Raw genomic sequence first — 56,586 nt, 5'->3', positions numbered from 1 at the left:
GCAGCGCTCGGCGACCTGGTCGAGGCGGTCGGCGACCTTCTCCAGGGCCTCCGGCGGCGCACTGAGCAGCCCGGTGCGGTCCAGGATCGCGAGCAGCGGTGTGAGCAGCGCCCAGAGGACTCCGGGGGCGGAGGCGGCGAGGGGCTCGTCGTGCTCATACGGTGCCGTCGCCATCGGTACGAAGAGTCCGTGCGCGCCGTCCACCGCCTCGGTGAGCGGGCTGCGGGACGGGGCTACGGCGACGACGGTGCAGCCGCGGCGGTAGGCCTGCTCGGCGAGCAGGGAGAGGCCGGGTTCGGTGCCGTCCGGGGTGGTGATCAGCAGCAGGTCCACGGAGCCTGCCCAGCCCGGGAGTTCCCAGCGGAGGGCGCCGGCCGCAGGGGCGACGCCGGTGGGTGCCAGGCGGGTGACGGGGCTGCTGGCGCCGGCGAGCCTGCCGAGCAGGTCGGCGACGCAGGTCGCGGCGGCACCGGGGCCCGCGATCAGGATGGCGCGGGGACGGCCGTCCGGTTTCAGGTCGTTGACGCCTGCCTCGGCGGCGTGCCGGGCGGCCGTGCGCACCCGGGCGCCGGCTTCGGCGGCACCGCGGAGCAGGGCTCGGCGGTCGGCCTCGGTCAGCGCGTCCGGGGAGTCGAGCAGCGATTCGTCGAGCATGGGCGGCGGCCTCCGATCGCGTCGTCGTCGGTTACGCGGGGTGGCGGGCCTCGTCGACGAGGAGTACGGGGATGCCGTCCCGGACGGGGTAGGCCAGTCCGCAGTCCTCGCCGGTGCAGATCAGCTCGGTGTCCTGCTCCTTGAGGGGGGCGTGGCAGGCCGGGCAGGCCAGGATCTCCAGGAGGCCGGCTTCGAGCGGCATGGGGTGTCCCTCCAGGGCGAATGTCTACGACGGTGCGTGCGGATGTGCCTGGTCAGGTTACCGCCGGTGGGGAGTGCTTGCCGGGGTTGGGGCCGACGTACCTGGGGGCTGCGCCCCCAGACCCCCGCTTCGGCCTGAACGGCCTCGTCCTCAAGCGCCGGACGGGCTGAAAATACCGGCCGGCGTCGGAAAGGCGCGCCCCCTCCGGGCGGGTGGGGGTTCGGGACGGTGAACTCGGCCTCAGACGCCGGACGCGCTGCATCTACCGACCGGCATCGAGAATCACCGCCGGCCGGAGCACCGTCACCCCCTGATGATCCCCAGCACCTCGTCCCGCATCTTCGTCATCGTCGCCTCGTCCCGCGCCTCCGCGTTCAGCCGCAGCAGCGGTTCCGTGTTGGACGGGCGGACGTTGAACCACCAGTCGGTGGAGGAAACGGTGAGGCCGTCGAGTTCGTCGAGAGTCAGGTCGGCCTGGTTCTCGTACGCCGCGCGGATCGCCGCGAGGCGGGCCTGCTGGTCGTCGACCGTGGAGTTGATCTCGCCGGAGCCCACGTAGCGGTCGTACTGGGCCACGAGGGCCGAGAGGGGGCCGTCCTGGCCGCCCAGCGCGGCGAGGACGTGGAGGGCGGCCAGCATGCCCGTGTCGGCGTTCCAGAAGTCCTTGAAGTAGTAGTGCGCGGAGTGCTCGCCGCCGAAGATCGCGCCGGCCTTCGCCATCTCGGCCTTGATGAAGGAGTGGCCCACGCGTGTGCGTACCGGTGTGCCGCCGTTCTCCTTGACGACCTCCGGGACGGACCAGGAGGTGATCAGGTTGTGGATGATCACGCCCTTGCCGCCGTTCCTCGCCAGCTCGCGGGAGGCCACCAGGGCGGTGATCGCGGACGGGGAGACCGGGTCGCCGTTCTCGTCGACCACGAAGCAGCGGTCGGCGTCGCCGTCGAAGGCGATGCCGAGGTCGGCGGACTCCTCGCGGACGCGTGCCTGGAGGTCGACGATGTTGGCCGGGTCGAGGGGGTTGGCCTCGTGGTTCGGGAAGGTGCCGTCCAGTTCGAAGTACATCGGCACCAGCGTGAGCGGCAGGCCGGCGAACACGGTCGGGACGGTGTGGCCGCCCATGCCGTTGCCCGCGTCGACGACGACCTTCAGGGGGCGGATGGAGGTCAGGTCGACGAGGCCGCGGAGGTGCGCCGCGTAGTCCTCCAACGTGTCCCGCTGGGTGATCGTTCCCGTCGGTCCGGAGACCTCCGGGGCGCCCGAGTCCAGCCAGGACTCGACGAGTTGGCGGATCTCGGCGAGGCCGGTGTCCTGGCCGACGGGGGCCGCGCCCGCCCGGCACATCTTGATGCCGTTGTATTTCGCCGGGTTGTGCGAGGCCGTGAACATGGCGCCGGGGAGGTCGAACGCGCCCGACGCGTAGTACAGCTGGTCCGTGGAGCACAGGCCGATCTCGGTCACGTCGACGCCGCGTGCCGCCGCCCCGCGTGCGAAGGCGGCGGACAGGCCGGGGGACGAGGGGCGCATGTCGTGTCCGGTCACGATCGCGCTCGCGCCGGTCACCTGGACGAAGGCCGCTCCGAACAGCTCGGCCAGCGACTCGTCCCACTGGTCCGGGACGACGCCCCGTACGTCGTACGCCTTCACGAGCTGTGACAGATCAGCAGACACGGCCGTCCCTCCGGAAAGTCCTGTTGGTCGCCCCAAAGCTACCCGCCCGCACCGACAGCGCGACGTGCGGTAACTGAGCCGTCCACAGACTCTTACCTGGGCTCAGGGCAACGCTCTGCGCAGCAAGTGCATCTCGGGGGACGCGGTCACCGTGGGATCGTTGAACGAACTCGCGGACGGGCGCTGTCAGTTGTCCGGTGAGCGCAGTACCCGCAGATGGCCCCGGCGTGCGACCTCCATCGGGTCCGCCGTGCGGGCGCCGCCTCCGCCGCCGGCCTCGGCCGCGCGCTCCCGGGGGCGGGCCGCCTCGCGTACGGCGTTGGCGAGTGCTTCCAGGTCGTCGCCGCTCGGGCGGGCGGGCGCGGAGCTGTCGAGCAGCCGGACGACCTCCCAGCCGCGGGGTGCGGTGAGGCGCTCGGAGTGCTCGGCGCACAGGTCGTAGCAGTGGGGTTCGGCGTAGGTGGCGAGCGGGCCGAGGACCGCGGTCGAGTCGGCGTAGACGTACGTCAGCGTCGCGACGGCGGGGCGGCCGCAAGCGGTGCGCGAACAGCGACGTACAGGGCTCACGACGTTGGACGGTACCGCACTCTTGAGCGGGCCGCGACGACTCTCCCCCAGGTCACTCCACCGTGTCGGGCTGTGAAACGCCCCACACACACCTCCAGCAACACGCCGCTGACCTGCACGGACACCCCTTCCCGGGATATCGAACAGGGTCGGACCCGGTCACCACTCGGCACAAACACCGTCAATTGCCTTGAGAGCGACGGTCCTGGAGACATACGGAATCGAGCCCAACCTTGGCCGGAATGGTCATCCGGCGACATGGCGTGCGGAGGGCCGGACGGCGAGTGGAGTCGGACGGCCGGACCCGGCGGGGACTACGCTTCACCAGTGATGGACACCCCCGTACCGCCCCCTGCCGCCGGACCCGGGCCCCGCCGCCGCGATCGCCACGGCCGGGGCATGCGCGGCCCGATCGCACCGCCGCAGGTTCCGCTCGCCGCGAGCCGCGCGGACGCGTTCGCCGATCTGGTGCAGGACTCCGTGGAGCGCCTGGAGCGACGCTGGCCGCAGCTGTCCGACATCGATTTCCTCGTCCTCGAAGTCCCTCGACTGGGTGGTGCGGGCGAGGGCTGGAACGACGAATCGGTGCCCCTGGGGGGCACGATCGCCGCCCGTGAGGGGCACCCCGCGCGCGTGGTCATCTATCGGCGGCCGGTGGAGATCCGCACGAAGGGGCGCGACGAACGGGCCGCCCTGGTCCACGAGATCGTCGTGGAACAGGTCGCCGAACTGCTGGGGCTCACCCCGGAGACGGTCGATCCGCGCTACGGGGAGGACTGACCTCCCCACGCGCGCGTGCCCCCGACTGCTACTTCTTCTGCAGGACCGACAGGTCCTCGTCCGTCTGCGGCACCGACACCGTTCCCCGGTCGTCGGGCAGTGTCTGGATCGTGAAGCCCGGTACGCCCTCCTCGGTCGCCGACAGGGTCCGGGCCGCGTACACCGGGCCGCCCGACTGCGGTTCGACCGTCAGCGCGTATGTGCCCTTCAGGCCGCCGGGGACCGGGAGTTCGACGTCCTCGGTGGTGCCGGCCTTGATCGTGTACGTCTTCGAGACCGGCGTACCGCCGCCGCTGCCCGCGGACGCGGTGACCTTGACCGTGGCGGTGCGGGTGGGCGCGACCAGGGACAGCGTGGAGCCCTTGCCGCTGTTGTCGGCGGACGTCGCGCGCGTGCCGACCGGGCTGGTCGCCGGGATGAACGCCGTCTCCTGCTTGCTGCCCTTGCCCCGTACGACCTTGAGAGCCGCGACGACCGGTACGGACTGGTCGGTCGGCGTCAGCACCAGGGAGCCGGGGTCGCCGCGTGTGACATCGCCCAGGTCGACGGCTGTCGTCATGCCCGCCTTCACGTGCACGGTCTCGTGCCCGGCCGGCGTGATCATCCCTGTGGGTGAGGAAAGACGCACCTTCAGGTCGGCGTCCGAGTCGCCCGGCGTGAAGGCGATCAGCCGCACGGAGGTGGCGTCCTTCGGGATGCCCGGCATGACCAGGCTGCCCGCCGGGTCGGTGGACGCGGCCAGCCAGTCGCCGCCGAGCTTGGCGTCGAGGGCCTGCACGGACGCTCCGACCCGGCCGCTGCGCACGGTCACGTGCACGGTCAGGTCGGTCTGCTGGTCCTCGGTGAGCGTGGACAGCAGGATCGGCTCGCTGGCGTGCGGCTCAACGGTGATGCCCTCCCCCACCGTCGACTTGAGGTCGCCGTCCTTGCCGTAGAGGTCGATGTCGACGACGGCGGCGGAGTCGTCCGGGTTGGTGAGGTGCACGTAGTCGGTGCGGTCGGCGGAGGTGCTGGCGCCCGGGAACCAGAACTCGGTGTCCGGAGCGGTGCAGTTGACGCCCTGGAGGCCGCGTCCGTTGCCCGCGGCGACCTCGGTGGTCTCCTGGACGGTCCAGCCGGGCGCGTACTTGCCCTCGGCGGTGCCGAGCAGCGCGGGCGAGTCGGCGCCGGAGCTGTCGCCGGTGGCCGGGGTGCCGGGGTCCTTGGGTTCCAGGACGGGCTTGGCGGGCTTCTTCTTGCTGCTCGTGCCGTCGCCGGACTCCTCGGTGGCGGACTGGAGCGCGGCCTTGCCGCTGCTTCCCGTGCCCGTCGTGACGGGCGTGAAGGACGTGTACGACGTGTCGGCGAGGTCGGAGGTGCTGGGTGCCGGACAGAGCAGGCTGGTGCGCTCCACGGGCAGCTGGGCGGCCGCCTTGGCGGTGTCGGCGCCGGACGCGGCCGGGGCCTTCATCTCGGCGAACCCGGTGACGGCGGCGAGCGCGGCCACGCCGGCGAGGAAGGACAGGGTGGTGCGGTTCACTGCTGGCTCCCGTCGGGGCGCTCATTGCCGTGCGGAGGCTGCTGGGCCGGGTCGTACGTCGGGTCGTAGGCGGGGTCGTAGTTCGGGTCGTAGCCCTGGTTCTGCCCCTGGTTCTGGTCGTAGCCCTGGTCGTACGTCGGGTCGTAGGCCGGTGTCGGGGGCTGGCCTCCGTAGGCGTACGGGTCGTACTGGCCGCCCTGGTAGGGGTCCGCCTGGTACGACTGGTCGTAAGTGCCCGCCTGGTACTGCTCGTTGGCCTGGTACTGCTCGCCGCCGTAGGTGTTGTACTCGGCGCCCGCGTAGCTCGCCGCGTCCCACTCTCCGTAGGACTGCTGCTGCGGGATCGCGGCGGCGACCTCCTCCTCCACAGGAGGAGGGGTGTTGGTGGCGAACGCGTCGAACTGCCCGGTGTCCGCGGTCTCGTCGGTCTGGTCGGTGGACTCGGCCTCCGCCTGGGCGCGCAGGCGGCGGGCGCGGCGGCCCTCGCCCGCGACCGCCTGGGCCGGGATCAGCTCCTCCTCGGGGAGGTCGTCGTCGACGTCACGGCGGCGGCCCGGCAGGGCGAGCACGACGAGGACGAGGGCGAGCGCGCCCTGGGTCCACAGCCAGGCGGTGTGGCCGATCGGGTCGTCGTAGGTGACGTCCAACGTGCCGCCGGTGGCGGGGAGTTGGAAGCCCTGGGCCCAGCCGTCGACCGTGGTGCGGGTCAGCGGCTTGCCGTCCAGGGTGGCTGTCCAGCCCGCGGCGGCGGTGTCGGCGAGGCGCAGGACGCGGCCGGTGGCGCCGGACGGGATCGTGGTGTGGATGTCGACGGGTCCGGCGGCGACGGGCTTCGGGGTGGCGGAACCGGTGACGATGGCCGCGCGGGAGACCTCCTCGTCCACCCGCCACAGGGCGCTGCCGTCGGCCTGGCTGAGGCGGCTGAGGCCCGGGGTGGCGTCCAGGACGCGGCTGACCTCGCGGGGCGCGCCCTTGTGGACGAGGACGTAGCGCACGGCGAAGCCGCCGAGTTCGTCGGCCTGGTCGGCGCCGGAACCGGCGACGAGGTTGGCGACGACCTTGTCGAGCTTGGTGTTCTCGCCGTCCGTCGCGGCGAACTCGCCGTCGCCCATGCGGGCGCCGGAGCCGCGCACCAGCATGTAGCCGACGTGGGCTGTGGAGTCGCTGTCGAGGACGAGGGTGCGGGCCTGGTCCTGGGTGCCGCTCTCCTCGGCGACGAACGCGGGCACCTGGGTCGGGTCGCGGCGCTCCAGGGGGCCGTCGGCGCCGCGGATCATCCAGCCGGCGGCGACGAGCAGCGGGCCCGCGGCCGAGGCGAAGGCGATCAGCACGGCCACCGGCTGGCGCCAGCCGAAGCTCTGCTCGGCCACACGCGCGCGTGCCCCGTCGGCGCCGAGCGCGGCGGCGGCGAGGAGGGCGAGGCCGTAGACGAGGGTCGCGGGACCCGCCCAGGTGGAGCTGTTGGACAGGACGGCGAAGACGAGGCCGATCAGGGCGACGCCCCAGGCGGTCCAGATGCCGAAGGTGCGCTCGCTGCGCAGCAGGGCGGCCAGTGCGGCCAGCACGATGCCGATGAGCATCAGGCCGCTGACCGTGCCGGGGCCACCGGGGCTGGCGCCGAGCAGGTCGAGGGCGGACGCGGCCCCGGAGCCGTACTCCAGGCCGGCCTGCTGGAAGAAGCCGAACGGGAGGAGCGTCAGGGACCAGGGCGCCAGGATCAGCAGCGGGGTGCCGAACTGGGCCAGGAAGCGCAGTCCGTAGGCGGTGATGTCGCCCCGGCGCACGGCCAGGAGTGCGATGCCGAGGATCAGCGCGATGGGCCAGATGATCGGCGTGAAGGCCGTGGTGATCGTCAGGAGCAGGGCGTACGCCCAGGTGGCGCGCCAGCTGCCGCGGGTCCCGGAGGCGTGCGTCAGGCCGGCGGCCGCGATGCCCGCGCGGGCCATCAGCGGGAGCAGCACGGCGAGCACGGCGGTGCCGATGCGGCCGCCCGCGAGGGCGCCGGTGGCGGCGGGCAGGAAGGCGTAGACGACGGCCGCCCAGGCGCGCAGCAGGCGCGACTCGACGAGCGGGCGGGACGCGAAGTAGGCGGTGAAGCCGGCCAGCGGGACGGAGGCGACCAGCAGGACCGTGACCGCGATGCCGGTCGAGCCGAAGAGCAGCGAGGAGAGCATCGCGATGAGCGCGAGGTACGGCGGCGCGGACGGGGTGCCGCCCGCGCCCACCGGGTGCCAGGAGTCCAGGAAGCGGGACCACAGTTCGCTCGAGTCGCCCGGGGCGGGCAGCATCGCGCCGCCGCTGAGCGCGCCGCTGCCGAGCAGGTCGCGGCAGGCGACGAGGGAGACGAGCAGTAGCACCAGGAACAGCACCGGGCCCGGCTTGCGGGCGATGCGCTTCACGCGCGCGAACTGCTCGATCTCCAGGAAGTCCGCGTCGTCGCCACCGGGTCCGGACTCGACGGCGCCGCCGTGCCGGCCGGCTCCGGAGGTGATCTCGGGGTCGGAGGTGTCGACGAAGCTGGCGGCGGCCTGTTCCAGGGTGGCCCGCACGGTCGCGCCCGGTGGCGGGAACAAGGGCCGCAGTTCGGCCTTGTCGATCTGCGCGCCGCTTCGCCTGCGCCGTCCGGCGAGGATCCGCTCGGGGCGCAACAGGGTCCCCAGGAGGCCGCGGATCTCGTCGAGGGCCTGTCCGGGGACCTTGCCGACGAGGTTGGCGACGGTCCGCAGCAGGGTGCCGACGACGACCCTGAAGAGGACCCAGGGCAGCACGGCCGTACGGCTGTTGACGAGCAGGGTGTAGACGGCGCCGGCCTTGTCGACCTTGTGCGGGGAGGCGACGGTGCGGCCCGCGCAGTCGACCGCGCGGCGCTCGCGGGAGGCCGCCTCGGCATGCCGTACGACCGCCTCGGGGGCGACCAGGACGCGGTGGCCGGCCGCGGTGGCGCGCCAGCACAGGTCGACGTCGTCCCGCATCAGGGGCAGCCGGCGGTCGAAGCCGCCGAGTTCGTCGAAGATGTCGCGCCGGATCAGCATGCCGGCGGTGGACACGGACAGCACGGGCCGTACGTGGTCGTGCTGACCCTGGTCCTGTTCGCGGCGGTCGAGTCCGGTCCAGCGGCGCCCGGAGTGGGCGATGGTGACGCCGACCTCCAGGAGCTGCCGCCGGTCGTACCAGCCGCGCAGCTTGGGGCCTACGACGGCCACGTCCTCGCGGCCCAGTTCGTACTCCTGGTCCACCACCCGCAGCAGTTGCGCCAGGGCGTCCGGCTCCGGGGCGGAGTCGTCGTGCAGCAGCCACAGCCACTGGACGGGCTCGCCGTGCGGGAGTTCGGGCATGTCGTAGGCGTCGTCGCGCCACGTGCGCGTGACGGGGTCCCAGCCGCTGGGGCGCTTCAGGTACGGCAGGTCGTCCGGGGTCAGCAGGGGCGCGGTGCGGTTGGCCTCCTCGACGGCCTGGCCGAAGCCGGTGCGGCGGGCGAGGTGGAGCACGCGGTCCGCGCCGAGGGCGTCGGTCACGAGCTGGGCGGAGTCGTCCGCGCTGCCGGTGTCGGCGGCCATGACGCTCTGCACGGGGCGCTCCTGGCCGAGCAGCCCGGCGAGCGCGTCGGGCAGCCAGCGGGCGCCGTCGTGGGAGACGAGCACCGCGGTCACCACGTGACGCGGGAACTCAGGAGTGGCAGCGTCGTGTTGGGCTGCCGTGTGGCTGTGCACGGACATCGAGGTACGGGCCCCGGTTCGATGGACTGCGGTGGACGCCTGCGTCCCGAGGGGACTGCGGTACGTCTCGGACGAGCGCCCACACTATCGGCTGGGCACAGCGACGGCCCGCCGCCTGTGGATAACCCAGCTGCGACGGGCCGTTCAGTAGGTCCCGAGGTAGATCCCGAGGTGTGCCGTCCGGTTCAGACGGCGGCCTTCTTGAGCCGGCGGCGTTCGCGCTCGGAGAGGCCGCCCCAGATGCCGAAGCGTTCGTCGTTGGCGAGGGCGTATTCGAGGCACTCGGAGCGGACCTCACAGGCGAGGCAGACCTTCTTGGCCTCGCGGGTGGAGCCGCCCTTCTCGGGGAAGAAGGACTCGGGGTCGGTCTGGGCGCACAGCGCGCGCTCCTGCCAGCCGAGTTCCTCGTCCGCGTCGTCGACCAGCAGTTGCTGCACCAGCTCGGTCATGTGCGCCCCTCGTCTGTCTTTCGCGTCCCCGTGATGTAGCCGTTACCGATGTCGGCTGAACGACACGAGTGAAATTACAAGTGTGCTGCTCCGGGCGAGTCAAGCCGAGATCTGCTATTGGGCCCCTTATTCACTCTGCGGAACCAAGGCCTAGCGGAAAGTGTTCAAATCGGCATAAACCTTGACAAGCAGAGGAGACCCTCGTGGGCCTCCTACCCCGGGACGGAGCCTGTACGGGGGAGGACGCCCAGGAGTTCGATCTCGTTCCACTGGGGTTTGTGCGCCCGGTTGTGCGCCATGTGTCCCGGTAGGCGACTGAACAAACCTTTCACCTCGGAGATGAACCGGATGAGGTGAAACATGTCCCACATACCGGGCGTCGAGTTGACAGTGCGGGTGTGAACCGATGTTCTTGTGGGCATGCTCGCGAACTTGGCACTCACCTCGACCCGCACCGCCGGGTCCCTCGGTGCTGCCCACGCTCGCTGCAGCTGTTGTTGCTGTTCCGGCTGTTGAGCCCCACGCGCTCCGGCCCCCCTTGCTTGTCTGTTTGGTGACACCCATCCCCCGCCGTTACTTCTTACGCCGAGGAACCACCGCACCCCCATGAACAGCGACAGCGACCTCCAGATCGCCGGCGACATCCTCGAAGTCCCGCACCTCCTCCAGGCCCGGCGCGAACACCCGGCCACCGTGGCCGAGTTCGTCGGCCTGGCACGCTCCGTCGCCGCCGACCGCTCCCAGTGGGAACACCTCGTCGAGTACGACGCGACGACCCGCTGGTACCACCGGCTGCGCACCGGACCCGGCTACGAGGTGTGGCTGCTGTCCTGGGTGCCCGGACAGGGCAGCGGACTGCACGACCACGGCCCCTCCTCCGGTGTGCTGACCGTCCTGGACGGCACGCTGACCGAGCGCACCGAGCGGGGCACGCGCGCGTTGGGGGCGGGCGCGCAGCGGGTGTTCGCGCCGGGGTACGTCCACGAGGTTGTCAACGACACCCTCGAACCGGCCATAAGCCTGCACGTCTACTTCCCCGGCCTGACCGAGATGCCGATGCACACGGCCTGCGCGCGGCGCACTGGTTCGGAACCGGTCGACGCCGTGACCGCCTGATCGGAACCGGTCGATGTGGTGGCCGTCCGGTTCGCGATGCGGTGACTGCCTGCCGCGTTGTCACACCCGCCTGCAAGACTTGTCCCCATGCGCATTGTGGTTCTGGCAGGCGGTATCGGTGGTGCCCGGTTCCTGCGCGGTCTCAAGCAGGCCGTGCCGGACGCGGACATCACGGTGATCGGCAACACGGGGGACGACATCCACCTCTTCGGGCTGAAGGTCTGCCCGGACCTCGACACGGTGATGTACACGCTCGGCGGCGGCATCAACGAGGAGCAGGGCTGGGGTCGGGCCGACGAGACCTTCCACCTCAAGGAGGAGCTCGGGGCGTACGGGGTCGGGCCGGAGTGGTTCGGGCTCGGCGACCGGGACTTCGCCACGCACATCGTGCGGACGCAGATGATCGGCGCCGGATTTCCGCTGAGCGCGGTCACCGAGGCGCTGTGCGACCGCTGGAAACCGGGAGTGCGGCTCATCCCCATGACGGACGACCGCGTCGAGACGCATGTCGCCGTCGAGGTGCACGGCGAGCGCAAGGTGATCCACTTCCAGGAGTACTGGGTACGGCTGCGCGCGTCCGTGGCCGCCGAGGCGGTCGTGCCGGTCGGTGCCGAGCAGGCCAAGCCCGCGCCCGGGGTCCTGGAGGCGATCGCGGAGGCGGACGTCATCCTCTTCCCGCCGTCCAACCCGGTCGTCTCCGTCGGCACCATCCTCGCCGTGCCCGGCATCCGCGAGGCGATCGCCGACGCCGGAGTGCCCGTGATCGGCCTCTCCCCCATCGTCGGGGACGCGCCCGTGCGCGGGATGGCCGACAAGGTGCTCGCGGCGGTGGGCGTCGAGTCCACGGCCACGGCGGTGGCCGAGCACTACGGCTCCGGGCTGCTCGACGGCTGGCTCGTCGACACCGTGGACGCGGCGGCCGTACCGGACGTGGAGGCGGCCGGCATCCGCTGCCGGGCCGTACCGCTGATGATGACCGACACCGAGGCGACCGCGCGGATGGCGCGGGAGGCGCTGGCGCTGGCGGAGGAGGTGCGGGCGGCATGAGCGAAGTGCCACCGGTGGAGGGTTACCGGGTCTGGGCCGTGCCCGGGATTCCGGAGGTCGCGGCCGGGGACGACCTGGCCAAGCTGATCGCGGCGGCCGAGCCCGGGCTCGTCGACGGGGACGTGCTCCTCGTCACCTCGAAGATCGTGTCCAAGGCGGAGGGTCGGGTCGTCGAGGCGGCCGACCGGGAGGCCGCGATCGACGCCGAGACCGTACGGGTCGTGGCGCGGCGCGGAACCCTGCGGATCGTGGAGAACCGGCAGGGGCTGATCATGGCCGCCGCCGGGGTCGACGCCTCCAACACCCCTGCGGGCACTGTGCTGTTGCTGCCCGAGGACCCGGACGCGTCCGCGCGCGCGATCCGCGACGGGCTGCGGGACGCGCTCGGCGTCACCATCGGCGTCGTCGTCACCGACACCTTCGGGCGGCCCTGGCGCACGGGGCTCACGGACGTCGCGATCGGCGCCGCGGGGGTGCACGTGCTGGACGATCTGCGCGGGGGTGCGGATGCGTACGGCAATCCGCTGAGCGCGACGGTTGTGGCGACGGCGGACGAGCTGGCCGCCGCGGGTGATCTTGTCAAGGGCAAGGCCTCGGGGTTGCCGGTCGCGGTGGTGCGGGGGCTGCCGCATGTAGTGACCGGGGACTACGGAGCGGGCGCTCGGGCCATGGTGCGGGGTGGGCGCGACGACATGTTCCGGCTGGGGACGTCGGAGGCGGTACGGGAGGCGGTGACCCAGCGTCGTACGGTGCGGGCCTTCACGGACGAGCCGGTCGACCCCGGTGCGGTACGGCGGGCCGTGGCCGCGGCGGTGACCGCGCCGGCGCCGCATCACACGACGCCGTGGCGGTTCGTGCTGCTGGAGTCGGCGGAGTCGCGGGGTGCGTTGCTGGATGCGATGCGGGACGCGTGGGTCGCGGATCTGCGGCGGGACGGGAAGTCCGAGGAGTCCATCACCAAGCGGGTGCGGCGGGGGGATGTGCTGCGCGGGGCGCCGTATCTCGTGGTGCCGTGTCTCGTCATGGACGGGGCGCACACGTACGGGGATGCGCGGCGGGACGGGGCCGAGCGGGAGATGTTCGTGGTGGCGGCGGGGGCGGGTGTCCAGAACTTCCTCGTGGCGCTTGCCGGGGAGCGGTTGGGGTCGGCGTGGGTGTCTTCGACGATGTTCTGCCGGGATGTTGTGCGGGATGTGTTGGGGTTGCCGGAGGGGTGGGATCCGATGGGGGCGGTGGCTGTGGGGCATGCGGCGGAAGCGCCTGCGGCTCGGAGTGAGCGGGATGCGTTGGCTTTTGTCGAGGTGCGCTGAATCGCCGTTGGGGCTGGTCTCGTTTGCGGGTGCGGGTCGTATGTGGCTGGTCGCGCAGTTCCCCGCGCCCCTGTGGGTCTAGGCTCATCAGACTCTTCAGGTAACTCGCCTCACCCCTGGATCTTGCCGTGGCCGGACGTTTTGCTTCTCGGCCCACTCGTACGACTGTGCGGGGTGGGGATGTTGCTGTTCCTGGGCTGGTGCGGAGTTGGGTGCCTGGCGGGGTGCTTGATCTCGGGCTGGTGCTCGGGCCGTTGCGGCGGGGGCCCGGGGATCCCACGTTTCGGGTGGACGCGGACGGGGCTGTGTGGCGGGCCAGTCTTACGCCTGTCGGGCCGGGGACGTTGCGGGTGTCCGCTCACGGGGGTGAGGTGCGCGGGGAGGCCTGGGGGCCTGGCGGGGATTGGCTGTTGGAGCGGTTGCCGGAGATGCTCGGGGCCGCCGACGACCCGGACGCGTTCGTGCCTCGGCATCGGCTTGTCGCTGTTGCTCGGCATCGGCGGCCGGGGTTGCGGTTGACGCGGACCGGGCTGGTGCTGGAGTCGTTGATTCCGTCCGTGCTGGAGCAGAAGGTGACGACCGACGAGGCGTATCGGGCCTGGCGGTTGTTGGTACGGACGTTCGGGTCGCCGGCGCCTGGGCCTGTCGGCGGGCGGATGTGGGTGATGCCGGCGCCTCGGGCCTGGGCGTTGATTCCCTCGTGGGAGTGGCATCGGGCCGGGGTCGACGACAAGCGGGCCTCGACGATTCTGCGTGCCGTACGAGTTGCTGCGCGGCTGGAGCAGGCGGGGGCGATGTCTGCGGAGGATGCGCGGGCTCGGTTGGAGGTGGTGCCGGGGGTGGGGGTGTGGACGTCCGCGGAGACTGTGCAGCGGAGTCATGGGGCGGCGGATGCGGTGACTGTGGGGGATCTGCATCTGCCGGGGATCGTGGGGTGGGCGTTGGCCGGGGATCGGGACGCGGATGACTCGGTGATGTTGTCGTTGCTGGAGCCGTATGCGGGGCAGCGGCATCGGGCGGCTCGGTTGATTCTGCTGAGCGGGCGTACGCCTGCGCGGCGGGCGCCGAAGATGCCTCGCGGGGACATCGGGAAGTTGTGAGAGTGCGGGTGGGAGGGGGCGCGGGTCCTCCTGGGGGCTCCGCCCCCAGACCCCCGGCCTATGCCCGCCCACCACCCGACTCGGTAAGTCGAAAAGTCCCCTCCTACTGATCCGAAGAGAACCTCACCGCCCCCGCCGGAATCCGCGCATCGCACCACACCCGCATGCCGTCGCGGAGTTCGTTGTCGGCGCCGATGATCGCGCCGTCGCCGATGACCGTGCCGGTGAGGACGGAGCGTTCGCCGACTACGGCTCGGGTGCCGATGAGGGAGTCGGTGATGACGGCGCCGGGTTCGATGACGGCGCCGGGGAGGATGGTCGAGCCGAAGACCCTCGCGCCCTCCGCCACGAACGCGCCCTCGCCCACCACCGTGCCGCCGGTCACCTTGGCGTCGGGGGCCACCCGGGCGGTGGGGAGGACCAGGCGGTCGCCGCAGCGGCCGGGGATCGCGGGGGACGGGGCGCGGCCCAGGACCAGGTCCGCCGAGCCGCGGACGAAGGCCGCCGGGGTGCCGAGGTCCAGCCAGTACGTCGAGTCCACCAGGCCCTGGAGGTGGGCGCCGGCGGCGAGGAGGTCCGGGAACGTCTCCCGTTCCACCGATACCGGGCGCCCGACCGGGATCGTGTCGATGACCGAGCGGCGGAAGACGTACGCGCCCGCGTTGATCTGGTCGGTGACGATCTCCTCGGGGGTCTGGGGCTTCTCCAGGAAGGCCAGGACGCGGCCCGTGTCGTCCGTGGGGACCAGGCCGTAGGCACGGGGGTCCGTGACCTTCGTGAGGTGGAGGGAGACGTCCGCGCCCGTCGTCTCGTGGGTGTCCACCAACGCCCTGATGTTCAGGCCGGTGAGGATGTCGCCGTTGAAGACCAGGACCGGGTCGTCGGGGCCGGAGTGGAGGCGCGAGGCGACGTTGCGGATCGCGCCGCCCGTGCCGAGGGGCTCGTCCTCCGTGACGTACTCGATGTGGAGGCCGAGGGACGAGCCGTCACCGAAGTGCGGTTCGAACACGTCCGCCAGATAGGAAGTGGCCAGGACGATGTGGTCCACGCCCGCCGCTCTCGCTCTCGCCAGCTGATGCGTGAGGAACGGCACCCCCGCCGCCCTGACCATCGGCTTCGGGGTGTGCACCGTGAGGGGGCGCAACCGGGTGCCCTTGCCGCCGACCAGGAGGATCGCTTCTGTCACCTGTCGTCTCTGCTTCCTGCCGGGACCGGCCGAACTGTCCATTTCGGCCGGCCAGTGTATGCGGACCGTGCACGCGTCCCGCAGACCCCTCCCCGGCGCCCCCTGTCAGCGGCCTTGGAAACGGGCCGACGTGGAGCGGGCCGAGCCGAGTTTGCCGTAGAGCTGCCGTCCTGGGCACTCCGTGGCGAACCCGTCCCGATGGCCGGAGATCACATTGAGTCGTACGTTCTTTCCTTTTCGGTAGAGATTGCCACCCGCGGACTTCAGGTATGTCTTGCCGCGCGGATTGACGCCGTAGAGCCCGAGCTTCCACGCGGTGAGCCTGGCGATGGCCGTCACCGCCGCCGCGGACGGTTTGGCGCTGCCGAAGGTTCCGAGGACCGCGATCCCCATGCTGTCGGTGTTGAAACCGAGGGTGTGGGCGCCCAGGACCGCCTTCGTCACTCCCCCGGCGCGGCCCTCGTAGATGGTTCCGCACTTGTCGACGAGGAAGTTGTAGCCGATGTCGCGCCAGCCACTGCTCTTGACGTGGTAGCGGTAGATACCACGAATGACTGAAGGCGCTTGCGAGCAGCGGTAGTTGTTGCCGGTGGCGGTGTGGTGCACGAAGACCGCCTTGACCTTCTTCGTGTACACGAACCCCTTCTCCCGCAGCTTCTCGTCGGCGCCCCAGCCGCGCCGGGTGACGATCCGCGGCCGCGGCCCGATGTACGGCTGCGCCTTGCCGCGCAGGGCGACCAGTTCCCGTTCGGTCGCCTGCTTGCTCAGGGCCGGGATCTCGGTGGCGGCGAGGCGGGGCGTGGCGGTGCGGTTGGCGGTCGCGGGGCGGGCGCCCGCGGGTTGGGCCTGCGCCGCGCCCGGGTCCACCAGTTCCAGGTGCAGGCCGGTGGGGAGGAGCGACGGCTGTTCGTCGGTGTTTCCTACGGTCCGTGTCGCCGCCCCGGTCGCTCTTACGCGTACGTCCACTCCGTCCGAGTCGCCCACCCACAGCGGGGCCGTGGAGCCGTGGACGTGACCGGAGGTGCGTTCGGCGGTGCCGGGGTCGGCGCCGTGGTCCTCGTTGTGGGTGTCGACGTCCTGCCAGCCGGACCACTCGCCGGTGTCGGTGGCCCGGGTGCGGACCTGGACCTGACCGCGCAGTTCGGTGTCGGGATCGGTCCAGGTGACGCCGACGAGGGAGAAGCGGCGTACGTCGTCGCGGGTGAGGCCCTGTTCGGGGGCCGCGCCCAGGGTTCGGTCGCGGGTACGGGGGGTGAGGGGCAGCGACTGGGTGCTGCCGGGGAGGTCCGGTTCGGCGGTCGTCGACGCGGTTCTCGCGCCGCTCGTTGGCTGCGCCGCCGGTGCCGCGGCCGCGGGCAGGGTGAGCGGGAGGGCCAGTGCGGCCGCGCAGGTGACGCCGATCGAGGAAGCAAGGAATCCACGCATGCCCCTGATCCTGGACATAGTCATACATATCTGTCTATCCGGGAATTGACGGACCGTCGGCTGCGGTTCGTCCGAACCGGTGGTCCGGAGCGCCCGTGCGGGGGCGTGCGTCGGCGGGCGCCCGCGTACGCTTGCGCGGGTGAACGCCACCGATCGCACCCCTGCCGACCTGCTGCGTTCCGCGCTCGCCGCGGATCCCGGCCGTCCCCTGGTGACCTTCTACGACGACGCCACGGGGGAACGTGTCGAATTGTCCGTGACCACCTTCGCCAATTGGGTGGCCAAGACCGCGAATCTGCTTCAGGGGGATCTTGGGGCGGGGCCCGGTGATCGGGTCGTGGTGTTGTTGCCGGCGCATTGGCAGACGGCGGTGTGGTTGCTGGCGTGTTCGTCTGTGGGGGTGGTCGCGGACGTGGGGGGCGATCCCTCCGGGGCCGACGTGGTTGTCAGTGGGCCGGAGTCGTTGGACGCGGCGCGGGCGTGTGGTGGGGAGCGGGTTGCTCTTGCCTTGCGGCCGCTTGGGGGGCGGTTTCCGCAGACTCCCGCCGGGTTTGTCGACTATGCCGTCGAGGTGCCGGGGCAGGGGGATCGGTTTGTTGCGTTCTCGCCGGTTGATCCTGAGGAGCCCGCGTTGGTCGTGGGCGGGGTGGAGCTGACGGGGGTGGAGGTTGTTGAGCGGGCTCTCGGCGACGCGGGGGCGTTGGCAAGGGCTCGGGTGTTGTCGGGGCTGTCGTATGACACGTGGGAGGGGTTGAGCGTGGGGTTGTATGCGCCGCTCGCCACCGGGGGTTCCGTGGTTCTGTGTCGGAATCTGGCGGAGTTGAGTGAGGAATCGCTGGCCAAGCGGGTTGAGAGTGAGCGGGTGGCTGTTTCGCGCGTCTGAAGGGGGTGGCGAGGGTTGTTTGGCGGGTGCGGGCCGGTGGGGGCTTGTCGCGCAGTTCCCCGCGCCCCTAAAAGCGAAAGCACCAGTCACCCGAATGGGCCACCACCGCCCGCCCCCCTCACCCCATCCACGCCATGGTCGTAAGAGCAGAACCGCACGCAGGACCACACACTCTTACGACGGCCATGAGGGGTGGAACCGCACGTGTTCGACGACACCGCAGGAGGCGTTCTCGGGCCGGGTGCGGGGGTCTCCGCGTCCGGGGCGGGGCTCATACGTCGGCGGCGTCGGCGGTGGGTGCGGGGAGTGGGGGTCGGGGTCGCCGTGGTCGTCGTGGCTACCGCCGGTGTCGGATGGGCCGTCTACGCCAAGCTCGACTCGAACATCACGCCCGACAACGCTGCCGCCGCCGAGCTCGCTCGGTACGACAAGGAGCGGCCCACCGCGTTGGTGAAGGGGGCGCAGAACATTCTGCTGATCGGGTCCGACTCTCGGTCAGGGGACGGGAACGCGGAGTACGGGCGGGACTCGGGGACCGAGCGGTCGGACACGACGATCCTGTTGCATCTGGCGGCCGACCGGCGCAGCGCCACCGCCGTGTCGTTGCCGCGGGACCTGATGGTGGATGTGCCGGGGTGTCTGCGGCCGGACGGGACGCGGACCGAGCCGATGTTCGCGATGTTCAACTACGCGTTCCAGGTGGGGGGTTCGGGGTGCACGATCCGGACCGTGGAGAAGCTGACGAACGTGCGGATCGACCATCACATGGTCGTCGACTTTCATGGGTTCAAGGACATGGTCGACGCTGTTGATGGGGTGCAGGTCTGCCTTAAAGCTCCTATTCGCGACAAAGCCGCCAAGTTGGCGCTGCCTGCGGGGCGCGTGACCCTCGACGGGGAGCAGGCGCTCGGGTACGTGCGGGCGCGGAAGTCGCTGGGGAACGGCAGTGACACCGATCGGATGGACCGTCAGCAGGGGTTCCTGGGCGCGCTGGTCAACAAGGTACAGAGCGACGATGTGCTGTTCAATCCGGTGAAGTTGTATCCCGTGTTGGACGCGGCGACCTCGTCGCTGACCACCGATCCGGAGCTGGCCAATCTGCGCGGTTTGTACGAACTGGTGCGCGGCTTGCGGAACATCCCCACCGAACATGTGCAATTCCTCACCGTTCCACGGGAGTCGTACATCTACAACGCAAATCGCGACCAACTCGTGGAGCCCGAGGCCGAAAAGCTGTTCGCCCGGTTGCGGGCCGACGCAACGGTCGCCGTGACCAAGGAAGTTCCGCTGGATTCAGGGGCAAACGGCAGTAATGCGGCGCCTGTTGGCGGGGCCACGCCCGCGCCCACGTTTCGTGGGAACACCGCCGCCGAGGACACCTGCGGGTAATGCGCTCACCGAGTCGACGAACCTTTGTTCCGAAAAATAGGGCGGATTGACCGGTTGTAGGGACGTGGAATTTGTCACCACAGTCACTTGCCGCTCAACTGGACGGATAGTGTGAGCGATCCGGTGTGCTTGCCGCACCGGATGAACGAGACCCGAGCGCCTGGAGGGGGAAGGCGCCGCGTGGCCCCGACGGAGGATTCGGTAAACCGTGGACGCGCAAGGCCGTGGGCGGGCGGACAACATCGACCCCGCAGACCAGTGGGTACTCAATCCGAACACTGGTGAATACGAACTGCGACTGACTCCTTCCACACCGCAGTCAGCGGTGCCGGGGCCCCGTAGAGCCACTGTGCAGAACCGCAGTGTGGCGGCGCCGGAGCGGGAGGCGGTCCCGAGGACCCCTGGGCGTGAGGTGCCGGCGCCGCGCAGACGGCGGGGTGCGCCCGAGGAGCCACCGGGGCGGCGCGGGCGCCGGCCGGTGAAGAAGAAGGCCAAGGGCAAGAAGATCCTGATGTGGACCGGTGGCGGTCTGGCCTTCGTGCTGGTCGCCGTCTCCGCGGCCGGATACCTCTACATCAAGCACCTCAACGACAACATCACGGCCGTCTCCGACGACGGCGCGAGTACCGGTGGCTTCAGCAAGGGCAAGGCCATCAATCTGCTCGTCATCGGCACCGACAAGCGCACCGGTGCGGGCAACGAGGGCTACGGCGACGCCGGCAGCGTCGGCCACGCGGACACCACGATCCTGCTGCACGTGTCCAAGGACCGCTCGAACGCGACCGCGCTCAGCATCCCCCGTGACCTGATCACCGATGTCCCGGACTGTCAGACGGCCCAGTCGGACGGCACGACCAAGGTCATCCCGGGCACGACGAGCGTCCGCTTCAACACCAGCCTCGGCCAGGACGGCCGTACGGCGAGCTGCACGGTGCGGACGGTCACCGAGCTGACCGGGATCCAGCCCGACGACTTCATGGTGGCCGACTTCAACGCCGTGAAGACGCTGACCGACGCGGTCGGCGGGGTCGAGGTCTGTCTGGCGAAGAACATCGACGACTCCGACTCGCACCTGAAGCTGTCCAAGGGCACGCACAATCTCTCGGGCGAGCAGGCGCTGGCCTTCGTGCGCACCCGGCACTCGGTCGGCTTCGGCGGTGACCTGAGCCGGATCACGCTCCAGCAGCAGTTCCTCAGCGCGCTGATGCGGAAGCTGAAGTCCAACTCCACACTCACCAGCCCCACGAAGATGCTGAAGCTGGCCGAGGCCGGCACCAAGGCACTGACCGTCGACGAGAACCTCGACTCCATCAGCAAGCTGAAGGACCTCGGTCTGGAGCTGGGCAAGCTCAACCCGAAGAACCTCACCTTCACCACCGTGCCGGTCGTCGACAACCCGGCGGAGAAGACCCCGGTCACGGTCGTGCTCAACAGCACGACCGCCCCGCAGGTGTTCTCCCTGATCAAGAGCGACACCTCCTTCACCGCGGTCAAGCAGCAGGCGGCGAAGGAGAAGGCCGCCGTGGCCGCCCGGCTCAAGGGCACCAAGTCCGCCGCCTCCGCGGTGCGGGTGCGGATCCTCAACGGAGGGGCCGTCGCCGGCAGCGCACAGGAAACTCTTACGTGGCTGCAGAATGATGAGGGCGTGCTCAAGTCCGAGAACGCGGGCAACGCTCCGGCGGCGCTCGCGAAGACGACCCTTGAGTACGCACCCGACCAGGCGGACCAGGCTCGTAGGCTCGCCGCCATCATGGGCCTCTCGGGGTCCGCGATGAAGCCGGGCAAGAGTGTGATCAACTCCCAGGGTCTGCCGGCGATAACGCTGACCCTGGGCAAGGACTTCAAGGGAGCCGGCGTCCCGCTCACCTCGACCGCGGGGTCGACGCCGGAGGGGGTCCAGAAGTCCACGGCGGACAAGGTTGAGTGCGCCAAGTAAGTGACCACACGGGTCCGTTCCGCGTCTAACAGGGCGCGGGGCGGACCCGTGCGTCAGGGCGCGGCGTGGGAGGGGTGGGGACTTGACTCAGAGCAGCGTGCGCGGGGAGGGGCCGGCGATCGAGGACACGATGTCCCTCGCGCCGGTGGACGGGAAGAGACCGTCGGACACGGAGGCGGGCAGACGCAAGGGCCGTAGACGGCGCGCCTTGCGCTGGTCCGCGATCGTCCTCGCGGTGGTCATACTCGGGACGGCCGGCGCCGGATACCTGTACTACGAGCACCTCAACCACAACATCAAGAAAGACCCCCTGAACATCGGGGACGAGAAGGACAGGGCGGCCCAGTCCAAGGCGAACGCGGCCGGGCAGACCCCGTTGAACATCCTGCTGATCGGTTCGGACGCGCGGGACTCCGCGGAGAACCAGAAGCTCGGCGGCGCGAAGGACACCTTCGGCACCCCGGCCCGCGCCGACGTCCAGATGCTGCTCCACGTCTCCGCCGACCGCTCCAACATGTCGGTCGTGAGCATGCCCCGTGACACCTTGGTGGACATCCCCAAGTGCACGGACCCGGACACCAAGAAGACGTACGCGGCCGAGACCGACGTCATCACGAACGACTCGCTGGGCCGCGGCGGCCCCGGCTGCACGGTGGCGACCTGGGAGAAGCTGACCGACATCCACATCGACCACTTCATGATGGTCGACTTCTCGGGTGTGGTGTCGATGGCCGACGCGATCGGCGGGGTGCCGGTCTGCGTGAACGCCAACATCTACTCGCACACCTCCTCCGGCAAGGGCTCCGGCCTGAAGCTGAAGGCGGGCACGACGTCCGTGAAGGGCAAGCAGGCCCTGCAGTGGCTGCGGACGCGCTACGGCTTCGAGGACGACACCGACATCGCGCGGACCAAGGCACAGCACCAGTACATGAACTCGATGGTCCGCCAGCTGCGCGAGAACGCCACGCTGAGCAACCCGACCAAGCTGCGCAGCCTCGCCGAGACGGCCACGAAGGCGATCACCGTCGACAACGGTCTCGGGACCGTGGCCAAGCTGTACGACCTGAGCAAGGAACTGAAGAAGGTTCCGACCAGCCGGATCACCATGACGACGATGCCGTGGGAGTACTCGGGCAGCAGCGGCCGGGTGGTGCCCAAGCCGGCCGACGCGGAGAAGCTGTTCCGGCTGGTCCGCGAGGACATCGCGCTGGACGGCAAGGACAAGAAGAAGACGACCACGGCGGTGAAGGCGTCCACCGATCCGGCCGCCGCCGACGACCAGATCGCCGTACAGGTGGAGAACGGCACCCGGACAAGCACGACGAGCGCGGTGCGGGGCCGGGCGACCGCGGTGGCCGGACTCCTCGTCGGCAAGGGCTTCAAGGAGGCGGTGGCGGACTCGTCGGCGATCCTCAGCGAGGCCACGACGGTCGTCCGCTACCCGAGCGCCGACCTGGAGGGCGACGCCCAGCGGGTCGCCAAGGCCCTCGGCATCCCGACGAGCGCGGTGAAGAAGTCGACGAGCGTCTCCGGGGTCACCCTGGTCGTCGGCGCGGACTGGAGCACCGGGACGACGTACAAGGCACCGGCCGAGGACGACACGACCCCTGCGTCGGCCGACGTCCTCAACGGCTCGGACACCACGGCCTGTATGCACGTCGACCCGAACTACGTCTGGTAGCAGTCCGGGTCGTCGTTCTCTGTGGCGGTGCTCAGCTGTTGGACGGGCTGAGCACCGCGGGCCGCCGGGACGCGATGACCCTGCGCGCAAGGGACTTGGGGCTGGTGAGGAAGCCGTAGCCCCAGGACATGTGCATCGTGGCGAGGGCGACCGGGATCTGCAGGCGCGCCTTCAGGGAGAGGCCCTTGCCCGCCGGGAGGGAGCCGAGGGTGATCGCCGCGAGGTAGCCGGCCGGGACCAGGAAGCCCCAGGGGGTCAGGGCCGCGCCGACCACGATGCCGGCCGCGATCGCGCAGACGGCGGTCGGCGGGGCGAGGTAGCGCAGGTTGATGGAACCCTCGTGGTAGCGGGCGACGACGTGCCGCCAGCGGCCGTAGTCCTTGTACTGCTTGGCCAGTGCCTTCACGCTCGGCCGCGGGCGGTACGACACCTTCAGCTCCGGCGAGAACCAGATCAGGCCGCCCGCCTCGCGGATGCGGAAGTTCAGCTCCCAGTCCTGGGCGCGGATGAACTCCTCGTTGTAGCCGCCCTGTTGTTCCAGTGCCTCGCGGCGGAAGACGCCGAGGTAGACCGTCTCGGCGGAGCCCGCTTCCCCTCCCGTGTGGAAGGCCGCGTTGCCCACGCCGATCTTCGAGGTCATCGCGGCGGCGACCGCGTCCTCCCAGGCGTTCTCGCCCTCGGCGTGCATGATGCCGCCGACGTTCTGCGCGCCGGTCTCCTCCAGGAGCCGTACGGCGGTGGCGATGTAGTTCGGCGAGAGCATGCCGTGGCCGTCGACGCGGACGACGATCGGGTGGCGGGACGCCTTGATCGCGGCGTTGAGGGCGGCGGGGGTGCGGCCGGCCGGGTTCGGGACGGTGTGCACGCGCTTGTTCTCAGAAGACGCGGTTTCGCGTACGAGTTCGGCCGCGATCTCGTCCGTGCGGTCCTGCGAGGGACCGAGGGCGAGTACGACCTCCATCTCGCCGGCGTACTCCTGCTCGAGGATCGCTTGGACGGCTCCGCGCAGATGCCGCTCCTCGTCGAGGACGGGCATGATCACAGAAACGGCGGGGAGTCGCACGTCGGGCTTGGCGTTCATAGGGGGCTCACGTTACCGCGAACGGGGGACACCGATGCGCCCGGCCGGGGCGGTGCCGGTAGTCGCAGATCGTATGGGCCTACGGTGCTCAAGATCCCACGTTCGGCCCTCGCGGAGGTGTCCCCCATGCCCACGCCGCCCCGCCGCTCCCCCGCCGCCCGTCCCCCTCAGCGCCGCCCACGGCCCCCCGTACGGCCGAAGAAGAAGCCGCGCTGGGCCATGCGGGCGGCGACCACGCTGTCCGTGGTCGTGCTCGCCTCCGCGGGGATCGGGCACGCGGTGGTCACCAGCCTCGACGCGGACATCGCGCGCGTCGACCCGTTCAAGGACATGAAGAACCGGCCGCGCGCGGGCCACGGCATGAACGTCCTGCTCGTCGGCACCGACGGGCGCGACAAGATCACCGAGGAGGAGCGGCACAGGTACCACCTCGGCGGCGCGCCCTGCCACTGCACCGACACGATCATGATCGTGCACATCTCGGAGGACCGGGAGCACGCCAGCGTGGTCAGCCTGCCGCGCGACTCCTACGCGGAGGTACCGGGGATCCCAGGCCGTCCCGCGCACCCCATCAAGATCAACGCGGCGTACGCGGAGGGCGGCCCGAACCTCACCGTCCAGACCGTCGAGAGCATGACCCACGTGAAGATCGACCACTACCTGGAGGTCGACTTCACCAGCTTCATGAGCACGGTCGACGTGCTCGGCGGCGTGAAGATCTGCACCGCCGAGCCCCTGAAGGACTCGTACACCGGCCTCGACCTGCCGGCCGGTTCGCACACGCTGATGGGCGGGCAGGCCCTGCAGTACGTCCGTTCCCGGCACGTCGACGGCGCCTCCGACCTCGGCCGGATGAAGCGCCAGCAGCGTTTCCTGGCGGCGCTGATCGACCAGGCCACCTCCTCCGGGGTGCTGCTGAACCCGCTGAAGTTCCGTGACGTGACCCGGGCCGTGCTCGGCTCGGTCCGCGCGGACAAGGGCTTCGGCACCGACGAACTCCTCGACCTGGGGCGGGCGATGCGCAACTTCTCGCCGTCCTCCTCCGAGTTCACCACCGTGCCGATCGGGCAGATGGGATACGTCGTGAAGGGCATCGGTTCCACCCTGAAGTGGGACGAGCCGAAGGCGGCGAAGCTCTTCCAGGCCCTGCGCGACGACAAACCGCTGGCCGTGCACCGGGCGCCCCGCGCAGGCGCGGTGAAGGTGGACGTGGCCCCGCAGCAGATCCAGGTCCAGGTGGAGAACGGCACGGCGACGGGCGGCCTCGGCAAGCGGGTCGACGCGGCACTGGCGGCGACCGGGTTCCGTACGACGCACCAGCCGGTCAGCGCGGCCGATCGCACCGTACGACGGACGGTCGTCGTCTACGACCCCCGCTGGGACCGTTCCGCGAAGTCGCTCGCGGCGGCGCTGCCCGGGAGCGAGCTGCGCGCGGTGAAGGGGCAGGGGCCGGTGCTGAAGGTGATCGCCGGGAGTGACTTCCAGCAGGTCACGCGGGTGCGGGCGGCGGATGTGCAGCAGGGCGAGTTCGGGGTGGTGACGGGGGACGAGGTGGGGTGTTCCTGAAAAAGTGTGACACTTCAGCGATTTCTGTAACACTTTTTCCAGGAGGGTAGGTCACCTCCCGGGCCTCAGTCGTCGAGGCCCTCCGCCGCCCGCTTCTCGCGCAGTTCCATGATGGCGCGGCGGCGGGCCAGGCGGTGGGTGCGGCGGATCTGGGCCTCCTGGTAGCGGCGCTCGTCGCGCTCGGTCTCCGGGATCACCGGCGGCACCGCGCGGGGCTTGCCGTCGGCGTCGACGGCGGCGAAGACGAGATACGCGGAGCCGACCTGGGTGGCCGGGGTCGACTCGTTCCACCGCTCGGCCAGGACCCGCACGCCGACCTCCATGGAGCTCCGCCCGGTCCAGTTGACCTGCGCCTTCACATGGACGAGGTCGCCGACGCGGACCGGTTCCAGGAACGCCATCTCGTCCATCGACGCGGTCACGGCAGGACCGCCGCTGTGCCGCCCGGCGACGGCGCCCGCCGCGTCGTCGACCAGCTTCATGATCACACCGCCGTGCACCGTGCCCAGCAGGTTCGTGTCCGCGTTCGTCATGATGTGGCTGAGGGTGGTCCGGGAGGCGGACGTCGGCTTGCCCGGCAGGTCTGTCATGGACGCCACCCTATGCCGGGGTGGACATCTGCGGACTTTGTGTTGGCTTCGCAACAGCAGTGCCCTGATTTTCCTACGACCCTTGTATTGGACATGGTCGCAACCTGCACACTGGGCCCCATGAACGATTGGCCCGAGGGATGGTCCGGCGGCAACCGCGGCAACGAGTACGGACGCGGTAGCGCGAACGCACAGCCGGAGAGCGCACGTGTGATGCGTCAGGTACGACGCGGCCCCCAGGCCCCGCCGTACGGCGCCGGAGTCCCCCCGCAGCCGTCGTACACCAACGGCCAGGGCTACGACGAGGGCCAGAACGGCTACGGCCAGGGCGGCTACGACAACAACGGCTACGACGGCTACAACACCGGCCAGGTCTACGGCGGCGGTGGGCCCGGCGGACCGGAGGGCCCGGACGGCGGGCGGGGTCCGCGGCGCGCGCCGAACTGGCGCCGGCGGATCAAGTGGACCGCGATCACCGTGGTCACCGTGCTGGTCGTCACCACCGTGGGGACCTACTTCTGGGCCGACTCCAAGCTGAACCGCGACGTCGACCTGTCGAAGGTGATCGACCGGCCCGAGGCGGGCGACGGCACGAACTACCTGATCGTCGGCTCCGACAGCCGCGAGGGGCTGTCCGCGGCCGAGAAGAAGAAGCTGCACACCGGCTCCGCCGCGGGCAAGCGCACCGACTCGATGATGATCCTGCACGTGGGCGACAGCGGCGACACCCTGATCTCGCTGCCGCGCGACTCGAACGTCACGATCCCGTCGTACGTGGGCTCCACGTCCGGCAAGACGTACCAGAACACGGGCCGGCAGACGAAGCTCAACGCCGCGTACGCGGAGGACGGGCCGACGCTGCTCGTCCGGACCGTCGAGTACAACATGGGCCTGCACATCGACCACTACGTCGAGATCGGCTTCAACGGCTTCGCGGACATCGTGGACGCGGTCGGCGGTGTCACGCTCACCATCGACAAGGGCTTCAAGGACTCGTACTCGGGCGCCGACTTCAAGGCGGGCAAGCAGACGCTGAACGGCGAGCAGGCCCTGGCCTTCGTCCGTACCCGGCACGCGTTCGCCGCCTCCGACCTCCAGCGCACGAAGAACCAGCAGAAGTTCCTGTCGGCCCTGGCCCACCAGGTGGCGACGCCGGGGACCCTGCTGAACCCCTTCAAGCTCTACCCGACGCTCGGCGCCGGCCTGGACTCGTTGAGCGTCGACAAGGACATGTCGCTCTGGGACCTGGGGTCCATGTTCTGGGCGATGAAGGGCGTCAGCGGCGGCGACGGCACCTCGATGAACATGCCGATCTCGGGTTCCGTCGGCGGCAACCTCGTCTGGGACAAGGCGAAGGTCAAGACGCTGGTGAACGAGCTGAACAACGACCAGAAGGTCACAGTCTCCGGTAACTGAGGGACTGGGACGGGGTTTTACCGGGCCCTGCCGCACGCCAGCAAGGCGATGTGCGGCAGGGCCAACTCGTGTTCCCCTGCGGCGAATTCACCGGCCAACCGTGCGTACTCCTGCCTGATCCGGACGAGCGTCCCCTCCTCCTGCGAGGTGACGATGAGCCCGGCGGTGGCGACACCGGCCGCGGGTCCGCTCCACCACTCGTCCACGGTGGTGCGGTGGTCCCACTCCAGCTCGACCGCCTCGGCGTCGGCGAATCCCGCCTCGGTGAGCAGCTCCGCGAACCCGTCCGCCGTACGCCCGAAGTCCTCGGCGGGATCGAGCCGGTGCAGATCCTCCGGCACCACGGCCCCCGCCGCCGCGAAGGCCCGCCCGAACAGTTCCTGTCCGGCGCCGCGTCGGGCGCCCCACAGCGTCAGCGCGATCCGTCCGCCCGGCTTGAGTACGCGGCGCAGTTCGGCGAGGGCGGCGCGGGGGCGGCCGACGTGGTTGATGACGAAGTTGCCGAGGACGACGTCGAACTGGCCGTCGGGGAAGGGGAGTTCGGGCAGTACGGCGACCTGCGCCTCGACTCCCGCTGCCCGCGCGGCGGCCACCATCCCGGCGTCGGCGTCCACGGCCCGCACCCGCGCGCCTCGCGCCAGCGCGGCCAGGGCCGCCGTACCGGTTCCGGTGCCGACGTCGAGGACGTACGTGCCGGCGTTGACCTCGCCCGCGTCCAGGAGCCGCTCAACGGGGTGTGCGCAGAGCAGCGCGAAGCTCGCCGCGTAGGCGTCGGCGCGGCCGGCCCACATCGTGCGTTCGGCGGTGTCGAAGGTCTCTGTGGCCTGGGTCGGATCATCGGGCATGGGCCGCAGCATGCCCGACGGAGCGACGAGGGCACCCACGCGGGGTGCCCTCGGTACCGCTTGTCGTGCTCGTCGGTTACGGCAGGTTCCGCGCCATCACGATGCGCTGGACCTGGTTCGTGCCCTCGTAGATCTGGGTGATCTTGGCGTCGCGCATCATGCGCTCGACCGGGTAGTCGCGGGTGTAGCCGTAGCCGCCGAGGAGTTGGACCGCGTCGACCGTCACCTCCATCGCGACGTCCGAGGCGAAGCACTTGGCCGCCGCGCCCTGGAAGGTGAGGTTCTTGTCGCCGCGTTCCGAGGCCGCCGCGGCCTGGTAGGTGAGGGCGCGGGCGGCCTCGATCTTCATGGCCATGTCGGCGAGCATGAACTGGATGCCCTGGAAGTCGGCGATCGGCTTGCCGAACTGCTTGCGCTCCTTGACGTAGCCCTTGGCGTAGTCGAGGGCACCCTGGGCGATGCCGAGGGCCTGCGCCGCGATGGTGATGCGGGTGTGGTCCAGGGTCTTCATGGCCGTGGCGAAGCCGGTGCCCTCCGCGCCGATCATGCGGTCGGCCGGGATGCGGACGTTGTCGAGGTAGACCTCGCGGGTCGGGGAGCCCTTGATGCCGAGCTTCTTCTCCGGGGCGCCGAAGGAGACGCCCTCGTCGGACTTCTCGACGACGAAGGCGCTGATGCCCTTGCTGCGCTTCTCGGGGTCGGTCACCGCCATCACCGTGTAGTACTCGCTGACGCCCGCGTTGGTGATCCAGCGCTTCACGCCGTTGAGGACGTAGTGGTCGCCGTCGCGGACCGCCTTCGTCTTCATGCCGGCCGCGTCCGAGCCCGCGTCCGGCTCGGAGAGGGCGTACGAGAACATCGCGTCGCCCTTGGCGAGCGGGGTCATGTACTTCTTCTTCAGGTCCTCGGAGCCCGAGAGGATCACCGGGAGCGAGCCCAGTTTGTTCACCGCGGGGATCAGGGAGGAGGACGCGCAGACGCGGGCCACCTCCTCGATCACGATCACCGTGGCCAGGGCGTCCGCGCCGGTGCCGCCGTACTCCTCGGGTACGTGGACGGCGTGCAGGTCGTTCGCGACGAGGGCGTCCAGGGCCTCCTGCGGGAAGCGTGACTCCTCGTCCACCGCTGCGGCGTACGGCGCGATCTTCGCCTCGGCCAGTGAGCGGATCGCGTCGCGGAGCATGTCGTGCTCCTCTGACGGGCGGTACAGGTCGAAGTCAGCCGATCCGGCCAAGGTCTCTCACGCTCCAAGGACGCTGTGATGACGGTGCTAATTACTGTTAAGTAACCCAAATTTTAGGGGCCCGCCCACGGGAGTGATACGTGAGCTTGGCGACAGGGGGAAAGGTGCCCGTCAGGGCGTCCGACTATGCTCGGGCGCGCATCGCCCCCGTACCCCTTCTGGAGCATTCATGGCCCTCAAGATCACCGTGATCGGCACCGGCTACCTGGGCGCCACGCACGCCGCGGCCATGGCCGAGCTGGGCTTCGAGGTGCTGGGCCTTGACGTCGTTCCCGAGAAGATCGCGATGCTCCAGCGGGGTGAGGTCCCGATGTACGAGCCGGGGCTCGAGGAGCTGCTGCGCAAGCATGTCGCCGGGATCGAGGGGTCCAGCGGGCGGCTGCGCTTCACCATGGACTGGGCCGAGGTCGCGGAGTTCGGCGACGTCCACTTCATGTGCACGAACACCCCGCAGAAGCACGGCGAGTACGCCTGCGACATGTCGTACGTCGACCGGGCCTTCGAGCTGCTCGCCCCGCACCTCACGCGCCCCGCGCTGGTCGTCGGCAAGTCCACGGTCCCGGTGGGCTCGGCCGACCGGCTGGCCGCCTACCTAGCCGAGCACGCGCCCGTCGGCGCGGACGCCGAGCTGGCGTGGAACCCGGAGTTCCTGCGCGAGGGCCTCGCCGTCCAAGACACGCTGCGTCCGGACCGGATCGTGGTCGGCGTACGGAGCGAGCGGGCCGAGAAGCTGTTGCGCGAGGTGTACGCCGTGCCGATCGGGGCCGGGTCGCCGTTCGTGGTGACCGACTTCCCGACCGCCGAGCTGGTGAAGACGGCCGCGAACTCCTTCCTCGCCACGAAGATCTCCTTCATCAACGCGATGGCCGAGGTCTGCGAGGCCGCCGACGGCGATGTCGTGAAGCTGGCCGAGGCGATCGGGCACGACGACCGGATCGGGAAGAAGTTCCTGCGGGCGGGGATCGGCTTCGGCGGGGGCTGCCTCCCGAAGGACATCCGGGCCTTCATGGCGCGCGCCGGAGAACTGGGCGCCGACCAGGCCCTCACCTTCCTCCGCGAGATCGACTCCATCAATATGCGGCGGCGCGGCCAGATGGTGGAGATGACCCGCGAGGCGCTCGGCGGCGGGTCCTTCCTGGGCAAGCGGGTCGCCGTGCTCGGCGCGACCTTCAAGCCGGACTCGGACGACGTGCGCGACTCCCCCGCGCTGAACGTCGCCGGCCAGATCCACCTCCAGGGCGGCCAGGTCACCGTGTACGACCCGAAGGGCATGCCCAACGCGCTACGGCTGTTCCCGACGCTGGGCTACGCCGACACCGCCGTGGAGGCCGTACGGGGCGCCGATGTCGTCCTGCACCTCACGGAGTGGCGGGAGTTCCGCGAGCTGGACCCGGCGGCGCTCGGCGATGCCGTACGCGCCCGGGTGGTCCTGGACGGACGCAACGCGCTCGACCCGGAGCTGTGGCGGAAGGCGGGCTGGACGTTCCGCGCGATGGGGCGTCCTACGGCGTAGGTGGAGGTGGTGGGCCGGGCGGTGGCACGGGCGCTGGGCCGGCCCACGGCTCAGGCGATGGGCCGCCGCACAGCTCAGGCGATGGACCGGCCCACGGCCTAGGCGATGGGCCGGGCACTAGGCACAGACGGCGGGCTCGCCCCCGGCACAGACGATCGGCCGTCGAACGGCGTAGCCGATGGACCGACCCCCCGCACAGGCGGACGGGACGGCCGATGGCACAAGGCATGGGCCGTCCCCCGGCACAGACGATGGACCGGCCCACGGCCTATGCGATGGGCCGGGCACTGGCACGGACGGCGGGCTCGCCCCCGGCACAGACGATCGGCCGTCTCACGGCTCAGGCGACGGACCGGCCCACGGCACAGGCAATGGGCCAGGCACTGGCACGGACGGCGGGCTCGCCCCCGGCACAGACGATCGGCCGTCTCAGGGCCCAGACGATGGACCGGCCCACGGCCTAGGCGATGGGTCGGGCACTGGCACGGACGGCGGGCTCGCCCCCGGCACAGACGATCGGCCGTCTCAGGGCCCAGGCGACGGACCGGCCCACGGCACAGGCAATGGGCCAGGCACTGGCACGGACGGCGGGCTCGCCCCCGGCACAGACAGTGGGCCGTCTCAGGGCCCAGACGATGGGCCGGCCTACGGCCTTGGCGAGGGCACGGGCGATGGGCTGGCCCGCGGCACAGACAGATGGGACGGCCGATGGCACAGGCGATGGACCGCCCCCCGGCACAGAGGATGGGCTGGCCCACGGCGTAGGCCACGGAGCGTCTCCCGGCTCAGACGATGGGCCGTCGCAGGGCACAGGCCTGGGCCAACCCCCGGCACAGACGATCGACCGTCGCGCAGCGCATACGCAGGCGACGCCGGTCCGGCCGAGGCTCAGTCGGCCGGACCGGCGTCTGGCTGCATTCTGCACCACTGGGCTGTCCTCGGCGCCCGGACCGCTCAAGTCACCCTCGGCGAGGGCTACTTGGCCCGGTACCGACGCATCTTCGCGCGCGATCCGCACACCGCCATCGAGCACCAGCGGCCCCTGCCCGCCGGGCTGCGGTCGTAGTACGCCCAGTGACAGGTCGGGGCCTCGCAGGCCTTGAGGCGGGGCCAGGTGCCCGCGACGAGGGACTGGGCGATCGCCGCCGCGACACGGGAGAGCAGGGGTTCCGCGTTGGCGGGCGTGAGCCGGGCGGAACCGTCGTGGGCGTCGAGCGCGATCAACAGCGGGGCGCGCGCGAGGAGTTCGCCGAGCGGAGTCACGTCCTGGTGCGCGGGGTGGCCCGCGTGGGCGAGCAGGGTGGCGCGCAGGGACTCGCGGAGTTCGCGGGCCTGTGGGACCTGGTGTGCCGTGAGTCCGAAGGAGGCCCAGCCGTCCTCCGTGTCCAGCGCGTCGGCCCCCGCCTCGATGTCCAGCGTGTTCACCAGGGCCTCGATCAGGGCCAAGTCGCCGGGCGCAGGAACTCTCTCACTCATGCTTGCGACGTTACCTCCAATGCGGGAGCATGAGGTAACCGTTACCGACTGACGCTAGATATGGGTAACCCGAAGGAGTCCGCCATGGCCATCGCCAAGCTCGGTGCCGTCGTCCTGGACTGTCCCGACCCGCGCGCGCTCGCCGGCTTCTACGCCGAGATCCTGGGCGGCACCGTCGAAGGAGAGGACGAGGGCGAGGGCGACTGGGTGGACCTGAAAGTCCCCGGCGGGCAGTCGCTGGCGTTCCAGGAGTCTCCGGGGCACGTACCGCCGAAGTGGCCCGCGCCCGGCGACTCGCAGCAGTTCCATCTCGACCTGGCCGTCGAGGACCTGGACGCGGCCGAGAAGGGCGTCCTCGCTCTGGGCGCGACCCCGCTGGACACCGACGACCGCTCACGCGCCTGGCGGGTGTACGCCGACCCGGCGGGGCACCCGTTCTGCCTCTGCGCCTGCTGACACCGCCGTTCCCGAAGACCCCGGAGGTCACCATGTCCGCCGTCGCCCGTTTCCGTTCCACCGTGATCGACTGCCCGGACCCGCTCGCGCTCGCCGCGTTCTACGCCGGGATTCTCGGCGGCACGCCTCGCGCCGCCGACGACGAGTGGGTCGTACTCGATATTCCGGACGGGCCCCGGATCGCCTTCCAGCGGGTGGATGAGTACATCGCGCCGGAGTGGCCGCGGGCGGACCGGCCGCAGCAGTTCCATCTCGACTTCGACGCCGGGTCGACGTGGGAGGAGATCGAGGCGGCGGAGAAGGCCGTACTGGCGCTCGGCGCGCGGCTGTTGGAGCGGCAGGACAAGGAGGACTTCCGGGTGTACGCCGATCCGGCAGGGCATCCCTTCTGCCTCTGCCGGATCGACCACTGACCGGAGATCTACCCGTCCAGCTCGGCGATCTTCGCCGTCGACGGCTCGCGGCGCTGCTGGGCGGCGCGGGCGGTGAAGTCGGCGCTGCGCAGGGCGCGTTGGACGTTGCCCCAGCTGAGCAGGGCGAGGTCGGGCTCGGACCAGCCGCGGTGGAGGAGTTCGGCGAAGAGGTGCGGGTAGCAGGAGGCGTCGGCGAGGTCCTGCGGGTGGGCGGTGCCGGCGTCGTAGGTGCCGGACAGGGCGACGGACTCCGGGCCCGCGACCCGGCGGACGTGGTCGAGGTGGTCGGCGACGTCCCGGACGGACGGGCCGGTCTGCTCGGCGGTGAGCGGCACCATGCACAGGCCCTTGGCGGCGCCGACCGCGGCGAGGAGTTCGTCGGAGAGGTTGGCCGGGTGCGGGCGCAGGGTGCGGGCTGCGGAACGGGTGAACAGGACAGGTGCCTTGGACGCCGCGAGCGCGCGGCGGATCGTCTCCTCGGAGGCGCCGGAGAGGTCGGCGAGCACGCCGAGCCGGTTCATCTCGCGCACGACCTCCTCGCCGAACCGGGTCAGCCCGGCCTCGCTCGCCCAGGACACCCCGGACAGCGTGAGGACCCGTAGACCCAGCGCGTGCAGGGAGCGCAGGATGCCGAGCGAGTCGCCGAGCGCGGGGGCGCCGGCGGGGCCGAGCAGCACGGCGATACGGCCGCAGTTGCGCACGTCGGTGGTCTGGCCCGCGGTGTACGCGAGGCGCAGGCCCTCGGGGTGCGCGCGGACCACCGTGTTCACCAGGTCCAGCTGCTCCAGGGTGGCGCCCACCGCCCGGTCCCCGGCGAGACCCTCGGGCAGGTGCAGCGACCAGAACAGGGCGCCGACATGCCCCTCGCGCAGCCGCGGCACATCGGTGTCCACGGAACTCTCCCCCAGCTCCAGGTCGAACCACGGCAGGTGCCGCAGCGCCCACGGCAGCCCGCTGTAGCCGTCCGCGACCGGGTGCGCGGCGAGGATGGCGCGGGCGCGCTCCAGGGGGGCCGCGGCGGGGTCGGAGACGGGGTCGTACGGTTCCGCGGTGTCCGGCGGGAAGGGCCCGGCGGGAAAGGGCTCGTGGACCAAGTCGTCGAGCTCGCCGACCTCGGTCGTCGCGTGCAGTTGGTCCTGGAGGTCGGCCATGGCGGGGCTCCGTACGTCGTTACGGCAGTACGGTCACCGTCGCACGCTGACGAGGGGGCTTCCTGGTGGGCGGTGCGTTCGGGGTACGGCGCGGGAGTGGCCGCTCCCGCGCCGCGCCGGACACCGGTTCCTCAGCCGTCCAGCGACTCGAGGGTCGCGTTCGACGGCCCCCGCGTCGCCCGGATGTCCCGCGCCACGTCCTCGGCCGCGCCCAGCACCCGTACCGCGTTCTGCCAGGTCAGCTTGGCCAGGTCGGGGCGGGACCAGCCGCGGTCCAGGAGTTCCGCGATGAGGTTCGGGTAGCCGGAGACGTCGTTGAGGCCGTCGGGGGTGAAGGCCGTGCCGTCGTAGTCGCCGCCGATGCCGAGGTGGTCGACGCCCGCGACCTCGCGCATGTGGTCGAGGTGGTCGGCGACGGTGGAGACCGTGGCGACCGGGCGCGGGTTGAGCTCCTCGAAGGCGCGGTGCACCTTCATCGCCTCGGCGGTGGTCTCCAGGTGGTGCAGGCCGTGGGCGCGCATGTTGTCGTCGGCCGCGGCCGTCCAGTCCACGGCGGCCTGGAGCACGAACTTCGGGACGAACGTCACCATCGCCATACCGCCGTTGGCAGGGAGGCGTTCCAGCACGTCGTCCGGGATGTTGCGCGGGTGGTCGCAGACCGCCCGGGAGGAGGAGTGGGAGAAGATCACGGGGGCCGTCGAGGTGTCGAGCGCGTCGCGCATCGTCGTCGCCGCCACGTGCGAGAGGTCCACGAGCATGCCCTCGCGGTTCATCTCCCGCACGACCGCACGGCCGAACGCCGACAGTCCGCCGACCCCCGGTTCGTCCGTCGCCGAGTCCGCCCAGGCCACGTTGTCGTTGTGGGTGAGCGTCATGTAGCGGACGCCGAGCGCGTACAACCCCCGCAGTGTGCCGAGGGAGTTGGCGATCGAGTGCCCGCCCTCCGCCCCCATCAACGAGGCGATACGGCCCTCCGCGCGCGCCGACTCCATGTCCGCGGCGGTCAGCGCGGGCGCCAGGTCCTGCGGGTAGCGGGCCAGCAACTGCCGTACGCAGTCGATCTGTTCGAGCGTCGTCGGCACCGGGTCCGGCAGGTCCGAGCGGACGTACACCGACCAGTACTGCGCACCGACGCCGCCCTCGCGCAGGCGCGGGATGTCGGTGTGCAGATGGGCGTTCTGGTGTACGGCGATGTCGCGGGCGTCGAGGTCGTAGGTGACCTGCTTGCGCAGCGCCCAGGGCAGGTCGTTGTGCCCGTCGACGATCGGGAACTCGCGCAGGAGTTCCCGCGCCTCGTCCAGTGAGGTCATCCCCGTCACTTCCCGAAGCCGAAGCCGCTGCCGCTGCCGCCCTCGACCTTGGTGCGCAGGCGCTTGCCCTTCTCCGTGGCCTGGTCGTTCAGCTCCTGCTGGAACTCCCGCATACGGACGAGGAGTTCGTCGTCGTGGGTGGCCAGGATGCGGGCGGCGAGCAGGCCCGCGTTGCGCGCGCCGGCGACCGAGACGGTGGCGACGGGGACACCGGCCGGCATCTGCACGATGGACAGCAACGAGTCCATGCCGTCCAGGTACTTCAGCGGCACGGGGACGCCGATCACCGGCAGCGGGGTCACCGAGGCCAGCATGCCCGGGAGGTGGGCCGCGCCGCCGGCGCCCGCGATGATCACCTTGAGGCCGCGGCCGTCGGCCTGCTCGCCGTACGTGATCATCTCTCGCGGCATCCGGTGTGCGGAGACGACGTCGACCTCGTACGCGATCTCGAACTCGTCGAGGGCCTGCGCGGCGGCCTCCATGACGGGCCAGTCGGAGTCCGACCCCATGACGATTCCTACGACGGGTCCTGCGACGGGGCTCATTCGGTGATCGTGCCTCTCAGATAGCCGGCTGCGTGACGGGCCCGCTCGAGGACGTCGTCCAGGTCGTCGCCGTAGGTGTTGACGTGGCCCACCTTGCGGCCGGGCTTCACGTCCTTGCCGTACATGTGGATCTTCAGCTGCGGGTCGCGGGCCATGCAGTGCAGGTACGCGGAGTACATGTCCGGGTAGTCGCCGCCCAGGACGTTGCACATCACGGTCCAGGGGGCCCGGGCGCGCGGGTCGCCCAGCGGGAGGTCGAGGACCGCGCGGACGTGGTTGGCGAACTGGCTGGTGATCGCGCCGTCCTGGGTCCAGTGGCCGGAGTTGTGCGGGCGCATGGCGAGTTCGTTGACGAGGATGCGGCCGTCGGCGGTCTGGAACAGCTCGACGGCGAGGTGGCCGACGACACCGAGTTCCTTGGCGATGCGCAGGGCCATCTCCTCGGCCCGCAGCGCGAGGGACTCGTCCAGGTCGGGGGCGGGCGCGATCACCGTGTCGCAGACGCCGTTCACCTGCTGGGACTCGACGACCGGGTAGGCGACCGCCTGGCCGTGCGGGGAGCGTACGACGTTGGCCGCCAGCTCCCGTACGAAGTCCACCTTCTCCTCGGCGAGCACGGGGACGCCGGCACGGAAGGGATCGGCGGCCTCCTCCGCGCTGCCCACGACCCACACGCCCTTGCCGTCGTAGCCGCCGCGGACGGTCTTGAGGACGACCGGGAAGCCGTCCCCTTCCTCGGCGAACGCGACCACGTCCGCCGGGTCCGTCACGATGCGGTGCCGCGGGCACGGCACGCCGATCTCGACGAGCTTCGCGCGCATCACGCCCTTGTCCTGGGCGTGCACGAGCGCGTCCGGGCCGGGGCGCACGGGGATGCCGTCCGCCTCCAAGGCGCGCAGATGCTCGGTGGGGACGTGTTCGTGATCGAAGGTGATCACATCGCAGCCCCGCGCGAAGTCACGCAGCGTGTCGAGGTCGCGGTAGTCGCCGATGACGACATCGCCGACGACCTGCGCCGCGGACTCCTGAGGGGTGTCACTGAGAAGCTTGAATCTGATGCCGAGCGGGATGCCCGCCTCGTGTGTCATACGAGCGAGCTGCCCCCCGCCGACCATGCCGACTACCGGGAACGTCACTCCCCCAGGGTATCGGTCACGCCGGGGCGGCCCGATTTCCGTACCTCTTACCGTCCTTTTCCGGGTCTCTTCCCCACCTGTGAGCGGCTTCGCGGGCGCCGGGGGAAAGCGATGGTTAGCATGGCTGGGTCCAGAATCCGAGAAGACGGAGGCCTGCCCAACCATGGAACGTGGTTCCGAAGGGCCTTTCAAACGGCTCGCACGCGAGGTCGCCAAGTTCGGCGCGGTGGGCATCGTGGGCACCGTGGTGAACTTCGCGGTCTCCAACCTGCTGTGGCATCTGACCAGCCTGCAGGCCGTGCGCGCCAACGTGATCGCCACGATCGTGGCCATCGTGTGCAACTACGTGGGCTTCCGCTACTTCACCTACCGTGACCGCGACAAGAGCGCCCGCACCAAGGAACTCACGCTGTTCCTGGCGTTCAGCCTGGTCGGCCTGGTGATCGAGAACGGCGTCCTGTTCGCGGCGATCTACGGCCTCGGCTGGGACAGCTCGCTGCAGCGCAACGTCTTCAAGGTGCTCGGCATCGGCATCGCGACGCTGTTCCGCTTCTGGTCGTACCGCACCTGGGTGTTCAAGGCCCTGCCGATCGAGGACGAGCCCGAGGAACCGGCCGCCGCGGAGACCTTCCCGGGGCCGGCGTCGGAGCCGCTGCCCCGCCCCAAGCAGCACGTGAGCTGAACCACCCTCTTTCCGCCGGGGTTCAGCGGACCGTGGGCTCCTCGTCCTCCACCGGCAGCCGCTTCGTCGGCGGCGTACGCGACAGGAACAGCCCGAACACCGGCGGCTGCAGCTGCAGCATCTCCAGCCGGCCCCCGTCCGCCTCCGCGAGGTCCCGCGCGACCGCGAGGCCGATCCCCGTGGAGTTGCGGCCGCTGATCGTGCGCTCGAAGATCCGGGCGCCGAGGTCGGTGGGTACCCCAGGACCCTCGTCCGTGACTTCTACGACGGCCTGGTTGCCGGTGACACGGGTGCGCAGGGCGACCGTGCCGCCGCCGTGCATCAGGGAGTTCTCGATCAGCGCGGCCAGCACCTGGGCGACCGCGCCCGGGGTGCCGACGGCCTGCAGATGCCGCTTGCCCGAGCTGACGATCGCGCGGCCGGAGCTGCGGTAGGCGGGGCGCCACTCGGCGAGCTGCTGCTGGATGACCTCGTCGAGGTCGAAGGAGACGGCGGAGCCGGTACGGGGATCACGCGCGTTGGTCAGCAGCCGCTCCACGACGTCCGTGAGCCGCTCGACCTGCGTCAGCGCGATCGTCGCCTCCTCCTTCACCGTGTCCGGGTCGTCCGTGAGGGTGATCTCCTCCAGGCGCATGGACAGCGCGGTCAGCGGCGTACGCAACTGGTGCGAGGCGTCCGCGGCGAGCCTGCGCTCGGCGGTGAGCATCCGCGCGATGCGCTCGGCGGAGGAGTCCAGGACATCGGCGACCCGGTCCAACTCCGGGACGCTGTACCGCTTGTGCCGGGGCCGCGGGTCACCGGAACCGAGCCGCTCGGCGGTCTCCGCGAGGTCGGTGAGCGGCGAGGCGAGCCGGTTGGCCTGTCGTACCGCGAGCAGGACGGCGGCCACCACGGCCAGCAACGCCACGGCGCCGATGATGAGCAGCGTCCGCCCGACCTCACGGGTGACGGTCGAGCGCGGCTCCATCACGGTGACCGTCTCGCCCTCCTCCCCCTTGGCCGTGGAGCGGATGACGTCACCCGTCGGCTTGGTACCGACCGCGATCACCGGGTCCCCCGGGATCCGGATCACGGCGTACCGGTCCTCCGTGACCTGCGTGCGCAGCACCTCGGAGTCGACGATCTCCGCCCCGAGAATCCGACTGTCCACGATGCTGGCGAGCCGCAGCGCCTCGGAGTCCACACGTTCCTGGGCACTGTTGCTGATGGTCCGCGTCTCCACGATGACGAGAGACACACCAAAGACGGCGATCACGACGAGCACCACAGCGAGGGTGGACTGAATAAGACGACGGCGCACGGGACCCTCCGGGCGGTGACTTTTTGAGAACCGGTGTGGGCAGCACCCTCAGGGGCGCGGGGAACTGCGCGACCAGCCCCCACCGACGGCCAGTCGCGCACACCACACCAGCCACCCACGACGCAACGCGCGTAGCCGACCTAGCTCTTCTCGAACCGGAACCCGACACCCCGCACCGTGGCGATGTACCGAGGATTCGCCGCGTCATCGCCGAGCTTCTTACGCAACCAGGAGATGTGCATGTCGAGCGTCTTGGTCGACGACCACCACGTCGTGTCCCAGACCTCGCGCATCAACTGGTCACGAGTCACTACCCGCCCGGCATCCCGCACGAGAACACGCAGCAGGTCGAACTCCTTGGCGGTGAGCTGAAGTTCCTCGTCACCCATCCACGCACGGTGGGACTCGACGTCGATACGGACGCCGTGCGTGGCGGGCGGCTGCGCGGGCTCGGCCGCGCCGCGCCGCAGCAGGGCCCGGACACGCGCGAGCAGTTCGGCGAGCCGGAAGGGTTTGGTGACGTAGTCGTCGGCGCCCGCGTCGAGACCGACGACGGTGTCCACCTCGTCGGCGCGTGCGGTCAGGATGAGGATCGGGACGGTGTGGCCTTCGGCGCGCAGTCGGCGGGCCACTTCCAGGCCGTCCATGCCGGGCAGGCCCAGGTCCAGGACACACAGGTCGATGCCGCCCTGGATGCCGGCGTCGAGGGCTGTCGGTCCGTCCTCGCGCACCTCGACCTCGTAACCTTCCCGTCGCAAAGCGCGGGCCAGCGGCTCCGAAATGGACGCGTCGTCCTCGGCGAGCAGTACACGGGTCATGAGGTGATGGTAGTCCGCCTCGGACAGCGGTCGAGGTGTGATCGCCACGAGTGATTCTTACCTTGGGGCAAGTCGGATTCGCTGCGGTGAAGAATCTGGTCCGAACCTGTGCCTGTGGGATGTGATCCTTGTATTCACCTTGGAAAAGTCGGCCGCGGTTCCACTTCTTCCTGTGATCGATGTCTCAAGTCCTTCCATATCCGGCAGTGTCCTGTCGTATGGTGACTGGACCGCTTGTAGTGACACCGGGGACCTTTGGCGAGCATTTACTGCTGAAGGTCTTTTTTGTGTGCGGCCCTCCCGGCCAACAAGGCCCGACCAGCAAGGATCGACCATGGCGTCCAGCCTGACGAAGGACTCGGTGACTCCGGGCACCCCCGGTTCCGATACGACCTTCTTCGGCCACCCCCGCGGACTGGCCACGCTCTTCATGACCGAGATGTGGGAGCGCTTCTCCTACTACGGCATGAGGGCCCTGCTTCCCCTGTACCTGGTCGCCCCCGGCGGCCTGCACCTGAGCGCGGCCACCGCTACCGCGATCTACTCGGTGTACCTGTCCCTCGTGTACCTGCTCGCCCTGCCCGGCGGCTGGTTCGCGGACCGGGTCCTCGGCCCCCGCAAGACCGTCGCGGTCGCCGGCGTGATCATCATGCTCGGCCACCTCACCCTGGCCCTGCCGACCTCGGGCACGTTCTTCGCGGGCCTCGGCCTGGTGGCGATCGGTTCCGGTCTCCTCAAGGCCAACATCTCCACGATGGTCGGCCACCTCTACGAGGGCCCGGACGACCCGCGCCGCGACGGCGGCTTCACCCTCTTCTACATCGGCATCAACATCGGCGCCTTCGCCGCGCCGCTGGCCATCGGCACCGTCGGTGAGAACGTCAACTGGCACCTCGGCTTCGCGCTCGCCGCGGTCGGCATGGCCATCGGTCTCGCCCAGTACCTGCTCGGCACGCGCCACCTCAGCTCCCGCTCGGACGTCGTCCCCACGCCGCTGTCCGCCGCGGAGAAGTCGGCCACCCTGCGCAAGTCCGCGCTGTGGGCCGCCGTCGCCGTCGTCTTCTACGCGGTCGTCGGCTTCTCCGGCCACTACACGCTGAACTGGCTGCTGGTCCCGATCACGGTCGCCGGCCTGCTCATCCCGGTCGTGGTCATCGCCCGCATCAAGCGCGACAAGACCCTCGACCGCGCCGACCAGTCGAAGATGTCCGCGTACATCTGGTTCTTCGTCGCCGCGGCCGTCTTCTGGATGATCTACGACCAGGGCGGCTCGACAGTGTCCCTGTTCGCCGACTCCTCGGCGAAGAACACCGTGTTCGGCTGGGAGTTCCCGGTCTCCTGGTACCAGTCGGTCAACCCGGTCCTCATCATGGCCCTCGCCCCGGTCTTCGCCTGGGCCTGGCTGGCCCTGGCCCGCCGCGGCAAGGAGCCGAGCACGGCGACGAAGTTCGCGATGGGCCTCGTCCTGATCGGCGCGTCCTTCTTCCTCTTCCTGGCCCCGCTCGCGATCGCCGACGGCGGTCACAAGGCGGCCGCGATGTGGCTGGTGGCGATCTACTTCGTCCAGACGGTCGGCGAACTGACCCTCTCCCCCGTCGGCCTCTCCGTCACCACGAAGATGGCTCCCGCCAAGTACGCCTCCCAGATGATGGGCGTCTGGTTCCTCGCGGTGACCGCCGGCGACGCCACGACGGGTCTCCTCTCGATCGCCGGCGTGGACCTGAACAAGACGGGCATCGTCGCCCTGCAGGCCGTCCTCGCGGTCCTGGCGGGCGCGGCGGTGTGGATGTACCGCAAGAAGGTCAAGGCACTCATGGGCGACGTGCACTGACGCACGCCTGCGCCTACGGCGACCGGGCTGAGGGCCGTCACATCCATCGGGGTGTGACGGCCCTCAGCGTCTGCCTACCGCAGCCGCCTGCGCCCCGGCATGAACGTGAACACCGCCACGCCCAGCAGGATCGCCGTGCCGGAGACAAGGCCGAGGGCCTTGAGGCCGCCGTGGCTGTCGGAGCCCGTCTCGGCCAAGCCGCCCGAGGTCGACGTGGAGGAAGTTCCCGACGCGCCGCTCGCCTGTGCGGTGGTGTCCAGGGTCAGGGAGACCTCCGACTTTGTCGGCGTGCACGTCGTCGTCGTGCCGAGGGCCTCGATCGTCAGAACTCCGGGGGCCAGTGTCGACGAGCCGGTCGCGCCGGGCTTGTACGTGCCGGTGAGGTCCGGGATCTCGATCGGGTCGCCGGATTTGATGACGGCGGAGTTCGTCGGGCCCTCCACGTGGACCGTGCCGCTGTCGGCGCCGCCCAGGACCACCTCCATCGACGGCTTCACGGAGTCCGCCGGGATCTCGGCCGGGCTGTCCATCACCGACTTCTTGAACTGCACGGTGAGGTCGTAACTCCCGCCGTCCTTCGTGGCGTTGATCTGCACGGACGAGGTCGCGCTCTTGTCACCGAGCGGCGTCTTGCACGCGTACGGGACGGAGACCTCCTTGCCGGTGAAGTCGCTCTGGCCACTTCCGGTGCCGTCGCTTGCGCTCGCGGACGCGGATGCCGAATCGCTGGGCGACGCGGACTCGGAGGCGGATGCCGAGTCACTGGGCGACGTCGAGTCCGTCGGGGTCGGGGACGTGCTCGACGAGCTGCCGTCCCCCGCCGTCACGTCGATCGTCGCCGCCGACTGCACGGTCTGCGTCGGTGTGCACACCGTGTCCGTTTTCAGCACGTTGACCGTGTACGCGTCCGGTGTCAGCGTCACCGTCCCGGCCGTCGTCAGTTTCAGGGTGCCCTTCATGTCGGACAGGACCATGGGGGCGCCCTTGGGGATCGCCGGGTTCTCGCGTGGGCCCTGCATCGCGATGTTCGCGGTCTGGGCGCCGGCCGCCTTCAGAATCCCGGACGGTTGAACGGAGTTGGCATCCAGGTCGAGGAGGTCGGGGTTCTTCGACGCGGCCTGCGTGAACTTCCACACGACGGTGACGGTGTCGCCGACCTTCGCCGTGGCCGGGGCGGTGATGTCGACCTTCGTGGTGCCGTCGACAGGGGTGATGCCGCCAGGTGGCACACAGTGCGTCGCGAACGACACCTCGGCTGCCTGCGCGGACCCGGCGCTCACGCCGAGCAGGACGCCCGCAGCGCCGAGGATCAACGCGGCGCCCGCCGCGCTCGCTCTCCGTTCGCCGACCGGTATGACTCTCCTTGGCTTGCTCACGTAGGGCCCTTCCTGGTGGGAGTCGTGGGACTCGTCGGACTGTCGTCGTGCGGTGCGGAGAGCCGACCGGCCGTGCCCGGATCGGAGTCCGGGGTGAACCACGGCAGGGTCGAAGTCGGAGGTGCTGCTGCTTCCTGCGCGGCTGCCGTGCCGAACTTCGGCATGCGCAGGGTGAGTTGGGTGGGCATAGGCAGGCTCCGGTGCCGGGGCGGTCCCGTGCTGCGGCCCGCGCGGCGCGGCCGTATCCGGTCCACGACGGCCATTCCGACACGGAACACCGCCGCCGGTACGACCACGCAGACCAGGATCCAGAACAGGGTCACGCCCCAGGGGCGGCCGACGCCCCACGGCTCCTCGGCGAGCACCCGGCCGCCGTACTTCATCGAGACGGTGTAGTCGCCGTGCGCTCCGGCCGACAGATCGACGGGGAGTTTGATCTCCGCCTTCCCGCCGGGTGCGATCGTGCCGTTGAACTGCTGGTCGTCCCACTGCGGCGCGAACACCCCGTGGGAGGTGCCGACTTGGAACACGGGGTTCTTGACGGGGGACGAGCCGGCGTTGCCGACGGTGAAGACCAGCGTGCGGGACGGAGGTGCCCCGAACCAGGTCAACAGCCCGCTAGAACCGTCCAGTCGGGTGTCGGAGAGGACCGACAGCCGTCCGGTCGAGGGTTCCGCGGGGAGTGGTTCGACCGCATGGCCCGCCACCTGGAGCACCGCGTCCGCCGACGCGCTCGCGCCCGTCACCGTCGCCACATGCACCACGCACGGGCACGGCACCGGCGGCTCGGACACCGGCAGCTTCTTGCTGAAGACGCCCTTGGCGTCGGTCGTGACGGCCCTGCCGTCCGCGTTCGCACAGGAGTTGGTCCCGCCGATCACCCCGCGCGCGGGCGTGGCCTGTCCGCAGATCAGCATCATCAGCAGGGCGTGCGCCCGCCAGCCGCTACCGGAGACGGTGATCGAACCGCCCGTCCCCGCCTGCGACTTGGAGAGCTTGACCGCGGGGCCTGCCGCGGCGACAGCAGGCGTCGCCCCCGCCAACGGCAGCAGAAGCAGCGCGAGCACCGCCACCAGCGCCGGAATCCGCACCTTGCCGCTCACGTCACCGCTCCCGTCAACTCGACTTCCGTACGCGGGTGTTCGGACGACCCGTCTCCCTCATCCGTACGGCGCCGACGGCGTCGTAGTCGTAGGAGTCGGGTGAGAAGCAGTGCGGCCCCTGCCGTCAGCGCGACCCCGATCCCCGCCACCGCGCCCCAGGGCACGAACCGTGCCGACGCGGTCGCCGTGGCGTGCGCGCCGGCCGTCGTCGTGACCGTGAGGTGGATGTCGACCGCGTCCAGGGCGGGGTGGTCGGGCCAGGGCTCGGTGAGCTTCAGGCGTTGGCCTGGGGGCAGTTGGACCGGGAGGGTGCGCGCGGGGCGGTCGAGGAGGGTGCCCAGGATGCCGGTGGCGTGGACGGCCAGTTTCGGGGTGAGGGGTGTGGTGCCTCGGTTGACCAGGTCGTAGGTGATGCGGTCGCCGTGGACGGCCATGTGCTCGATGGTCAGTGCGGACAACCTGGGTCCGGCGATGTGGAGTTGGAGTCGTACCGTCGCCGCCCGGCCCTCCGCGTCCCGCGCGACGATCGTGCCGGTGCGGTCGCCCGGGGTGGCGGTCGCGGGGACGTTCACGGTGAACGGGATGTCCGCGCGGGTGCGGGCCGGGACCCGAACTCCCGTGCCGGCGAAGGTGATCGGGACGCCTGTGCCGTGGAGTCGTACGGTGACCGGCCGGGTGGTCGGGTTGCTCACGGACACCGTGTCCTGGAGGGTCGTGCCGGGGTCGCCCTCCGCGTAGAACGTCGGGCGGCCGCCGCCCGCGGGCGCGAGGGACCAGCCCTCGGCGGCTGTCGCGGTCGGCGCGGCCGTCAGGAGGGCGAGGAGGGACAGGCACAGGACACGGGCGGTCGACGACAGCATGGGCGGCTCCACGGCGGTCTCGCGGGGGCTGTCAACGGCGGGCGCGGGCCGTCTGGTTGCGCCGGGTCAGCCACAGGGTGCCCGCCGCGCCCGCGAGGAGGACCGTGCCGCCGAGCGTGCCGAGGGCGATGACCGAGTCGTCGGGGCCGGTCTTCGGGAGCGAGCCGCCGGAGTCCGTACCGGTGCCCGAACTGGTGGAACCCGTCGAGCCGGTCGACCCCGACGATCCGCTCGCCGCCGTCACGTCCAGCGTGAGGGACGGGCCGGGGCTGTTGGTGGGGGTGCAGGTCGTCGTCGTACCGAGGGCCTTGATGGTGAGAACGGCCGCCGTGAACGTGACCTTGCCGGACGCCTTCGGGGTGTACGTGCCCGTCAAGTCGTTGATTTTGATGGGGGTGTTGGCGGGGATCGCGGCCTGGTTCGCCGGGCCCGACACCGAGACCGTGCCGCTGTCGGCGCCGCCCACCTTGATGGTGGCGCTCGGGCTCATCGCGCCCTTGCCGAGTTCGACGGGGCTGGAGGAGACGCCCTTCTGCCAGGACATGGTGAGCTTGTAGCCGCTGCCGCTCTTGACACCCTTGATGTCGATCGGCGAGACGGCCGTCTTGACGCCGATCGGTGTCTGGCACTTGTAGTTGACATTGACGACGGAGGCCTCGGCTGCGGGGGCGGCCATGAATACCGCCGAGCCGGCCAGGGCCGCGACGGACGCGAGCGCTGCGGTTCGTTTCTGGTACGACACGGTCCCCTCATTCCCGACCGCCATTCCTGACGGCACATCAGATCGGCCGTCAAGGTACGCCCGGGGTCGTGAGGAGGGAAGACAAGGCGCACGCCGGAGTTGTGACGATCCGGCGTGCGCGAAGGGTGAGTCGAGTGGATGGGGTGACCGGGGGTAACCCGAGGTGGGCGTCAGCCGAGCAGGTCGGGCACACCCCAGCGGCGCAGCACCTCGGGCACCACGACCGTGCCGTCGGCCCGCTGATGCTGTTCGAGGATCGCGGGCAGGAGCCGGCTGGTGGCGAGGCCCGAGGCGTTGAGCGTGTGCACGTACGCCGTCTTGCCGCCGTTCGCCGGGCGGTAACGGATGCCACCGCGCCGGGCCTGGTACTCGCGGCTGTTCGACACCGAACTGACCTCTGTGTAGGCGCCGAGGCTGGGCAGCCAGACCTCCACGTCGTACGTCTTGGCCTGGGCGGGGCTGGTGTCCCCGGCGGCGAGTTTGGTGACGCGATAGTGCAGGCCGAGGCCGGCGACCAACTCCTCGGCGCGGGCGAGGAGTTCGAGCTGCGCCGCGTCCGAGTCGGCGGGGCGCGCGAACTGGAACAGCTCGACCTTGTTGAACTGGTGGCCGCGCAGGGTGCCCCGGTCGGCGGTGCGGTGGCTGCCGCTCTCCTTGCGGTAACAGGGCGTGTACGCCACGTACTTGCGCGGCAGTTCGCCCTCGTCGAGGGTCTCGCCGCGGTGCAGGTTGACCAGCGCGGTCTCGGCGGTCGGCAGCAGGAACCGCTCCGGGCGCCCGTCCTCGCCCGCCTCCACCACGAACACCTCGTCGGCGAACTTCGGGAACTGCCCAGCCGTATAACCGGCTTCGTAGGTGAGCAGATGCGGCGGGAGCACGAACTCGTAGCCCGCTCGGCGGTGGCTGTCGAGGAAGTGGTTGAGCAGGGCCCACTCCAGTGCGGCGCCGTCGCCCCGGTAGATCCAGTGGCCGTTGCCGGCGAGGGCGGTGCCGCGCCGGTAGTCCACGAGGCCGAGATCCTGGGCGAGTTGGACGTGGTCACGGCGGTCGGCGAGGTCGGGTGGCGGGGTGCCTACGGTCCGTACGACCTCGTTGTGCTCCTTGCCGCCCGCGGCCACGTCCTCGTCCGGGAGGTTGGGCAGGGCGTCGAGGAACTGCTGGTGTTCGCGGGCAAGTTGGGCGAGTTCGACTTCGGCCTCGGTGACCTGGTCGGCCAAGGCCGTGGCGGTGGCCTGGAGTTCGTCGGCGGGGGTGCCCGCCCGTTGTCGTACGGCGATCTCCGCCGAGACACGATTGCGCTCGCCGCGCAGTCGCTCCACGGTCGTGCGGGTGTCCCGGAAGCGGGCGTCGAGGGCGAGGAAGCCCGGGATGTCCACGTCCACGGCGCGCTTGCGCAGGGCCTCGCGGACCTGCTCGGGCCGCTGTCGGATGAGGGTGACGTCGAGCATCGGATGCGCTCCGTCCGGTCGGCCGGGGCACCTGATCGCCCCGGGGGTGATCCCTCGGGGCGTGGGCGAGAGGGTGCTCGCGGTGCCACCACGCCTTCACCGGCCACGGCGTCGTACGCACACGTGCTCGTACGGCCGTAGAACGGTCTCGTTCGGGCCCGATGACGGGGGCCGGCCGGCGGGGCATGGGGTCCGTCCGGACGACGGGCCGTTCCTCCCCGCGCTCGGGAGGGGATTCGCCCGGGGTGCGAGGCCGCCTTCACAGCAACGGCGACTCTCTCGGCTCGCGGGACCCGGGGTACTCGTCTCCGTCAGCGCGTTGGGGACGAGCGTAGGGCCGGGTCGGGGCGCGGGAAAACGAATTTCGCGACGGGCAGGGGGCCTACGCGGGCGCGCCCAGCTCCGCCCATACCGTCTTGCCGGTGACTCCGGGGGTGCGGACGACCCCCCAGTCCATGCACAGCCGCTGCACGATGAACATGCCGTGGCCGCCGGGGCGGCCCGCGCGGTGCGGGGTTCTGGGGGCGGGCTGGCCCGTGCCGCGGTCGGAGACCTCGACGCGGATCACCTTGTTGTCGCAGCTGATCCGCATCTCGTCGGGACCTTCGGCGTGCAGGCAGGCGTTGGTGACCAGTTCGGAGACGACGAGGAGCACGTCCTCGGCGGCGGCCCGCCGGTCGGCGCCGTCGGCGGGCAGCCAGCCCCAGGCGTAGAGGGCCTGGCGGGCGAAGTCGCGGGCCATCGGGACGACCCCGCTCTCGCCCGCGAAACTGAGCCTGCGGGCATGCCGGCCCGCGGACGGTTCCGCGCCGTCCACGGCGGGCGGCACGGAAGCGCCCCCGGCGGGCGTCGCCGAAGCGCCACCGGGCTCCGGGCGGTCGCCCGGCGGGTAGGGCCGGGTGGTGCTCATCAGCGCTTCACCTCACCGATTCACCGGTTCACGATTCAAGAGTCGGTACGTGTTCAAGAGTCAGTACGTGTTGCAAGAGCCAGTACGTGGATCAGGAGCATTTTGGTCGCTCCGGTTCCCGACAGGTTCAGATGTTCTCCTGCCCGAGCGAACCGGCAAAACACCCTTTACTCGGCAGGGTTCAGTCGGACTCGTCGGCGAGGGCCGCCCCGAGGGTGTCGTGGACGGTGAAGACCGCGTCCGCTCCGGTGATCTCGAACACGCGCGCCACCGCGGGCTTCATCCCCGCGAGGTGCACTCCGCCGCCCGCGGCTTCCGCCTTCAGGCGCGCGCCGAGCAGTACGTTCAGGCCCGTGGAGTCGCAGAACTCCAGCCGTGAGCAGTCCACGACGAGCCGTGCGTACCCATGGGTGAGCAGGTCCTCCAGTGGTTCACGCAACAGGTCGGCGGTGTGGTGATCCAACTCACCCGCCGGTGTCACGACAGCGCTGAGGCCCTGTTTCCGCACCTCGACCAGAAGCCGGCCAGACTGTGCGCTGCCGACCGTCCCGCGGTCCATGCCGTCTCTCTCTCCCGAGGTCGTGGCTGTTGACGTTCGCCCTGGAACACTACGCCTTCCTCACACTCTCCAACACCCGAACAATCGCCCACTAATGGACATATAGGTGCAGAGTGCACTTGCGGCGGGCTCCGGAAAGCGGATAGGGCTAGTAGAGACAAGTATTTGGACATTCGATACGACCGACCGACCGACACGACCGGCTTTGGAGGCGCCGCACTCCGCAGTGCACGCACCGGCTTCGGCAGCCATATGCCGAGAACGATGGAGGACGCCATGTCACCCCGGCTCGACGCATCGCCTACCCAGGCAGCGACGTCGACACCCCCACCGGCACAACTGGATCCCAATCCCATCATCGAGGGACTCCCCGAGATCCCCCCGTACGACGAGATCGGTGCCGTCGACGCACGGGCCCTCTCCAAGACTCTCTTCGCGCGGCTGGAGTCGCTCGAGGAAGGGACGTACGCGTACTCGTACGTCCGCAACACGCTCGTCGAACTCAACCTCGCGCTGGTCAAGTTCGCCGCCTCCCGCTTCCGCTCGCGCAGCGAGCCGATGGAGGACATCATCCAGGTCGGCACGATCGGCCTGATCAAGGCGATCGACCGCTTCGAACTCAGCCGCGGCGTCGAGTTCCCCACCTTCGCGATGCCGACCATCGTCGGTGAGATCAAGCGCTTCTTCCGTGACACCTCGTGGTCCGTGCGCGTCCCGCGCCGACTGCAGGAACTCCGGCTCGACCTGGCCAAGGCCGGCGACGAACTGGCCCAGCGACTCGACCGCGCCCCCACCGTGGACGAGCTGGCGGAGCACCTGAAGCTCTCCCGGGACGAGGTCGTCGAGGGCATGGCGGCGTCAAATGCCTACACGGCCAGCTCACTTGACGCCCAGCCCGAGGAGGACGACTCCGAGGGCGCGCTGGCGGACCGTATCGGCTACGAGGACCACGGGCTCGAAGGCATCGAGTACGTCGAGTCGTTGAAGCCGCTGATCGCCGAACTCCCGTTCCGGGACCGGCAGATCCTCTCCCTGCGGTTCGTCGCCAACATGACGCAGTCGGAGATCGGCGACGAGCTGGGCATCTCGCAGATGCATGTGTCGCGGCTGCTGTCGCGGACGCTGGTGCGACTGCGGAAGGCACTTACGGTCGAGGAGTAACCCTCCCCCGGCCGGCTGCTGTGTGCCGGTATCGCCTGTACTGAGCGCGGCGCGCGTGTGTGCGCCGCGCTCAGGCGTGCTCTGGCCGTACCCATCTCAGGCCGTACGGTTCCCGGGGTTACCCGCAGAAACCTCTTTCCCCACCGGTCGCCTTCCCTCACTATGGTCACCCGACAAACTGGCTGGTACGTCAGGACGGAACGGCACGGGTGCGAGGAGGCGGGTGAATGGTTCGCTCCGACGAGGGCGGCGGAACAGCCACTGACGCGTCCGACGCCCGGCTCACGGAGTTACTGCGCGCCGACACGTCCACGGTCTACACGGCCCTGCAGGAACTCCGCACCCGGCACCAGCCGTCCGTGCTCTCCTACGCCCGCCTGTGCACGACGAGCGAATCGGCGGCACGGCAGTTGGCGGCGCAGGCGTTCACCCTGGCGGCCCGCGAGACGGCACGCGGGGTGGACCCGGCCGTCCCCTGGCGGTACCAACTCCTGCTGCTGACAGGGCGGGTGGCCGCGTCGTGGTCCCAGGACGACCGCTCGACCGGCCTGGACCCCGGCCTCCTCCTGCTCCTGAACACGACGGACCCGGCACCGTCCATGCTCCCGGCGTTCCTCTCGCTCCCCTCCCGCACACAGGGCCTGGTCTGGTACGGCATCGTCGAGCAGGAACCAGAAACGGTGACCGCCGCCTACCTCGGCCTCACCCGCGAAGACGTCGTCCACGGCACCGGACCGGCCCTCCAGTCCATGGCCCAGGCCTGCCTGAAGTCCCGCCTGGCCGCCTCCGACGACCCGCGCTGCGGTGACTTCCGGCGCCTGATCGAGGAGTCGGTACGCCCCGACAACCCCCGCGACAGCGCCGACCTGCGCGCGCACATGGCGCAGTGCGTCCACTGCACGGGCGCGTACGAGGAACTGACGGCGCTGCGGGACGCTCCGCGGGCGACGCTGGCGGAGGGGTTGCTGGCGTGGGCGGGGGCGTCGTATGCGAGGAGGGGTCGGGAGGAGGTGAGGGGCAACGCCGTTGGGACTCCGGCGAGTTGGTCGCCCTCGCGTCGACTGGTGCTGGCTTCGGCGGCGTTGGGGGTGGCGTTGGTGCCGCTGTTGTTCTTTTTGCTGCGGCCGGGTGGGTCGACGGCGCGGTCGAGTTCGGCGGCGGGGGTGGTGGCGATTCCGTCGAGTCCGTCCGAGGTGACGGTGACGGCGACGGTCCCGGTGACGCCGTCCGTGTCCCCGTCCAAGTCGCCGTCTCCGACGGGGAGTTCGAAGCCGACGCGTTCCGTGAGCGCGACGCCCTCCCCGACTCCAACGACTCACGCACCCAACGGCACGTACGCCCAGGTCGTGAACGTCTCCACGGGCCGGTGCCTGGACATCCGGGACGGCGACCTGACGGAGGGCACGGATGTGATCACGGCCGCCTGCTCCTCGTCCAACACCCAGTTGTGGCGGGTGGATTCGGCCCGCGGGGTGGTGCAGTCGGGCGCCGACTCCGACCTGTGCCTGGACAGCCGGGGGTCCGTGGACAAGGGCGTCGGCATCTGGGAGTGCGATTCGGTGGACGGGAGTCACGGCGAGAACCTGAGGTTCACGGTGGACGGGGACGGGGTGATCCGCCCGGCGATCGCGATCTTGACGGGGATGACGCCGGCGGACGGCGACGGGGTTTCGCTGGTGCCGTTGAGCGGGGGCGCGGAGCAGCGGTGGCGGGCGGGGTGAGGGGGACTGCCGTCGGACGGGTGTGCGGATGAGCCGTACCGGAGCGGTCGGTATCGGTGAGACTGGGCAGTCCGAACTGTGGCTCCGCCAAAGGGGAGTTGGGCATGACGGCACAGAACATCGACGAGGTCGTGGACGGGCTTGCCGGCATCGTGGGGGAGGCGACCCGCGCCGGTGACCGGATCGGATATTTCGCGGCCCTGTACCGACAGGTGACCGTCGAGATCCGTAAGGCCATCCACGAGGGGCAGTTCGAGGACGGTCCGCGGATGGACCGCTTCGACACGCTCTTCGGGAACCGTTACTTCGCCGCGCACGACGCGTGGCTCCGCGACCGGAGCGGGCCACGTTGCTGGCGCGTGACATTCGGGCTGCTGGAGGACGCCGACACCGTCATCGTCCAGCATCTGATCCTCGGCGTGAACGCGCACATCAACCTCGACCTGGCCGTCGCCGCCGCGGGGACCGACCCCGGCAAGGACATCCAGGCGCTACGGCACGACTTCCTGCTGATCAACGACATCCTGGCGCGGGTGGTGCTGGCGGTGCAGGACTCGGTCGACGCGGTGTCACCACTCCTGTCCCTCCTGGACCGGGTCGGCGGCCGCACCGACGAACAGATCCTCGACTTCAGCATCGTCCAGTCGCGCGCGGAGGCGTGGCACAACGCGGTGGTGCTGGCCGGGCAGAGTGAGGGTGAGCGCGCGGCGACCATCGAACGCCTCGACATCCGGGCCGCGGTGCTGGCGCGGCTGATCGCCCGCCCGGGGGCGTTGGTCCGCCCGGCGCTTGAGCTGATCCGCCACACCGAGAGCGATGACGTGGCGGGGGTCATCGCTCACCTGGACAGCGCTGTGCGGTGAACAACTCCGTCGCGTCGGCGATCGCGTGGGAGCGGTCGAGCCAGGTGGCGAGTTCGTCGGGGGCGGTGGCGGTGAGGATGCGGTCGCGGGTGGGGGTGGGGGTGGGGACGTCGATCTGACGCAGTTGGACGACGCGATCAACGATCTAGGCGGCGTCCAGGTCACACCACACGTACTTGCCGCGATGCCCGTTCCTCGACAACGGCTGCCACCCCCAGGCGGTGTCCGCGACGCGGATGAGGCCGTGCACGGTGAGGACCAGGCGCAGGGTTCGGCGGCAGACGGTGACTGCACGGCGGTCGTGCGGGACGGAGAGGCAGTACTCCCAGGGTTCCGGCTCGGGTTGGGTTTCGGTTTCGGGCATGCGGCAGCTCCGGGGCGGTGGGTGTTGGGTGCGCGCGGTGGCATTGCCGCAGCCGTCATGGCAGGACGAAGCGGTGCGCTTCCGCAGCGTGTACGTGGCATCACCGACAGTAGGGTGTAAATTCATACCCTCGCAACCGCCTCGCGTAATCTGACCCCCCGAACGAGGAGTCCCAGAGAGGCAGTTACTCGGATGACCATGCGGAACCAGCCCACCGCTCGACACGTGCGCCTGGGTTCCGAGCTGCGCAAACTGCGGGAGGCCGCAGGCAAGCCGGCCAAAGAGATCGCCGGGCTCCTTGGGTCGAGTTCGGCACACATGAGCCAGATCGAAGCCGGTAGTTCAGCGATCAGTAAGGAACGGCTGCGCAGACTGGCGGCCCACTGCGCCTGCACGGACGAGGAGTTGATCGAGGCCCTGGTGGTGATGGCGACCGAGCGCACACGCGGGTGGTGGGACGAGTACAAGGGAGTCCTGCCCCAGGTGAACCTGGACGTGGCCGAGGCAGAGCACCATGCGAAGTTCCTGCGGGAAGTCGTCATCACGCACGTCCCCGGGCTGCTCCAGACACCGGACTACGCGCGGGCGGTCTTCGGGTACATGCGTCCGGAGCTCCCCGAGAGCGAGCTGGCACCCCGGGTGGACCACCGGATGAAACGGCGAGCCGTCATCGAAGGCGACAACCCGACGCCGTACGAGACGATCATTCACGAGTTCGCGTTGCGAATCCGCGTGGCCGATCGCCAGGCGTCCATCGCTCAACTCCGCCGCATCCTGACCGAGATCGAGGAGGGACACGCCACCGTTCGCGTCATCCCGACCGACCAGGACGGCTTTGGCGGTGCCGACGCCTCGATGATGCACATGGGCGGCCCACTGCCCCGACTAGACACGGGGCTGCTCGACGCTCCCACTGGGACGATGTTCATCGATGCACAGGCGGAGTTGAATCGGCTCCGAACACTCTTCCGTAGGGTACAAACGGCGTCGCTGGACCCCACGGCGTCACGAGACCTCATCCACCGTTTGGTGAAGGAGCTGTGAGGCACGCCATGACCCATGCCCTGCACTGGCAGAAGTCCACCTTCTCGGGCGGCGGCGAAGGCAACACCTGCGTCGAACTCGCCGCCACCCCCACCACCCTCCACCTCCGCGAAAGCGACACCCCCGACACCGAACTCACCACCACCGCAACCCCGTTGACCCACCTCATACGCGGCGTGAAGTCGGGCCTGTTCCGCACAACCTGACGCCCCTCACCAACTCCGGGGCCACACCGCCCGACATACGATGCCGAGATGCACGAGGACGCCCCCCGACACGCCCGCGCCCTCCTGATCAACGGCACGGTCGGCGTGGGCAAGACAACCGTCGCCGAGGCGGTGGGCGACCTCCTCACCGACGCCGAAGTCCCTCACGCCGTGCTGGACCTCGACTGGCTGAGCAACTCGTGGCCCACACCTCCCGGCGACCGGTTCAACTTCGCCATGCTGGTGCGAAACCTGCGGAGCGTCGCAGGTCACTACCTCGACGCAGGAGCGACGCACCTCGTACTCGCCGGCGTGATCGAGGAACAGGCCGAGCGGAAACAACTGGCCGACGCCGTAGGTGTCGACCTCACGGTGTGCCGACTCCGCGCCGAACTGCCGTTCATCCACCAGCGTTTGACCCACCGTCATGGCAGCGAGACCGAGGCACTGCAATGGCACCTGCACCGCTCCGGTGAACTGGACGGCATCCTCAGCCGCGCCGCAGTCGACGACTTCACCATCGACACCGGCACAGGCTCCGTCACCGACATCGCCCTGTCCGTGATCAGGGCGGCCGGCTGGCAATGATCACCTGACGCCCCACTACCCAACGGCACCCCCGTAGAAGGACCGGTGAGGACCCACATGTCCCAGGCCAGACACTGGCAGAAGTCCACCTTCTCCGACGGCGGCGACGGCAACACCTGCGTCGAACTCGCCGCCACCCCCACCACCCTCCACCTCCGCGAAAGCGACACCCCCGACACCGAACTCACCACCACAGCAGGCCCGTTGACCCAGCTCATAAGCAGCGTAAAGTCGGGCCTGTTCCTCAGCGAAGGATGATCGGGTTGCTCAGAGCCGCCATGCCCCCACCGGGGTGACGCACCTCGACTCGGACGAACGCTGCCGACTCCGCCGCGCCGGTACGCCACTCCAGCGTGCCCACTCCCGCAGCAGGCAGCGAACCAACGTGGACCTCTCCCGCCCCGGTGTGAAAACTGACCACCCCTGAAGGCACACCCCGCACGCCCACCCGAGCCACGACCGGTTCGTCACAGCTCTCCAACTGCCCACCGACACCGACTCGCTGAGCACCGGCAGAGACCGTGAACGACAACTCGACGGCGGCAGACTCGGCGATCCAACTCCGCCCGGCACGAATCCCGGCGAGCACCGCATCCGTACTCAACTCCTCGGCCCGCACAACGGTCTGCGGGATACCAATCTGGCCGGACAGATGGGTGTCGCTGTTCCCCATCGCCGGCCGCCACCGGCCCCCACGGATCCCCGCGTCCAGACCACGCCCCCACTCCGCCAGCGCCGCCTCGTTGTCCGCCTGCCAGGGCAGGTCCGAACTCCACGGCCCGTTCCAGACCTCGACCACGTCGAACCCCTGATACGGATACATGAACGTGCCCGAGTCGTACGGCGCGTGCGGATGGGCCACCACACACAGCCCACCCACCCGATGGACTTCGTCGAGATGCCGGTCGACCAGCCCGTCCCCCGCGCCGTACCGCCACTCGACCACCTGCCCCGGCCGGACACCCAGCGCAAGCCAGTGTCCGGTCCGGGTGGTGACCTCTTGGCCGAGGACGACCAGCAGATCGTCACCGGCGTAGCGACCCCAAACGCCATGCGTGTCCGCGTTGTTGTGCTCGGTGGCCGCCAGAAAATCCAGCCCCGCCGCACGCGCCTCGCCGGCAAGGCGTTCCGGCGTCAGCTCACCGCCGTGCGAGGACATCGAGTGCACGTGACAGTCGCCCCGGTACCAGCCGCCTCCCCGACCGGCCACCCGCTCCACGCCCGGCATGCTCCTCCTTGCTCCACCCGGTCAGGCGGCGTCGAGGGCTGCGGTGATCTTGCGGACCATCTCCACCATGACGGGGCTGGGCTCGCCCTTCTTGGGTCGGACGGCCGCTTCGACCGCGACAAGGACGGTACTGCGGAAGTTGTCGGCCTCCGCCGGATCCTGCTTCTTGAGCAGGCCCATGGCCGTGGTCAGCGCCGGCAGCACCTGGTCGGCGATCTCGGCCACGGACTTGCCGTTCAGGTTCGCGATCTTCGTGTTCTCGGCGAGCACGTACCCGACCTGACCGGTCGCCGAGGCCAGGGCGAGGCTGCCCTGGGTGGCGATCCGATGGGGCGAGCCGACGGCGGCACCGGCGGCGGTGACCAACGTGATGGCGCCGTACGCGGCGGTACGCAGGGTGTTCTTGTCCTGGT

General features: G+C 70.2%; 54 protein-coding genes (2 of these 54 only partly in view). 24 read left to right on the top strand and 30 right to left on the bottom strand.

Features of this window, described 5'->3' with window-relative positions:
• The 4 genes from OO70_RS45920 to OO70_RS45910 all read right to left on the bottom strand — a co-directional run.
• On the bottom strand, positions 1-654 hold the 5' portion of the coding sequence (locus OO70_RS45920) for an SIS domain-containing protein (RefSeq protein ID WP_043686104.1). It extends 474 nt beyond the left edge of the window; only the first 654 of its 1,128 coding nucleotides appear in the window; the start codon lies at positions 652-654; the stop codon falls past the left edge of the window.
• A gap of 31 nt (positions 655-685) precedes the next feature.
• Entirely contained in the window at positions 686-856 is a 171-nt protein-coding gene (locus tag OO70_RS53250) for a Trm112 family protein (protein ID WP_019072213.1), read from the bottom strand.
• Positions 857-1,159: 303 nt separating this feature from the next.
• Positions 1,160-2,524, bottom strand: coding sequence for a phosphomannomutase/phosphoglucomutase (locus OO70_RS45915; RefSeq protein ID WP_043686098.1), 1,365 nt, complete (start codon positions 2,522-2,524; stop codon positions 1,160-1,162).
• A 186-nt stretch (positions 2,525-2,710) separates the two neighbouring features.
• Entirely contained in the window at positions 2,711-3,142 is a 432-nt protein-coding gene (locus OO70_RS45910) for a DUF3499 domain-containing protein (protein WP_078651832.1), read from the bottom strand.
• 279 nt (positions 3,143-3,421) lie between these two features.
• Here OO70_RS45910 and OO70_RS45905 point away from each other — a divergent pair, with 279 nt between their 5' ends.
• Complete coding sequence (locus OO70_RS45905; protein ID WP_078651827.1) at positions 3,422-3,871, top strand: metallopeptidase family protein; 450 nt, start codon at positions 3,422-3,424, stop codon at positions 3,869-3,871.
• Positions 3,872-3,899: 28 nt separating this feature from the next.
• On the opposite strand, the gene OO70_RS45900 is transcribed toward OO70_RS45905, so the two are convergent.
• The 3 genes from OO70_RS45900 to OO70_RS45890 form a co-directional block, all read right to left on the bottom strand.
• Positions 3,900-5,390 (bottom strand): DUF5719 family protein, encoded by a 1,491-nt coding sequence (locus OO70_RS45900; protein ID WP_043686091.1) that lies wholly within the window; start codon positions 5,388-5,390, stop codon positions 3,900-3,902.
• Complete coding sequence (locus OO70_RS45895) at positions 5,387-9,106, bottom strand: glycosyltransferase (RefSeq protein WP_078651826.1); 3,720 nt, start codon at positions 9,104-9,106, stop codon at positions 5,387-5,389. The genes OO70_RS45900 and OO70_RS45895 overlap by 4 nt, the downstream gene beginning before the upstream one ends.
• 185 nt (positions 9,107-9,291) lie before the next feature.
• Positions 9,292-9,555 (bottom strand): WhiB family transcriptional regulator, encoded by a 264-nt coding sequence (locus OO70_RS45890; RefSeq protein WP_003975777.1) that lies wholly within the window; start codon positions 9,553-9,555, stop codon positions 9,292-9,294.
• Between the two features lie 606 nt (positions 9,556-10,161).
• Here OO70_RS45890 and OO70_RS45880 point away from each other — a divergent pair.
• From OO70_RS45880 to OO70_RS45865, 4 genes are all read left to right on the top strand, one after another.
• Positions 10,162-10,671, top strand: a complete 510-nt coding sequence (locus OO70_RS45880) for a cysteine dioxygenase (protein WP_043686086.1) — start codon at positions 10,162-10,164, stop codon at positions 10,669-10,671.
• Positions 10,672-10,758: 87 nt separating this feature from the next.
• A complete protein-coding gene (cofD, locus tag OO70_RS45875; protein ID WP_043686084.1) occupies positions 10,759-11,718 on the top strand; it encodes a 2-phospho-L-lactate transferase in 960 nt (319 codons plus the stop codon).
• Positions 11,715-13,028: a coenzyme F420-0:L-glutamate ligase gene (locus tag OO70_RS45870; RefSeq protein ID WP_043686081.1), complete on the top strand. Its 1,314-nt coding sequence runs from the start codon at positions 11,715-11,717 to the stop codon at positions 13,026-13,028. The genes cofD and OO70_RS45870 overlap by 4 nt, the downstream gene beginning before the upstream one ends.
• A 128-nt stretch (positions 13,029-13,156) precedes the next feature.
• On the top strand, positions 13,157-14,128 hold the full coding sequence (locus OO70_RS45865; protein ID WP_043686079.1) for a DNA-3-methyladenine glycosylase family protein: 972 nt from the start codon (positions 13,157-13,159) through the stop codon (positions 14,126-14,128).
• A 103-nt stretch (positions 14,129-14,231) separates the two neighbouring features.
• On the opposite strand, the gene manB is transcribed toward OO70_RS45865, so the two are convergent.
• Both manB and OO70_RS45855 read right to left on the bottom strand, forming a co-directional pair.
• Positions 14,232-15,314 carry a mannose-1-phosphate guanylyltransferase gene (manB, locus tag OO70_RS45860; protein WP_043686077.1) on the bottom strand — a complete coding sequence of 361 codons (1,083 nt, stop codon included), beginning with the start codon at positions 15,312-15,314 and terminating at the stop codon, positions 14,232-14,234.
• Between the two features lie 105 nt (positions 15,315-15,419).
• Positions 15,420-16,739, bottom strand: coding sequence for a peptidoglycan recognition protein family protein (locus OO70_RS45855; RefSeq protein ID WP_043686076.1), 1,320 nt, complete (start codon positions 16,737-16,739; stop codon positions 15,420-15,422).
• Positions 16,740-16,878: 139 nt separating this feature from the next.
• On the opposite strand from OO70_RS45855, the gene OO70_RS45850 reads away from it, so the two are divergent.
• From OO70_RS45850 to OO70_RS45835, 4 genes are all read left to right on the top strand, one after another.
• Complete coding sequence (locus OO70_RS45850; protein ID WP_043686135.1) at positions 16,879-17,622, top strand: TIGR03089 family protein; 744 nt, start codon at positions 16,879-16,881, stop codon at positions 17,620-17,622.
• Positions 17,623-17,826: 204 nt separating this feature from the next.
• Positions 17,827-19,011, top strand: coding sequence for an LCP family protein (locus tag OO70_RS45845; protein ID WP_043686073.1), 1,185 nt, complete (start codon positions 17,827-17,829; stop codon positions 19,009-19,011).
• A gap of 208 nt (positions 19,012-19,219) precedes the next feature.
• Positions 19,220-20,947, top strand: coding sequence for an LCP family protein (locus OO70_RS45840; RefSeq protein WP_199827533.1), 1,728 nt, complete (start codon positions 19,220-19,222; stop codon positions 20,945-20,947).
• A gap of 130 nt (positions 20,948-21,077) precedes the next feature.
• Complete coding sequence (locus OO70_RS45835) at positions 21,078-22,628, top strand: LCP family protein (RefSeq protein WP_043686133.1); 1,551 nt, start codon at positions 21,078-21,080, stop codon at positions 22,626-22,628.
• 31 nt (positions 22,629-22,659) lie between these two features.
• Here the strand turns inward: OO70_RS45835 and OO70_RS45830 are convergent, their stop codons facing one another.
• Positions 22,660-23,709, bottom strand: coding sequence for a glycosyltransferase family 2 protein (locus OO70_RS45830; RefSeq protein ID WP_043686069.1), 1,050 nt, complete (start codon positions 23,707-23,709; stop codon positions 22,660-22,662).
• 126 nt (positions 23,710-23,835) lie between these two features.
• Here OO70_RS45830 and OO70_RS45825 point away from each other — a divergent pair, with 126 nt between their 5' ends.
• Positions 23,836-25,275, top strand: a complete 1,440-nt coding sequence (locus tag OO70_RS45825; RefSeq protein ID WP_199827532.1) for an LCP family protein — start codon at positions 23,836-23,838, stop codon at positions 25,273-25,275.
• A 65-nt stretch (positions 25,276-25,340) separates the two neighbouring features.
• On the opposite strand, the gene OO70_RS45820 is transcribed toward OO70_RS45825, so the two are convergent.
• Complete coding sequence (locus tag OO70_RS45820) at positions 25,341-25,865, bottom strand: acyl-CoA thioesterase (RefSeq protein WP_051742230.1); 525 nt, start codon at positions 25,863-25,865, stop codon at positions 25,341-25,343.
• A gap of 120 nt (positions 25,866-25,985) precedes the next feature.
• On the opposite strand from OO70_RS45820, the gene OO70_RS45815 reads away from it, so the two are divergent.
• A complete protein-coding gene (locus OO70_RS45815) occupies positions 25,986-27,281 on the top strand; it encodes an LCP family protein (RefSeq protein WP_043686059.1) in 1,296 nt (431 codons plus the stop codon).
• A gap of 17 nt (positions 27,282-27,298) precedes the next feature.
• Here the strand turns inward: OO70_RS45815 and OO70_RS45810 are convergent, their stop codons facing one another.
• Both OO70_RS45810 and OO70_RS45805 read right to left on the bottom strand, forming a co-directional pair.
• Positions 27,299-28,126: a class I SAM-dependent methyltransferase gene (locus OO70_RS45810; protein ID WP_043686130.1), complete on the bottom strand. Its 828-nt coding sequence runs from the start codon at positions 28,124-28,126 to the stop codon at positions 27,299-27,301.
• A 76-nt stretch (positions 28,127-28,202) separates the two neighbouring features.
• Complete coding sequence (locus OO70_RS45805; protein WP_043686057.1) at positions 28,203-29,360, bottom strand: acyl-CoA dehydrogenase; 1,158 nt, start codon at positions 29,358-29,360, stop codon at positions 28,203-28,205.
• Positions 29,361-29,538: 178 nt separating this feature from the next.
• Here OO70_RS45805 and OO70_RS45800 point away from each other — a divergent pair, with 178 nt between their 5' ends.
• Together OO70_RS45800 and OO70_RS54985 are read left to right on the top strand one after the other, a co-directional pair.
• Entirely contained in the window at positions 29,539-30,882 is a 1,344-nt protein-coding gene (locus OO70_RS45800) for a UDP-glucose dehydrogenase family protein (RefSeq protein ID WP_043686054.1), read from the top strand.
• Positions 30,883-31,097: 215 nt separating this feature from the next.
• Positions 31,098-31,346 carry a hypothetical protein gene (locus OO70_RS54985; protein ID WP_158711606.1) on the top strand — a complete coding sequence of 83 codons (249 nt, stop codon included), beginning with the start codon at positions 31,098-31,100 and terminating at the stop codon, positions 31,344-31,346.
• 511 nt (positions 31,347-31,857) lie between these two features.
• Here the strand turns inward: OO70_RS54985 and OO70_RS45795 are convergent.
• Positions 31,858-32,358, bottom strand: a complete 501-nt coding sequence (locus OO70_RS45795) for a CGNR zinc finger domain-containing protein (RefSeq protein WP_043686051.1) — start codon at positions 32,356-32,358, stop codon at positions 31,858-31,860.
• A gap of 84 nt (positions 32,359-32,442) precedes the next feature.
• Between OO70_RS45795 and OO70_RS45790 the strand changes: the two genes are divergently transcribed.
• Positions 32,443-32,814: a VOC family protein gene (locus tag OO70_RS45790; RefSeq protein ID WP_043686048.1), complete on the top strand. Its 372-nt coding sequence runs from the start codon at positions 32,443-32,445 to the stop codon at positions 32,812-32,814.
• Between the two features lie 32 nt (positions 32,815-32,846).
• The gene (locus OO70_RS45785) at positions 32,847-33,227 is read left to right on the top strand and encodes a VOC family protein (RefSeq protein ID WP_043686045.1); all 381 of its coding nucleotides are present in this window, start codon (positions 32,847-32,849) and stop codon (positions 33,225-33,227) included.
• An 8-nt stretch (positions 33,228-33,235) separates the two neighbouring features.
• Here OO70_RS45785 and OO70_RS45780 read toward each other — a convergent pair whose 3' ends face one another.
• The 4 genes from OO70_RS45780 to OO70_RS45765 all read right to left on the bottom strand — a co-directional run bounded on the left by OO70_RS45780 (position 33,236) and on the right by OO70_RS45765 (position 37,369).
• A complete protein-coding gene (locus OO70_RS45780; RefSeq protein ID WP_043686043.1) occupies positions 33,236-34,378 on the bottom strand; it encodes a dipeptidase in 1,143 nt (380 codons plus the stop codon).
• Positions 34,379-34,509: 131 nt separating this feature from the next.
• The gene (locus tag OO70_RS45775) at positions 34,510-35,688 is read right to left on the bottom strand and encodes a dipeptidase (RefSeq protein ID WP_043686040.1); all 1,179 of its coding nucleotides are present in this window, start codon (positions 35,686-35,688) and stop codon (positions 34,510-34,512) included.
• 5 nt (positions 35,689-35,693) lie between these two features.
• Positions 35,694-36,233 (bottom strand): 5-(carboxyamino)imidazole ribonucleotide mutase, encoded by a 540-nt coding sequence (purE, locus tag OO70_RS45770; RefSeq protein ID WP_078651825.1) that lies wholly within the window; start codon positions 36,231-36,233, stop codon positions 35,694-35,696.
• Positions 36,230-37,369 (bottom strand): 5-(carboxyamino)imidazole ribonucleotide synthase, encoded by a 1,140-nt coding sequence (locus OO70_RS45765; RefSeq protein WP_043686034.1) that lies wholly within the window; start codon positions 37,367-37,369, stop codon positions 36,230-36,232. Before OO70_RS45765 ends, purE begins: the two co-directional genes overlap by 4 nt.
• Before the next feature lie 163 nt (positions 37,370-37,532).
• On the opposite strand from OO70_RS45765, the gene OO70_RS45760 reads away from it, so the two are divergent.
• Entirely contained in the window at positions 37,533-38,051 is a 519-nt protein-coding gene (locus OO70_RS45760) for a GtrA family protein (protein WP_043686031.1), read from the top strand.
• Positions 38,052-38,073: 22 nt separating this feature from the next.
• On the opposite strand, the gene OO70_RS45755 is transcribed toward OO70_RS45760, so the two are convergent.
• Positions 38,074-39,351, bottom strand: coding sequence for an ATP-binding protein (locus OO70_RS45755; RefSeq protein WP_043686028.1), 1,278 nt, complete (start codon positions 39,349-39,351; stop codon positions 38,074-38,076).
• A gap of 140 nt (positions 39,352-39,491) precedes the next feature.
• The gene (locus tag OO70_RS45750) at positions 39,492-40,169 is read right to left on the bottom strand and encodes a response regulator transcription factor (RefSeq protein ID WP_174447603.1); all 678 of its coding nucleotides are present in this window, start codon (positions 40,167-40,169) and stop codon (positions 39,492-39,494) included.
• A 334-nt stretch (positions 40,170-40,503) separates the two neighbouring features.
• On the opposite strand from OO70_RS45750, the gene OO70_RS45745 reads away from it, so the two are divergent.
• On the top strand, positions 40,504-42,000 hold the full coding sequence (locus tag OO70_RS45745; RefSeq protein ID WP_043686025.1) for an oligopeptide:H+ symporter: 1,497 nt from the start codon (positions 40,504-40,506) through the stop codon (positions 41,998-42,000).
• A 74-nt stretch (positions 42,001-42,074) separates the two neighbouring features.
• Here the strand turns inward: OO70_RS45745 and OO70_RS45740 are convergent, their stop codons facing one another.
• The 7 genes from OO70_RS45740 to OO70_RS45710 all read right to left on the bottom strand — a co-directional run bounded on the left by OO70_RS45740 (position 42,075) and on the right by OO70_RS45710 (position 48,998).
• Positions 42,075-43,376 (bottom strand): hypothetical protein, encoded by a 1,302-nt coding sequence (locus tag OO70_RS45740; RefSeq protein ID WP_407702895.1) that lies wholly within the window; start codon positions 43,374-43,376, stop codon positions 42,075-42,077.
• Entirely contained in the window at positions 43,373-44,479 is a 1,107-nt protein-coding gene (locus tag OO70_RS45735) for a hypothetical protein (protein WP_043686022.1), read from the bottom strand. Before OO70_RS45735 ends, OO70_RS45740 begins: the two co-directional genes overlap by 4 nt.
• Positions 44,476-45,336 (bottom strand): COG1470 family protein, encoded by an 861-nt coding sequence (locus tag OO70_RS45730; protein WP_043686126.1) that lies wholly within the window; start codon positions 45,334-45,336, stop codon positions 44,476-44,478. Before OO70_RS45730 ends, OO70_RS45735 begins: the two co-directional genes overlap by 4 nt.
• 34 nt (positions 45,337-45,370) lie before the next feature.
• Positions 45,371-46,081, bottom strand: a complete 711-nt coding sequence (locus tag OO70_RS45725; RefSeq protein ID WP_043686020.1) for an LPXTG cell wall anchor domain-containing protein — start codon at positions 46,079-46,081, stop codon at positions 45,371-45,373.
• Between the two features lie 170 nt (positions 46,082-46,251).
• A complete protein-coding gene (gene serS / locus OO70_RS45720; protein ID WP_043686017.1) occupies positions 46,252-47,529 on the bottom strand; it encodes a serine--tRNA ligase in 1,278 nt (425 codons plus the stop codon).
• A gap of 382 nt (positions 47,530-47,911) precedes the next feature.
• Entirely contained in the window at positions 47,912-48,439 is a 528-nt protein-coding gene (locus tag OO70_RS45715) for an ATP-binding protein (protein WP_043686014.1), read from the bottom strand.
• 181 nt (positions 48,440-48,620) lie between these two features.
• A complete protein-coding gene (locus tag OO70_RS45710; RefSeq protein ID WP_043686011.1) occupies positions 48,621-48,998 on the bottom strand; it encodes an STAS domain-containing protein in 378 nt (125 codons plus the stop codon).
• 276 nt (positions 48,999-49,274) lie between these two features.
• On the opposite strand from OO70_RS45710, the gene OO70_RS45705 reads away from it, so the two are divergent.
• The 3 genes from OO70_RS45705 to OO70_RS45695 all read left to right on the top strand — a co-directional run bounded on the left by OO70_RS45705 (position 49,275) and on the right by OO70_RS45695 (position 52,743).
• Entirely contained in the window at positions 49,275-50,159 is an 885-nt protein-coding gene (locus tag OO70_RS45705; RefSeq protein WP_043686008.1) for an RNA polymerase sigma factor SigF, read from the top strand.
• Positions 50,160-50,386: 227 nt separating this feature from the next.
• Complete coding sequence (locus tag OO70_RS45700; RefSeq protein ID WP_043686005.1) at positions 50,387-51,880, top strand: RICIN domain-containing protein; 1,494 nt, start codon at positions 50,387-50,389, stop codon at positions 51,878-51,880.
• 104 nt (positions 51,881-51,984) lie between these two features.
• Positions 51,985-52,743: a DUF5995 family protein gene (locus OO70_RS45695; RefSeq protein WP_043686002.1), complete on the top strand. Its 759-nt coding sequence runs from the start codon at positions 51,985-51,987 to the stop codon at positions 52,741-52,743.
• A 145-nt stretch (positions 52,744-52,888) separates the two neighbouring features.
• Here the strand turns inward: OO70_RS45695 and OO70_RS45690 are convergent, their stop codons facing one another.
• Positions 52,889-53,107: a hypothetical protein gene (locus tag OO70_RS45690; protein WP_043685999.1), complete on the bottom strand. Its 219-nt coding sequence runs from the start codon at positions 53,105-53,107 to the stop codon at positions 52,889-52,891.
• Positions 53,108-53,299: 192 nt separating this feature from the next.
• Here OO70_RS45690 and OO70_RS45685 point away from each other — a divergent pair, with 192 nt between their 5' ends.
• From OO70_RS45685 to OO70_RS45670, 4 genes are read left to right on the top strand one after another with little or no spacing between them, the layout of a single operon-like run.
• Entirely contained in the window at positions 53,300-54,151 is an 852-nt protein-coding gene (locus OO70_RS45685) for a helix-turn-helix domain-containing protein (RefSeq protein ID WP_043685996.1), read from the top strand.
• An 8-nt stretch (positions 54,152-54,159) separates the two neighbouring features.
• A complete protein-coding gene (locus OO70_RS45680; protein WP_043685993.1) occupies positions 54,160-54,357 on the top strand; it encodes a DUF397 domain-containing protein in 198 nt (65 codons plus the stop codon).
• Positions 54,358-54,405: 48 nt separating this feature from the next.
• Entirely contained in the window at positions 54,406-54,945 is a 540-nt protein-coding gene (locus OO70_RS54980) for an AAA family ATPase (protein ID WP_043685991.1), read from the top strand.
• Between the two features lie 57 nt (positions 54,946-55,002).
• On the top strand, positions 55,003-55,203 hold the full coding sequence (locus tag OO70_RS45670; RefSeq protein WP_043685988.1) for a DUF397 domain-containing protein: 201 nt from the start codon (positions 55,003-55,005) through the stop codon (positions 55,201-55,203).
• On the opposite strand, the gene OO70_RS45665 is transcribed toward OO70_RS45670, so the two are convergent.
• Both OO70_RS45665 and OO70_RS45660 read right to left on the bottom strand, forming a co-directional pair.
• Entirely contained in the window at positions 55,190-56,173 is a 984-nt protein-coding gene (locus tag OO70_RS45665) for a CehA/McbA family metallohydrolase (protein WP_199827531.1), read from the bottom strand. The genes OO70_RS45670 and OO70_RS45665 overlap by 14 nt on opposite strands.
• Positions 56,174-56,194: 21 nt before the next feature.
• On the bottom strand, positions 56,195-56,586 hold the 3' portion of the coding sequence (locus tag OO70_RS45660; RefSeq protein WP_043685985.1) for a hypothetical protein. It continues 19 nt past the right edge of the window; 392 of the gene's 411 nt are visible here — the last part of the coding sequence; its start codon lies off the right edge, out of view; its stop codon occupies positions 56,195-56,197.

It is taken from the genome of Streptomyces xylophagus, assembly GCF_000716435.1.
In the GTDB taxonomy this organism is placed as follows: Bacteria; Actinomycetota; Actinomycetes; order Streptomycetales; family Streptomycetaceae; genus Streptomyces; species Streptomyces xylophagus.
This window is presented reverse-complemented; position numbering and strand designations above follow the sequence as displayed.

Coding starts and splice junctions, on each gene's coding strand:
- OO70_RS45670 (WP_043685988.1), top strand. CDS start 55,003: ATGTCCCAGGCCAGACACTGGCAGAAGTCCACCTTCTCCGACGGCGGC.
- OO70_RS45685 (WP_043685996.1), top strand. CDS start 53,300: ATGACCATGCGGAACCAGCCCACCGCTCGACACGTGCGCCTGGGTTCC.
- OO70_RS45905 (WP_078651827.1), top strand. CDS start 3,422: ATGGACACCCCCGTACCGCCCCCTGCCGCCGGACCCGGGCCCCGCCGC.
- OO70_RS45795 (WP_043686051.1), bottom strand. CDS start 32,358: ATGAGTGAGAGAGTTCCTGCGCCCGGCGACTTGGCCCTGATCGAGGCC.
- OO70_RS45750 (WP_174447603.1), bottom strand. CDS start 40,169: ATGACCCGTGTACTGCTCGCCGAGGACGACGCGTCCATTTCGGAGCCG.
- OO70_RS54980 (WP_043685991.1), top strand. CDS start 54,406: ATGCACGAGGACGCCCCCCGACACGCCCGCGCCCTCCTGATCAACGGC.
- OO70_RS45785 (WP_043686045.1), top strand. CDS start 32,847: ATGTCCGCCGTCGCCCGTTTCCGTTCCACCGTGATCGACTGCCCGGAC.
- OO70_RS45710 (WP_043686011.1), bottom strand. CDS start 48,998: ATGGACCGCGGGACGGTCGGCAGCGCACAGTCTGGCCGGCTTCTGGTC.
- OO70_RS45690 (WP_043685999.1), bottom strand. CDS start 53,107: ATGCCCGAAACCGAAACCCAACCCGAGCCGGAACCCTGGGAGTACTGC.
- OO70_RS45815 (WP_043686059.1), top strand. CDS start 25,986: ATGAACGATTGGCCCGAGGGATGGTCCGGCGGCAACCGCGGCAACGAG.
- OO70_RS45870 (WP_043686081.1), top strand. CDS start 11,715: ATGAGCGAAGTGCCACCGGTGGAGGGTTACCGGGTCTGGGCCGTGCCC.
- OO70_RS45830 (WP_043686069.1), bottom strand. CDS start 23,709: ATGAACGCCAAGCCCGACGTGCGACTCCCCGCCGTTTCTGTGATCATG.
- OO70_RS45800 (WP_043686054.1), top strand. CDS start 29,539: ATGGCCCTCAAGATCACCGTGATCGGCACCGGCTACCTGGGCGCCACG.
- OO70_RS45855 (WP_043686076.1), bottom strand. CDS start 16,739: ATGCGTGGATTCCTTGCTTCCTCGATCGGCGTCACCTGCGCGGCCGCA.
- OO70_RS45705 (WP_043686008.1), top strand. CDS start 49,275: ATGTCACCCCGGCTCGACGCATCGCCTACCCAGGCAGCGACGTCGACA.
- OO70_RS45895 (WP_078651826.1), bottom strand. CDS start 9,106: ATGTCCGTGCACAGCCACACGGCAGCCCAACACGACGCTGCCACTCCT.
- OO70_RS45665 (WP_199827531.1), bottom strand. CDS start 56,173: ATGCCGGGCGTGGAGCGGGTGGCCGGTCGGGGAGGCGGCTGGTACCGG.
- OO70_RS45790 (WP_043686048.1), top strand. CDS start 32,443: ATGGCCATCGCCAAGCTCGGTGCCGTCGTCCTGGACTGTCCCGACCCG.
- OO70_RS54985 (WP_158711606.1), top strand. CDS start 31,098: ATGGCACAAGGCATGGGCCGTCCCCCGGCACAGACGATGGACCGGCCC.
- OO70_RS45700 (WP_043686005.1), top strand. CDS start 50,387: ATGGTTCGCTCCGACGAGGGCGGCGGAACAGCCACTGACGCGTCCGAC.
- OO70_RS45780 (WP_043686043.1), bottom strand. CDS start 34,378: ATGGCCGACCTCCAGGACCAACTGCACGCGACGACCGAGGTCGGCGAG.
- OO70_RS45760 (WP_043686031.1), top strand. CDS start 37,533: ATGGAACGTGGTTCCGAAGGGCCTTTCAAACGGCTCGCACGCGAGGTC.
- OO70_RS45775 (WP_043686040.1), bottom strand. CDS start 35,688: ATGACCTCACTGGACGAGGCGCGGGAACTCCTGCGCGAGTTCCCGATC.
- OO70_RS45820 (WP_051742230.1), bottom strand. CDS start 25,865: ATGACAGACCTGCCGGGCAAGCCGACGTCCGCCTCCCGGACCACCCTC.
- OO70_RS45745 (WP_043686025.1), top strand. CDS start 40,504: ATGGCGTCCAGCCTGACGAAGGACTCGGTGACTCCGGGCACCCCCGGT.
- purE (WP_078651825.1), bottom strand. CDS start 36,233: ATGAGCCCCGTCGCAGGACCCGTCGTAGGAATCGTCATGGGGTCGGAC.
- serS (WP_043686017.1), bottom strand. CDS start 47,529: ATGCTCGACGTCACCCTCATCCGACAGCGGCCCGAGCAGGTCCGCGAG.
- OO70_RS45680 (WP_043685993.1), top strand. CDS start 54,160: ATGACCCATGCCCTGCACTGGCAGAAGTCCACCTTCTCGGGCGGCGGC.
- OO70_RS45835 (WP_043686133.1), top strand. CDS start 21,078: ATGTCCCTCGCGCCGGTGGACGGGAAGAGACCGTCGGACACGGAGGCG.
- OO70_RS53250 (WP_019072213.1), bottom strand. CDS start 856: ATGCCGCTCGAAGCCGGCCTCCTGGAGATCCTGGCCTGCCCGGCCTGC.
- cofD (WP_043686084.1), top strand. CDS start 10,759: ATGCGCATTGTGGTTCTGGCAGGCGGTATCGGTGGTGCCCGGTTCCTG.
- OO70_RS45825 (WP_199827532.1), top strand. CDS start 23,836: ATGCCCACGCCGCCCCGCCGCTCCCCCGCCGCCCGTCCCCCTCAGCGC.
- OO70_RS45695 (WP_043686002.1), top strand. CDS start 51,985: ATGACGGCACAGAACATCGACGAGGTCGTGGACGGGCTTGCCGGCATC.
- OO70_RS45810 (WP_043686130.1), bottom strand. CDS start 28,126: ATGCCCGATGATCCGACCCAGGCCACAGAGACCTTCGACACCGCCGAA.
- OO70_RS45715 (WP_043686014.1), bottom strand. CDS start 48,439: ATGAGCACCACCCGGCCCTACCCGCCGGGCGACCGCCCGGAGCCCGGT.
- OO70_RS45890 (WP_003975777.1), bottom strand. CDS start 9,555: ATGACCGAGCTGGTGCAGCAACTGCTGGTCGACGACGCGGACGAGGAA.
- OO70_RS45880 (WP_043686086.1), top strand. CDS start 10,162: ATGAACAGCGACAGCGACCTCCAGATCGCCGGCGACATCCTCGAAGTC.